The sequence below is a fragment of the Rhizobium sp. CBN3 genome, from assembly GCF_030518245.1.
In the GTDB taxonomy this organism is placed as follows: domain Bacteria; phylum Pseudomonadota; class Alphaproteobacteria; order Rhizobiales; family Rhizobiaceae; genus Rhizobium; species Rhizobium aethiopicum_A.
In genome coordinates, this window is sequence record NZ_JAULSE010000014.1 from 1 (window position 1) to 56648 (window position 56648).

The window sequence follows — 56648 nt, forward strand, 5'->3', positions numbered from 1 at the left end:
CGCTTCAATGTCATCGACCTGGACAACAGGCTCTTCGACACGGTTATCGAAATCCGGCGCGCCATTACAGAGCATCTCGCCTCCAGCGGTCGTGCGATCAGCTCGCACTGAGTGGCATAAACTCTGATCACCATCCCGAAGCGGGACTTCGAACGCCTTCAAGTACGCTTTCCCGAACGACGAAGGCGGAAGCGTCGAGATCACATTGACCTCGAAAGGAGCAGACATCCTGCTCACCGTGGCTGACACCGTGGCAGGGTGCCCGCCGACCTTGGCGACGGGATCGGATCGAAACTCGCCAAGCTGATGGCGGCGCAGTTCAACGGCGAGGTGATAAGGCATCCCTCGGACGGACGGCAGGCTTTGTTCGATTGTGTCGAATATGGTTGTCGGGGCAGGGATTCGAACCCCGCGTCACAGCTCGAAAGCTGGAAGCAACCTCGGATACCCGAGGGATGGGGAGAGCGCCGCGCTCCAATTACGCTTACGCCCGACTAAAGCATAAACCTCCGAGCCTTGCGATTGTTCCTAATGGGATATTCTGCTGCGAAGATGATTGTAAGCTTCCTGCGCATATCGCCCCAGACTATCGAACAACGCCAATATACAATTCAGCCTCCGATGCATAAAGAGCGACGGCGTCGTCAATACTAATGGTGCATAACGCCGTCGATACAGTTGATTTCTGATGTATGGGCGAATAGCCTCAGCTTATTCGTCAGGCGGGCCAGACGAATCAGAACATGAGGCAGACGAAACTGCCCGAAGAATCTCCAAGCGGCAACCAAGCCGCCCGCCATTCCCTACTAGGAACCGAGCTTACTTCGTTCACGGCGCGCTCATGGCGGTTTGGAGATGACAATGAAATTCGCCCTCGTAGAAGGAATCCGTCAAGAAGCGACGACCGGCACCCGTGGAACTTGTCCCGGATGCGGTTCACCGACGCTCGCCAAGTGCGGTCTCAAGCGCTTGCATCACCGGCCGCATGTCAGCAACCTCTGTTCGTCAGCGACAAGAAGATCGGCTTTCCTATCTGCACCTTCGTGAGGCTACGCTGGTTGATCCATTGTTGGCGGAAGGAAATTGGAGCTCGGGTTTCCAAGGCGGCCGGCGCAACCTCCTGACCCCGGCACCAGCTTCGCTCCAGCGGACAAGCGCATGATATTCTTGGTCGCAATGTAGGCTTTTCTCTGGTTGCAAAACTGAACATAGGTATGCTGCGAAAGCCCTCGAGCTGAGCAATAGTATGCTGCGAAGGTGTTGAACGTATGCTGCGAACGCGCATGAAAAATCTAACAATTTCAATCGTGGCACATACAAACGTTTGCTGCGAAGGACACTGATTGTCGTTCGCGGCAGACGTTGTAATTTCGCAGACGACCATTGTCGAAATACAACCAGCGGCCACCTTGCGGATGCCTTCCGCTGGCCGCCATTGCGGGAACAGTCATGCCACTCGTCATTCTCACCGGTGCATCGGGAGCCGGGAAAACTACCATTGCCGAAGCTATCGCCCGCCGGCATGGGCAAGAGATCGACGTCTTTTACAAGGACAGCATCGGCGTTCCGCCTGTGCAAGAGATGGTTGATCAATTCGGCTCCGTCGAAGGATGGCAGAGAGCGGCCACTTTCGCATGGATGTCGCGACTGTCGCCGCTCCTGGCAGAAGGGCGTAGCATCCTATTCGAGGGGCAGTCGCGTTTTTCCTTTCTGGCCGAAGCCGCCGAAGGTGCCGGGATCGGTGCGCATTCCTGTATTCTGATCGATTGCGACGACGACACCCGAGCCAGGCGCCTTTCGGTTGATCGAGGCCAACCTGAGTTGGCAAATCCGGATATGATGAACTGGGCCGCCTTCCTACGCCATGAAGCAGCGGCATACAGATGCGAAATTCTCGACACATCGAACCTGACGCTGGAACAGGGAGTTGAACGAGTCCTTCGCGAATTGCGGCGGCAGCGTGTTTGATCCGGGCCAGGCAGTTGAAGTTTGGCCAGTGCGGCGTTCGTCCGCTTCTTCTGGTAAGCATAGAATTCATGCAGAGGGAGGTCCAGTTGCACCTGACTTTGGAGTTGTTTGTCCAAACGCCTCGGACATCGATTGATTTCTACCAGCGAGTCCTGGGCTTTGAAGTCGAGGGCTCGACGAGCACGGAATATACGATGTTGAGAAACGGCGACGCCGTCATCGCGATCAATTCGCGAAGCGTCCTTTCGAGCGATCATCCATTACGCGGCGCAATCGGCGACAGGGTCGGCCTCGGCGTCGAGATCGTCCTGAAGGTCGCTGATGTCGAGGATGCCCATCGCAAGGCGGACGAGAGCGGCTGGCCAATTTCCGCTCTCGCGATGCAGCCCTGGGGACTGCGCGACTTTCGTCTTCTCGATCCTGACGGCTATTATGTCAGAGTGACCAGCACCCATAGGAACTGACTGGTTCGTCATGGCGGCTATGGGCTTCGTGCCAAACTCTGAGCGGCTGCGCCTCCGTGGCCACCAGTTGCAAATCGGTCGTATCAGTTGCTGCCCTCGTGATCGGCGCGACCCATATCGCCCGCGTCTCAGGGCGTTCGGACAGGAGGTCCTTGAGTCCCTTTCTTTAGCCTCCGCTACTTCACGTTGAAGCAGTTTTATCGCTCAGTTTTCAATTCCAAATTTCAGAAAACAAGCGTATGTTGCACGGTTAGGATTGCAGTAACCATGCCTTGAGGGGTCGGGGACGATGTGCTGGGATACATCATCGGCATTCACGCCGGTCGCGCTTGCTTTGCGCGGTCCGGCAACACGCAAGATCGTCCGGACGCTCGGCGATGCGGCACATCTCCTGATCAATGATTGGCCTTCTGATGACGGCGAGGAATACGTCGCTGCCGTAAAAGCCTGTGTCGATGCAATTACCGGGAAAATTAGCCCGGAACGATTCCGTGAGGCGCTTCTGCTTGCAGCCGATGAAGCGGGTATCGCTGCTCTGACAGTCGTCCCCGTCGGAGTGACAGAGCGGCGACCGGACCTGCGCTCGGCCGTGCCAAGATAGCCCCATTTCAAGCGGCTCCTTATCAGCCTGGCATTGCGTCAGATGCGGCCGCGGCCAAGGCAGGCAAAACTCTCACAAACTGAAAGCACTGCCGTCAATTCTAACCGCCATCTTCACAAATGTCGCTCAAGGTGATGGGAGAAGGGGCTCCTGGAGTTCCCAAGCGCGGTCAATGCCCTGTGTGACGAGAGACAAATTGAAAAATTTCAAACAATCGCGCGCAGACCCTTGCCGCTTACGACACTGATAGCGGAGAAGTCCACGATGGCCGTAACGAATTTCATCACCTTCAACATCGATGGCGTCGAACCCGAGTTCGGCGCCCCGGAGCCCGCTCGGATCATCTCCGGTGATCCGCAATTTCGCACCTGGAATCTGGAGGAGGGAGACGGCGGCCTCTATTCCGGCATCTGGGAGGCGACAGCCGGCAAGTGGCGGATCGTTTACGAGGAGTGGGAATATTTCAGCCTGCTGTCAGGCCATTCGATCGTCACGGAGGACGGCGGTGAGCCGGTGCATTTGAAGGCGGGCGACCGGATGATCTTGAGGCCGGGCTTCAAGGGAACCTGGGAAGTCATTGAAACGACTCGCAAGGACTATGTAATCAAGGTCTGAACAGCGGCTGCGAGCCGGCTTTGGCGATGGCGGTCTGTCCCGGTTTGCGGCGATTATTGTGCGTTTCCCCCGAAATACCGCATCTCTTTCGCGGATAGACGGCATTTGATCTTTCCCATTAAGGAGACCTACATCGTCAAGTGCTAGACCTCATCTGCAGCGCATTGCGGACATGATGTCTCCTGCCGTCACCACAGACATGGCTTCACAGTTCATCTTTTCGGGATTGGCATGTCGTCGAATTTTGCGGGTAGGCACGTTCGAACCCAAACGTCTTCCATCATTGCGACAACCGTTTTCTTCCTCGTCGTCGCGCTCGTCTTGACCGGCCTCATGGCGCATGTCGTCGCCACGATGACGCGGTCGGCGAACGAAATCGACGATGCCAGGGCCATTCGCGCCTCCCGCGCGGCGATCGCAGCCTTTGTCAGCCGCCTGAGCGCGACGACGACGGATAACGCCGTATGGGATGATGCCTATAAGGCGATCGCATCTCCCGGCGCCGCGGATTGGGCTTATGAGAACTGGGGTAAAACCAGCGAGGATTATCCGCTCTATGACGGCGCCATCGTGACCGGTCCCGACCGCTCGTCGATCGTCTCCGCCTATGCCAAAGGCAAGCCCTTCCAGCCGAGCGCCTTTTTCGGCGAAGCCTTCTACCGGCAGATCAATACGGCCACCGATTTCGGACAGGCGCCGGTGATCAATTTCATTAAGACGGAAACCGGCATCGCCCTCATCGCGTCACAACCGATCCAGCCTTATCAAGCGGAAGGCGAGCTTCCGACGAAGCTCAGCGTGCTGAGCTTCTACAAGCAATTCAACTCGGACGTTCTCAGCACGCTTTCGAACGAACACGAACTCGAGGGCTTGCGCCTTGCCGCCGCGCCCGAGCCGGGTCTGCTGAACACACCGATCACGGATATGAAGGGTGGCGTAATCGGCCATCTCGTCTGGCCAAGCAAAGCGCCGGGAAGCGCCGTGTTCCGACAGGTCTACCCTTTCGTTGCAGCCGCCATCATCATCCTCGTGCTGTTCCTGGCCGGCGTTCTGCTAGTGGGCGCAGCCGAAGCGCGCCGTCTTCGTCAACTGGCGCAAGCAGCGATTTTCGAAGCGAACCACGACAGTCTGAGCGGCCTCCTGAACAGGCATGGGCTTCTCACCCTGCTGGAGGACCTGGAAGGCTCGGACCTTTTGCCGCCTCGGCTCTACCTGGTCGATCTCGATGGTTTCAAGGCGGTCAATGACGCCTGGGGGCATGCGGTCGGGGATGATCTGATCCGGATCGTCTCGAACGCGCTGATCGCCTGCCACCCCGAAGTCGTTGCCGTGGCTCGGTTGGGGGGCGACGAGTTCGCTCTGGTCCAGGTCGGAACGGCCGCGCGTCAGGAGATAGAAGAGACGATTCTGGCGCTGTTTGCCGAACCTTTCAAAATCGATGGACGAACGATCGAGGTCGGTGCGAGCATCGGCGCTGCTGCGCGTGACGCAGACATCGAGCCTCTGGAGCTTTTACGCAGGGCTGATATGGCGCTCTACCGCGCCAAGGAAAATGGCAGAGGCCGGGCGATCGAATACGACCCCGAGCTGGATCGGGAGCGCCAAAGGGTCGCCGAACTGGAAACTCTGTTGAAAAACGCCATCGGCAATGGTGCGATCGAAGCCGTTTTCCAACCTCTCGTTTCTGCGACGACGGGCGTTGTCACCGGTCTTGAAGCGCTGGCCCGCTGGCGGACTGCGACAGGAAATATCAGTCCGGAGATTTTCATTTCGCTTGCCGAAAGATGCGGCCTCATTGATGCGCTCGGCGGTCACATGCTGAAAACATCGATCGAGCACGCCAAGAATTGGCCTGGTCTGGCGTTGTCCGTCAACGTTTCGCCGGTCCAGCTTTGCAATCCGGAATTTGCCGCCGAAGTCATATCCCTCCTGCAGGAACTCGATTTCGATCCGAGGCGCCTGACATTGGAAATCACCGAAGGCGTCCTCATGACCAATCCGGATCAGGCGCGTCGATCGATAGATCACCTCAAGCAGGTCGGTATCAAATTCGCGCTCGACGACTTCGGCTGCGGCTATGCAAGCATCGGTGCATTGCGGCAGTTCGGCTTCGATCGGATGAAGATCGACCGCTCACTGGTCTCCGCTCTCGACCAGGCCTCGAATGGCGCCGATGTTCTCAAGGCGACTATCTCTTTGGCAACCGCTCTGCAAATTCCCGTTACCGCCGAAGGCATCGAGAATATCCGCCAGGCAGCGGTCTTGCGCGAGGCCGGCTGTGACCAGCTGCAAGGCTATTTGATCGGAAAACCCATGTCGGCGCTTGATATAACCAGCCTGCTTCACGAACAGGCAGCGTAATGCCGCGAGATCGCGCCGGCACACTGCGCAGAGCTTCCGCTGATCTGCCGTCCTGAGCGGATCACCACCGGAGATCCAGCCGGTCGAGCCCGTGGAAATGATAGACGTCCTTTACGACGGGCGTCTTCGCCAGCCTGAGGCCGGCAAGCCGTTCGAACAGGATCGGCAGCACGACGTTGAGCTCCAGCCGCGCCAGCGGTGCGCCGATGCAGAAATGGATGCCGGCGCCGAAGGAGAGGTTCGGCGCCTCGTTGCGGTCGGGGCGGAAGGCGAGGGGATCGGTGAATTTCGCCGGGTCGAGATTGGCGGCGGCGAGGATGAGGCTTACCTTGTCGCCGCGCTTGAAGGAAACGCCGTCGATCTCCGCGGGCTCGAGCGCCCAGCGCTGGAAGATGTGGACGGGCGCGCAGATGCGCAGGGTTTCCTCGACGGTGCGCTCCGTCGCCGCTTCGTCCCGGAAGAGTTCTGCCGGATCGCAGCCGCTGTCGAGGATGGTGTGCACGGAGTTGCCGATCTGGTGCACGGTCGCTTCATGGCCGGCATTCAGCAGCACGATCGTCGTTGAAATGAGCTCTTCTTCGGTGAGGTATTGGCCCTTGTGCTCTGTGTGGATCATGTGGGTCAACAGGTCATCGCGCGGCTCGGCCCGGCGTTCTGCGATTATCCCCCTGACATAATCGGAAAATTCTCTGGCCGCCCGTTCGGCCTCTTCTTCTTGCCGGCGGGTGCGGCCGAACATGTACATGCGGACATAGGCATGCGACCAGGCGAGCAGCTGCGGCCCCATCTCTTCGGGGATGCCGATCATCCGGGCGATCATCGTCACCGGGATGATGTCGGCAAAGGCCGAGAGCAGCTCGACCTCGCCCTTGTCCGCGAAGCCGTCGATCAGCCGGTTGGCAAGCTCGGCGAGCTCCGGCTTCATCTTTTCGACATGGCGGGAGACGAAGGCGCGGTTGACGAGCGTGCGCAGCCGCGTGTGCTCCGGCGGTTCGAGCTCGAGCAGGGAATAACGTTCCGAGAGATCGAAACTTTCAAGATGCGCCATCGGCTCCGCAAGGCCGAGCTCCTCGCGGCTGGCGATGTGCAGGATCTGCCGGCCGAAGCGGCGGTCGCGCAGCAACCCGTTCACATGGTCGTAACCGGTGAAGAACCACTGTTTCTGCTCGGTCCAGTAGAAGGTCGGACAATGGGCGTGAAGCGTGGCGTAGACGGCATTCGGGTTGCCGTAGAAGGCCGGCTTGCGGGCGTCCAGCGAGACGTGGCGGAGGGCGGGGTCGATCGAGAGAAACGGCGGTATCGTCATGAACCGAAGGCTTAGCGGATTTGCCGGCCCTCGAAAAGATGTGGGTGAGGAGTGTTCGGCCGGAACCAGGCGCGCCCGATCGGACGCGCCAATGGCTTTAAGATCCGTGTCCAAACCTAGGGATTGATTCTGCTTTTTGACTTACGGCTAGCCGGCCCGTGACAGCGCGCCCATGCGCCGCAGCGCCTCGACCTGGTCGTCGACCGTCGGCACGAGCTCGCCAGCGGTGGTGCTCGGCGTGGCCGGCGCCGGGGCCGCCGCTTCCTCTTCGCCGAAGGTGACCGTGCAATTGCGGCCGGCGGCCTTGGCCGCATAGAGCGCCCGGTCGGCGGCTGAGATCAGCTTGTCGATATTGGCTTCGATCGAGGAGGCGAGTGCGATACCGATGCTGACCGTGACCGGAACGATCGCTTCGCCGGTGCTGACGGGAAGGCGGCAGAATTCGGTGCGGATCGCTTCGGCGATCGCCTCGGCTTCCGTCTGGTCGGCGACGGCCGCGAAGGCGGCGAATTCTTCGCCGCCCATGCGGCCGAAGATGTTGTTTGGAATATATTGCCGGGCCATGCGTGCGAAAGCGGTAAGCACGGCGTCGCCGGACTGATGGCCGAAGCGGTCGTTGACGCGCTTGAAATGGTCGAGGTCGAAAAGGATCACCGCGACCTGCCGCTGCTCGCCATGGGCTCTCTCCTGGATGGACTCGAAATAGCCGAGCAGGCCACGGCGGTTGAGCACGCCGGTCAGGGAATCGGTCAGCGTCATTACGCGCAGATGCCGTTCGGAGCGCTCCATCACCAGTCGGCAGGTGAGCGCGAAGGCGATGGTGAGCAGGAAGGCGCTTGCCATGGCCGAGACGCCGCCGAGATTGGTCGCCTCGATATCGCTTGGCAGCGTCACCGCCATCGTCAGCGCCGAGCCGAAACACAGGCCGCCCTGGATGACGAACACGCCCATCAGCTTGATGCGGGTGCGCTCGCGGCGCATGTCGCCGGCGGCGACCGCCATGGCCAATGCCGTGGCGCCCGTCGCCGAAGCGAGATTATAGAGCACGACGCGGTTGGAATAATCGGTGTTGACCCAGGGCAGAAAGACCCCGGCCAGCCAGATTGCCGGTGGCAGCAGAGCCCACCATTCGATCTTCTTGCGGTCGAGTGCGAGAAAGCCTGCCACCCAGGCGCTCTGGCCGAGCAGCGCGATGGCATTGCCCACCTCGATGGAAAGCAGACTGGGGATTTCGCTGCGCAACGAGATCATAGCAAAGCCGATGGCGGTCAGAAAGAAGCCGAGGCCCCAATAAAGATAGGCTTCGTTTCTGACATTGTGGCGCCAGGCGACGAAAAGCACCAAAGCGAGCGTCATGGCCTCCGAACACCAGATGGCGAGACCTGTAGCGATATTGAACACGGCAGCAACCCCTTGCCCGTCGACCTTGTCTGTTGGCCCGCATCCTTGCGGAGGAAGCTCGCCAGTTCCTTAATGTCGTTGCACTGCGGCATGATTTTCGGCCGGTATCTGGCGATAGGCTTTCCGTTGGGTAAACGTGCGTGAGCGCTGCCGAATGGAGTAACCTTTCCTTCATCCTGTCGTGGAGAAAAGCGGGGGGAGACGCCATCGAGGGCTCGCGGCCAACAGGCGTTTGCGAGAAAGAGGCTGCCGGCGTCGAATCCTCGCCGTCTTGCCCCGCCTTCTTAACGTTATCCCAAGGCGTGTCTTGAAGAGGAGGGCAGGGACACTCTATGTAGGGATAAGACATTTTCTTTGATTCCCGGCCTGCCGGCATGACGTTGACAAAGGACGCACATGAGAAACCCAGTTGATACCGCAATGGCCCTGGTGCCTATGGTCGTGGAACAGACCAATCGCGGTGAACGCTCCTACGACATCTATTCCCGTCTGTTGAAGGAACGCATCATCTTCCTGACCGGCGCCGTCGAGGATCATATGGCGACGCTCGTCTGCGCCCAGCTTCTCTTCCTCGAGGCGGAAAACCCGAAGAAGGAAATCGCTCTCTACATCAATTCGCCGGGTGGCGTCGTCACCGCCGGCATGGCGATCTACGACACGATGCAGTTCATCAAACCTGCTGTGTCGACGCTCTGCATCGGCCAGGCCGCGTCCATGGGTTCGCTGCTGTTGGCGGCCGGCCATAAGGACATGCGCTTCGCCACCCCGAATTCCCGCATCATGGTTCATCAGCCCTCGGGCGGCTTCCAGGGCCAGGCCTCGGACATCGAGCGCCACGCCCGCGATATCCTCAAGATGAAGCGCCGGCTGAACGAGGTCTATGTCAAGCACACCGGCCGCAGCTACGAGGAAGTTGAAAAGACGCTCGATCGTGACCATTTCATGGATGCGGACGAGGCCCAGGGTTGGGGCGTGATCGACAAGGTTCTGACGTCACGCCTCGAGATGGAAGGCGAGCAGGCCTAGTAATTAATTGGGATGGTGTTTTCCTCGCCACAGTTCTATCTCATTTGTGATCGAACAAGGCTTTCAACTGGCGACGAAGACGCTAATAGTAACTATTAATGCTATGTTGAATTTTTATGACATAGCATTCGGCATTCGAAGGGGAATTCGTTGCCGCCGGAACCCTGACATGGTTGATTGGGACCGGTTTGTAGCCCCTGAAGCCCTTCTCGGCAAAGGCTCCGGAAACGGAGTGCCGCCAGGAGCTGATAGAGTGGACCGCGATTTCGCCTTGAAATGCGGCGTGCTGGAAGGAAAGTGATATGAGCAAGGTCAGCGGCAGCAACGGCGGCGACTCCAAGAACACCCTCTATTGTTCGTTCTGCGGAAAGAGCCAGCACGAAGTCCGGAAACTGATTGCCGGACCGACCGTCTTCATCTGCGATGAATGCGTCGAATTGTGCATGGATATCATCCGCGAGGAAAACAAGTCCTCGATGGTCAAGTCCCGCGACGGCGTCCCGACGCCCCAGGATATCATCAAGGTCCTCGACGAATATGTCATCGGCCAGCGGCAGGCGAAGAAGATCCTGTCGGTCGCCGTTCACAACCATTACAAGCGCCTGGCGCACGCCTCCAAGAACGGCGAAGTCGAGCTGGCGAAGTCGAACATCATGCTCGTCGGACCCACAGGCTGCGGCAAGACCTATCTGGCCCAGACGCTCGCCCGCATCATCGACGTTCCCTTCACCATGGCGGATGCGACGACGCTGACCGAGGCCGGTTACGTCGGCGAGGATGTCGAAAACATCATTCTGAAGCTCCTGCAGGCGGCCGACTACAATGTCGAACGCGCGCAGCGCGGCATCGTCTACATCGACGAAGTCGACAAGATTTCGCGCAAGTCCGACAATCCGTCGATCACCCGCGACGTCTCGGGCGAGGGCGTGCAGCAAGCGCTCTTGAAGATCATGGAAGGCACGGTCGCTTCCGTTCCGCCGCAGGGCGGCCGCAAGCACCCGCAGCAGGAATTCCTGCAGGTCGACACGACGAACATCCTGTTCATCTGCGGCGGCGCCTTCGCCGGCCTCGACAAGATCATCTCCGCCCGCGGCGAGAAGACTTCGATCGGCTTCGGCGCGACCGTCAAGGCTCAGGACGACCGCCGCGTCGGCGAAGTCCTGCGCGAACTGGAGCCGGAAGATCTGGTCAAGTTCGGCCTCATTCCCGAGTTCATCGGCCGTCTGCCGGTTCTGGCGACGCTCGAGGACCTCGATGAGGACGCGCTGATCCAGATCCTGTCCGAGCCGAAGAACGCGCTGATCAAGCAGTATCAGCGGCTGTTCGAGATGGAAGATGTGGAGCTGACCTTCCACGAAGATGCGCTGCGCGAAATCGCCCGCAAGGCGATCGTGCGCAAGACCGGCGCCCGCGGCCTTCGTTCGATCATGGAAAAGATCCTGCTCGATACGATGTTCGAACTGCCGACGCTGGAAGGCGTGCGCGAGGTCGTCATCTCGGAGGAAGTGGTGCGCGGCTCGGCTCGTCCGCTCTACATCTATGCCGATCGTCAGGAAGAAAAAGCCAACGCTTCCGCGTAATCTCATGGTTTTCACACCATTATTTTAAGGGGCTTGCCATGGGCGAGCCCCTTTCTATTTGAAAAACCATCCGAGGCGCTGTTAGTATTTTGGTGGTGGGAACTGGAGCTTGCCCTTGCCGATGTTGCGCAAGGGGCGGTGCTTGGTAATGATGCAGTGATTCCGTGAGTGTATTGCTGGCGTTGTATTTAGCAGGGTCGGAAGTGGTAAGCGCCGGTCCAGCCACGCGCTTCATAGTGCGGGTGTTCCGTTGTAACGAAGCTGTCATATCCGGGGAACGCGGGCGTTAGCGTGGCTTGAAAAGCGTAGTCAGAACCTCCACTTGTAGGCCAAGTGAGAGTGCCGGCCGATCCCAAGCGGCCGTGCAGAGAGCCCGGCAACGGGACGATGGAAAGGATAAAAAATGACGAAGAAAACGTCTGTAGCGAGCAGCACTGCCTACCCTGTTCTGCCTTTGCGTGACATCGTGGTTTTCCCGCATATGATCGTGCCGCTGTTTGTCGGACGGGAAAAGTCGATCCGTGCGCTCGAAGAGGTCATGGGCTCGGACAAGCAGATCATGCTGGTGACGCAGATCAACGCCAGCGACGATGATCCGGACCCTTCGGCGATCCATAATGTCGGCACCGTGGCAAACGTGCTGCAGCTGCTGAAGCTGCCTGACGGCACCGTCAAGGTTCTGGTCGAAGGCCGCGCCCGCGCCGAGATCGACACCTATACGAGCCGTGAGGATTTCTATGAGGCGCTCGGCCATGTGCTCGAGGAGCCGCATGACGATCCGGTCGAACTGGAAGCCTTGTCGCGCTCGGTCGTTTCCGAATTCGAAAGCTATGTGAAGCTCAACAAGAAAATTTCGCCCGAAGTGGTCGGCGCCGCCAGCCAGATCGACGACTATTCCAAGCTCGCCGATACGGTCGCCTCGCATCTGTCGATCAAGATCACCGAGAAGCAGGAGATGCTGGAGACGACCAGCGTCAAGCAGCGTCTCGAAAAGGCCCTCGGCTTCATGGAAGGCGAGATTTCGGTCCTGCAGGTCGAAAAGCGCATCCGCTCGCGCGTCAAGCGCCAGATGGAGAAGACCCAGCGCGAATACTATCTCAATGAGCAGATGAAGGCGATCCAGAAGGAGCTCGGCGACGGCGAGGAAGGCCGCGACGAGATGAGCGAACTGGAAGAGCGCATCTCCAAGACCAAGCTGTCCAAGGAGGCCCGTGAAAAGGCCGAGGCGGAGCTGAAGAAGCTGCGCCAGATGAGCCCGATGTCGGCCGAAGCCACCGTCGTGCGCAATTATCTGGATTGGCTGCTCGGTATCCCGTGGGGCAAGAAGTCGAAGATCAAGGCCGACCTCAACAATGCCGAGAAGATCCTCGAGGCCGATCACTTCGGTCTCGACAAGGTCAAGGAGCGCATTGTCGAATATCTCGCCGTGCAGGCCCGCGCCACCAAGATCAAGGGCCCGATTCTCTGCCTCGTCGGCCCTCCGGGCGTCGGCAAGACCTCGCTCGCCCAGTCGATCGCCAAGGCGACCGGCCGCGAGTATGTCCGCATGGCGCTCGGCGGCGTTCGCGACGAAGCCGAAATCCGCGGTCACCGCCGCACCTATATCGGCTCGATGCCCGGCAAGGTCATCCAGTCGATGAAGAAGGCGAAGAAGTCCAACCCGCTCTTCCTGCTCGACGAAATCGACAAGATGGGCATGGATTTCCGCGGCGATCCGTCTTCGGCCCTGCTCGAAGTGCTCGATCCGGCGCAGAACTCGACCTTCATGGACCACTATCTGGAAGTCGAATACGACCTGTCGGATGTGATGTTCATCACGACGGCGAATACGCTGAACATTCCTGCGCCTTTGATGGACCGCATGGAAATCATCCGTATCGCCGGCTACACCGAGGACGAGAAGCGTGAGATCGCCAAGCGGCACCTGCTGCCGAAAGCTATCAAGGAACATGCGTTGCAGCCGGAAGAATTCTCGGTCAGCGACGACGCCCTGATGGCGATCAGCCAGCAGTACACCCGCGAGGCCGGTGTCCGCAGCTTCGAACGCGAATTGATGAAGCTCGCCCGCAAGGCGGTCACCGAGATCATCAAGGGCAAGACGAAGTCCGTTCACGTGACGGCCGCCAACATCGCCGACTATCTCGGCGTCCCGCGCTTCCGCCATGGCGAAGCCGAGGGCGAGGATCAGGTCGGCGTCGTGACCGGTCTTGCCTGGACGGAAGTCGGCGGCGAACTGCTGACCATCGAAGGCGTGATGATGCCGGGCAAGGGCCGCATGACGGTTACCGGCAATCTGAAGGACGTCATGAAGGAATCGATCTCGGCGGCGGCCTCTTATGTCCGCTCGCGCGCTGTCGATTTCGGCATCGAACCGCCGATGTTCGAAAAGAACGACATCCACGTGCACGTGCCGGAAGGTGCGACGCCGAAGGATGGCCCGTCGGCCGGTGTCGCCATGGCAACCGCCATCGTTTCGATCATGACCGGCATCCCGGTGAACAAGCATGTGGCCATGACCGGTGAAATCACCCTTCGCGGCCGGGTGCTGCCGATCGGCGGTCTCAAGGAAAAGCTGCTGGCAGCGCTTCGCGGCGGCATCAAGAAGGTGCTGATTCCGGAGGAAAACGCCAAGGATCTGGCGGAGATTCCGGACAATGTGAAGAACAGCATGGAGATCATCCCGGTCTCCCGGATGGGCGAGGTGATCAAGCACGCGCTGATCCGCCGGCCGGAGCCGATCGAGTGGGATGGCACGGTGGAAACGCCTGTCATCACATCGGTCGAAGGCCTCGACGACACGGGCGCAACCATAGCGCATTGAGTGGCATTTGCCACATTTGTGCCCTATTGGCGCAAAAGACGCGAAAAGGCTGGCGGAAACGCCAGCCTTTTTTGTGAAAACGTCATGGAGACGCTTGCTTTTCCTTGATTTGCAGGGCTTTTGGGTTCCCGGCGGGCCTGATGAAACCTAATCTGCGCCTAGCTTAGATTTGAGTCGTTTCATACCATTTAGAAAGGGGTGGAAACATGAACAAGAATGAACTCGTGTCCGCAGTCGCCGAAAAGGCAGGGCTGACGAAGTCTGACGCGGCTTCCGCTGTTGACGCGGTTTTTGACGTTGTCCAGGCCGAACTCAAGAACAAGGGCGACATCCGCCTCGCTGGTTTCGGCAGCTTCACCGTTTCTCATCGCGCTGCAACGAAGGGCCGTAACCCGTCGACCGGCGCTGAAGTCGATATCCCGGCTCGCAACGTGCCGAAGTTCACGCCCGGCAAGGGCCTGAAGGACGCCGTCAACGGCTGATTTGATCTTCCGCCGGCCGTAAACGAGAACGGCTGAGCAGGATTTCGAGGGGTTCGGCACTGCCGGACCCCTTTTGTTTTGCCGCTTGCCGCAGGCAGCGCTTTGTTTTACGAACGATTCTGTTCTCAGGGCGGGGTGAAAGTCCCCACCGGCGGTAAGGGCTGCTGCCCGAGCCCGCGAGCGCCTTCCGAAGCTTTGGCGGGGAGGGGTCAGCAGATCCGGTGCGATTCCGGAGCCGACGGTATAGTCCGGATGAAAGAGAATGAGCATGACCGCAAGCTGGCAGGGGACTGCCCGCCTCCGCGTATCGTCGCTCATGCGTCCTGATTTGTGTTGGTCCCTATTCGGATGAAAGACATGAATCAGAATTCCCTTGCAGTCTCGCGATCTCGCGCCATTGCCGGCGCCGTTTTCATGGTGCTTGGAGGCGTCGCCTTCTCGCTGCTCAACGTCGTCACCCAATGGCTGACCATGAAGCTCGCCTTTCCGCCAGCCTCCGCAGCCTTCTGGCAATATGCCTTCGCCTTCCTTTTCTCCTTGCCCATCCTGCGCAAATCCGGCCTTGCGGCTATGCGTACGGACTATCCCTGGCGGCACGTCGTGCGCGTCGTCTTTGCCGCGCTTGGTGTCGAGGCCTGGGTTTCCGGTCTTGCCTCAGTGCCGATCTGGCAGGCGATCGCGCTGGTCATGACCTCACCCTTCTTCATCATTCTCGGCGCCCGCCTGTTCCTCGGTGAGCGCGTCGGCCCGGCCCGCTGGGCAGCGACCGGTGTCGGCTTTGCCGGCGCGATGATCATCCTCCAGCCATGGTCGGACAGCTTCACTTGGGCAGCGCTCCTGCCGGTACTCTCGGCGCTGCTCTGGGGTGCCTCGTCGCTCATCACCAAGAGCCTGACCGGTATCGAGAGGCCGGAGACCATCACCGTCTGGCTGTTGGTGCTGCTGACGCCGATCAACGGCGGTCTGGCGCTTGCCGCGGGCTTCGCAGTGCCGACAGGCACGACACTCGCGCTCTTCCTCCTGGCGGGCCTCCTGACGGTCGTGGCGCAATATCTACTGACCCTTGCCTATGCCAGCGCCGACGCCGCCTATGTCCAGCCCTTCGATGATCTGAAGCTGCCGCTCAACGTTCTCGCCGGTTGGCTGTTCTTCGGTTATGCGCCCGCCGGCTATCTGTGGTTGGGCGCTGCACTCATTCTTTCCGCATCGCTCTTCATCATGAGGAATGAGATGCGGCGGGAAAGGCAGGCAGCCTGACGCCGACCCTCTGAAATCTTGCCGGCTGTCATGTCTCTGTCATGGCAGTCCCGCAAAACCCCTCTGTTCGATCTTTCGACATTGGGGGTCTCCATGACAATTTCATCCCGCAAGGCAGCGCTTGCTGCCGTGCTTCTCGCATCTGTTGCCTTTCCCGCTGCGGCCGAGCCGGTCTTCAACCGCATCGCCTCCTTCCCGGGTCGCCCAGAACCTGCCTGGTGACAAGGACAAGCTGTCGGTGACATCTGCAGAAATCATCACCGCGACCGACGACGGCAACACCCTGATCTATAGCGACAGCCCGCTCGGTGCGATCGGCTTCATCGACATCACCAGCGCCAAGGCCCCGAAAGCCGCCGGCGCGCTGATGATGGATGGCGAGCCGACATCGGTCACCTCGAGCGCCGGCAAGGCGCTGGTTGCCGTCAATACCTCCGAAAGCAAGGCCAAGCCCTCCGGCCGCCTCGCAATCGTCGACGTGGCGACGACGAAGATCGAGAACACCTGCGATCTCGGCGGCCAGCCGGATTCCACCGCCCTCAACAAGGAAAAGACGTTTGGTGCCATCGCGCCCGAAAACGAGCGCGATGAAAACGTCAATGACGGGAAGATCCCGCAGATGCCGGCCAAGCTCGGGGGCGAACTGCCGGTTGCGAAGAAGACCGAAGCGCACGATTTCCTCGGCGAACTGAAGACGGCGACCAACGGCTATGTGCTCGACAAGCTCGAAGGCTTCGCCTTCGACGCATCGGGCAAGCCTTACGCTGTCACCGATAATGACGGTATGAGCGACTCGTCCGGGGAAACCCTGTTCTTCCCGGTCAACTTGACCGCCACGAACGGAGTTCGCGTTCCCATCATACTTAAAGGCCGGGTTTTGCTCCCGGCCTTTTTCTTTGGCCGATTCGCCCCTGAACGGCCGATGGCCTACGTCATGAATTTGGGCAAGGCAGCCGCCAATGCGTCGACCGCAAGACGAGTCCTGAGCGGCAGGTGCGATGTCTGTAGCCACAGCGCATGACAATCATACGGGAATTCCGGCTCGTCCGGCAGCACCACCACCAGCATCCCTGCCTGCACACGGTCCCGGATAAGCCAGGAGGGCAGCCAAGCGAGCCCCATGCCTGCCGTTGCCGCATCGGCAATGGCATCGAGATCATCGAGCCTCAAACGGCTCTTGGGCCTGATTTCAATCGGTGGCTCTTCGCCGCGTGGAAAAAGCCACGGACGGAACCGGGCGGAGCGGGCATAGACGATAGCATCGTGCCCGCCGAGATCCTTGAGCTGCTCAGGTCTGCCGTGGTCATCGAGATAGGCCGGCGAGGCGCAGACCACCATGCGCTGGCGCGCGACACGGCGTGCAATGACGCCCGATCTATCCTCCAACTCGCCGGTGCGGATCGCGAGATCGTAGCCGCCCTCCGCGAGGTCGACGACAGGATCGCTGAGCGATAGATCAAGTTCGAGGTTCGGATGCCGCTGAGCGAGTTCGATTAGGATCGGGACCACGCAGCGCCGACCGAAATGAACGGGCATGGTGACGCGCAGCCTTCCGCAGGGTTCGGAAAGATGATCGACTGCAAGCGCATCCGCAGCCTCGGTCTCCGCAAGGATCATCCGGCAGCGCTCGTAATAGGCGCGTCCGAAATCCGTCAGGCTCTGGCGCCGCGTCGTCCGGTTGATGAGGCTCACACCCAGGCGCTCCTCGAGAAAGCGGATATGCTTGCCGACCATCGGTCCGGACAGGCCAAGGGCCGCGGCGGCCGCTGCGAATGAGCCCAGATCGACGGCCTTCACGAAGACGGCCATGCTGGTGAGACGATCCATATTGCAAACTCTTGGTTTCTTCTGTCTTACCTGCGGGCCAATTTATCTTCTGGAGGCGGCTTGGCATAGATCATTCGGTTCAATCATTTTGGGGTTGATATCGAATGCCACGCGTAATCCGCTTTCATGAGCTTGGCGGTCCCGAGGTTCTCCGCATCGAGAATGTAGTGATTCCCGCGCCCCAGTCGGGGTTGGTTCAGATCCGTGTCAAGGCGCTGGGCATCAATCGCGCTGAAGCTTTGTTGCGGTCAGGCGTCTATATCGAAACTGCGCCGCTGCCCTCGGGCCTCGGCCTCGAAGCGGCCGGTATCGTCGAGGCGGTGGGCGAGGGGGTGGATGGTTTTATGCCGGGCGACCGCGTTAGCATCATCCCGCCCATCTCTATGGTCCAGTGGCCGGCTTATGGGGAACTCATAACTTTTCCCGCCGAATTTGTCGTCAGGCATCCGCCGACGCTGTCCTGGGAGGCGGCCGCTGCCGTCTGGATGCCGTTTTTGACGGCCTACGGCGCACTCATCGACACTGCCGGGTTGAGCAAAGGTGATTTCGTCGCCGTTACCGCTGCCTCGAGCAGCGTGGGACTTGCTGCGATCCAGATTGCCAACAAGGTCGGTGCGACGCCGATCGCGATTACCAGGACCTCCGTAAAGCGTAAGGCATTGCACGATGCCGGTGCTGCGCATGTCCTCGCTTCACAGGAGGAAGATCTGGAAACGAAGCTGAAGGCCGTCGCCGGCCGGGATGGCGTGCGGGTCGTCTTCGATGCCGTCGCCGGCCCCATCTTCGAACCGCTGAGCGCGGCAATGTCATCGGGCGGCATTCTCATCGAATATGGCGGATTGAATCAGGAGCCGACGCCGTTTCCGCTTTCTGCGGTGCTCGGCAAAGGCCTGACGCTACGCGGTTATCTCGTCCATGAGATCCTCCGCGATCCGGCGCGGCTGCAGGCTGCAAAGACCTTTATTTTCGAAGGGCTCGCGTCCGGCGCGCTGGAGCCTGTCATATCAAGGACATTCCCTTTCGAGCAGATCGTCGAGGCGCACCGCTTCTTGGAATCGAACGAGCAGTTCGGCAAGATTGTCGTGACGGTCTGATCCGGTCCTTCTTGGGATGATGTCTCAGGCCCGGCCAAGCGGCCAGCCGGGCTTGAACGGTCCATCAGGACTTACCAGCGCTGATGCACATGCGGCGCGATCAGCCGCTCGTAGATTTCACGCGTCGTCGCCATGACATCCGCTGAAAGCGGCGCAAGGTCGGCGGCAGCCGCGTTGGCTCTCGCCTGTTCGGCATTGCGGGCGCCGGGGATGACGACGGTGACCGCATCGCTCATCAGGATCCAGCGCAGCGCCAAGGCGGCCATGGTGGCGCCGGCCGGCACCAGCTTGCGTACTTCCTCGACCGCCTGCAGCCCGACCTCGAAGGGTACGCCCGCAAAGGTCTCGCCGACATCGAAAGCTTCGCCGTGGCGGTTGAAATTGCGGTGGTCGTCGCTGGCAAACTGCGTCTCGCGGCTGATCTTGCCGGAGAGAAGGCCGCTTGCGAGCGGCACGCGGGCGATGATCGCCACGTTCCTGCGGCGCGCCTCGGCGAAGAACAGATGGTCGGGGCGTTGGCGGAAGATGTTGTAGATGATCTGGATGCTGACGACGCCGGGATATTCGATCGCCTTCAGCCCGTCCTCGACCTTTTCGACGCTGACGCCATAGCCCTTGATCTTGCCGGCCTTCTGCAGCGTGTCCAGGCTCTCGAAGACCTCAGGCTGGTAAAGCACCTCGCGCGGCGGGCAGTGCAGCTGCACGAGGTCGAGACTATCGACCGCAAGATTCTCCAGGCTGCGGTCGATGAAGCCTTCGAGATTGGCCTTGGTATAACCTTCCGCCACATGCGGGTTGAGGCGACGGCCAGCCTTGGTCGCGACCATCGGGCGCTCGCCGCCGCGTGTCTTCAAGACATCGGCAATGATCTTTTCCGAGCGGCCGTCGCCGTAGACATCCGCCGTGTCGATGAACGTCATACCGGCGTCGAGCGCGGCGTTCAGCGCCGCCCGCCCATCCTCCTCGCTGATGTCGCCCCAGGAGCCGCCGATCTGCCAGGCGCCGAAGCCGACATTGGTGATGGTGAAGGGCATGCGGCCGAAAGCATGGTGTTTCATGAACATCTCCCTAGGTTATGAAAGACAATGGCCTATCAGGCGGGCAACTGTGCGGCAATTGCCGATCCGGTCTTGATCCGTCGCCTCGATCAAATATCGTCCGGAGACAAGGCTTCAACGCTATTGGATGGAAAGGAACGATCATGGAGATTAAACCCGCCGGCTTTCGCCCCTCGACGAAACCGGCCGCCGACTATTTTACCGGCGCCGTTCGCCAGGATCCGCTGATCGAGCCGCCGGCGCCGGCAAGGGTGAAGGCAACCTCCGTCACCTTCGAACCCGGAGCCCGCACGGCCTGGCACACGCATCCGCTCGGCCAGTCGCTGATCGTCACCTCGGGCAAGGGCCTTGCCCAGAGCTGGGGCGGGGAGATTCGCGAGATCCGTGCCGGCGACACCGTCTGGTTTGCGCCGGGCGAAAAACACTGGCACGGCGCCGGCCCGGACACGGCGATGACGCATATTGCCATTCACGAGGCATTGGACGGCAGTCATGTCGACTGGATGGAAAAGGTCAGCGACGATCAATATTCCGGCAAGGCGTGAGCTGATCAGAGGCGCTTCAGGCAATAGGAAAAATGCGCGTGCGATTCGACCGTCAGGAATTCGAATTGCCAGCCATAATCCTTGCAGAATTTCGTAACCGCCTCGACGACACCGTAGACGATCGGTTTGACCGTGTTGCCGGTGCAGAAATCATGGCCGGCAATGCGGCCTGTCCGTTTCACCTTCTTCTCGCAGAGCAGGAGCTCCTGCCAGGTGAGCTCGAAGGAATGATCGGTGTCGATATAGGCCCAGTCGAGGAAGTCATCCGCGAATTCGGCGAGCTTGTCGAGCGATGTGCCTTGCATCAGGTGCAGCCGGCCGGCCTCGATCTCGGCCGCGAAATTCGTGTGAATCGCGTCGAGCCCGGAGCTGTAGCGATCCATCGACCAGGGATCGATGAGATAAAGCTGGGCCGGGCGATTCTTTTCCAGGATCTCCGCCGTATATTCGCCGAAGGCTGCCCCCACTTCGACGCCGATGCCGCCATTCGGGATCCTGTAGAGCAGTTCGCCGCGATCCGGCAGCAGCCGGGCGTTTTCCATATGATGGGCGCTGAGCGGGGTGCGCGGCATGCTCGCCCGCAGCGCCTGCCTTTCTTCACGTGTCTTCATCTCTGATCTCGGGATTGGGGCGGCTGACGGCCCTGGTGCGGTTCGAGGGGAACGTAGGAGCAGCCGACGCGGATGACAACGGCATGACAAGAATTTGCTTCTTTCGGACAAAAGGTTAAGTTTCGCCTGTAAATGACGAAAGAGCCCTGGGAGGAGCGACTTCATGAGACGGATGTGGCCGGAAGAGTTCAATGCCATCATTGCCGATGCCGAAGAAGTGATGCTGGAATCGTCCGCCGAGCCCGGCGCCGGCGAGCCGCTGCACCGGAAAGCGCTGAAGGCGCGCATCGCCACGGAAGATTACGAGCGAATCTGGCCGCTCGCCGAGATGCGCTTCCGCTTGGGCGAGGGACCGTTCGCCGGCAAGGCCATCACGCTCATCACCACCAACCCCCATTATCATCCCTGGCATCCAAAAGATGGCGGCAGCGTCGAATCCGTCTCGGACAGTGGCCGCCACTACAAGACGGATTACCTTGTCGTGCATTTCCTGCTCGACGACGTAAGGGAAACCTCGCCCGCCTGATGGGCTTCCCCGGTGTCGCCAAACGGCGACGCCGGGGGTGCTGACGCCGAGTTGATCCTTCACCCTGATGACAATGGCGGCGATATCGCTAAGCTCGCAGGAACGATCCTTGCCAATTGGAGGTTCCTATGACGGGCAATGTGCTGGATATTCCGGTCAAGACGGTGGATGGTCGACAGATCACGCTGAACGAGTACAAGGGCAGGGTGCTTCTGATCGTTAACGTCGCCTCGAAATGTGGGCTCACGCCGCAATATGAGGGGCTTGAAAGACTCTATGGCGAAAAGCGCGAGCGTGGCTTCGTCATCGCCGCTTTCCCGGCCAACGACTTCAAGGGCCAGGAACCCGGCACCGACGCCGAGATCCTCGATTTCTGCACCACCACCTACGACGTCACCTTCCCGATCTTCTCGAAGATTTCGGTCAAGGGCGAGGCCCAGCACCCGCTCTACCGGCAGCTGACCAAATCGGGCGTGAAGACGACGGGCGAGGGTCCGATGCGTGAACGCCTGAATGCCCACGGCATATCAGGCGGCGACGAGGACGACATTCTCTGGAATTTCGAAAAATTCCTGATCGGCCGCGACGGCAAAGTTGCCGCCCGCTTTGCGCCCGACGTGACCGCGGATGATTCGCGGCTAGTTTCCGCGTTGGATCAAGAACTGGCGAAGGGATGATTTGCCGGCAGCCGAGCAGGATCTTCAGATCCCGAGCACGGTCACCAGCGGAGGCGTAAAGTCCTTGAAACCCAGTCTCGGCTGGTCGCATCTTCTGTCAAACTTGGTCTTCGATACGTGGCGCTGACAGTTCGGATTCGTTTTGAACGCGTATCCGGGCAGGCTGACATATGTGGCGCTTGGCGCGCCAAGGGCAATCGCGATGCACAGCGTCAATGCGGAGCTGAGAGCCCTCATGGCACACCTCCAGGTGTCATAAGCCTCCAAACGCGAAGACTTTCCGGGCGGCGATTCTCCCACTTTTACCGGTCCCCATCCATTCGCCCAATAGGAGGTGGCCGGGCGGCCGGAGTAGTCCGTTTTGGTGGAACCTGGTTTCCAGACGGCGCCGCATTTGACCTGCTGGACAGCTATGCTGCGCCGGAACATCTTGCCGAATGCCGGGTCGCGTTTCCAGCCGACAGCCTCTGCAGAGGCAGATAGCTGCATGAGCCAATCAGCGGCAGATGTGACTGCGGCTGTCGACATCACTCTTTGAAACGTGAGGGGAAGAATGGTGGGCGATGAGAGACTCGAACTCCCGACATCCTCGGTGTAAACGAGGCGCTCTACCAACTGAGCTAATCGCCCATCGCTGGCGAAGCCGATCGGCCTGCTGCGTTGGTGGCCGTGATCTATGCGGATCGCGGCAAAACCGCAAGAGTGTTTGTGAAGATTTTTTGATTTTTTTGGCAGTCGTCTGCTGGTCTGTGCTACCGCTCGGGCTCAGTCGGCCTGTGGATAAAGGGCAGGGGAGGCGGCGGACTTATCCGTTTTGCCTGCGCCGTCGGCTCTGATCATGCCTCGCTACGGCGGCGGAGGTTGGAATTGCCGGCTTTCCGTTCTTCCGGCAGCGGCTTTGCCGAAACAATTCAACGACTGTCATGGTTTTGTCTCCAAACCTGCTTGACACTAAAAGGCGAACCCCGTAGTTAGCCGCTCATCGAAACGGGGAGCCGTTTTGGTGAGGGTGCGAAGGCATCCGGATTGCTTGAAATGAAGTGCGGGTGTAGCTCAGTCGGTTAGAGTGCCGGCCTGTCACGCCGGAGGTCGCGGGTTCGAGCCCCGTCACTCGCGCCATTTCAAAAAGCAGGCGTTCAGGCGCCGTCGTCCGGCACTTTCGTCCATTATGCGCGGGTGTAGCTCAGTCGGTTAGAGTGCCGGCCTGTCACGCCGGAGGTCGCGGGTTCGAGCCCCGTCACTCGCGCCATTCTCTTCCGAAAGCCATGCAGTTTCCGAGGGTCAGGCATGCAGCTTGAATCGACTTCTGCGGATTTGTCGCGACATCGTTGCATCTGCTTGATAATGTCCGCGCGCGACGCGTCGAATTGCCTCTGTAAAAGTCTTGCGCCGGGGCTTCGGCTGCGCTAACCACGGCTTGTTGCAACGCACGTTCGCTTGCCGGGCAATTGCCCAAATGCGCCGCCTGGCGCCTCCGGCAAGCAAGGATGAACATGATGACTGAACTGCTCAGTTCCTATATTCCGATCGCTATCTTCATCGCCATTGCGCTCGTTATCGGCCTGGCGCTGCTCATTGCGCCGTTCGCCGTGGCATTCAAAGCGCCCGATTCGGAAAAGCTCTCGGCTTACGAATGCGGTTTCAATGCCTTCGACGACGCCCGCATGAAGTTCGACATCCGCTTCTACCTCGTGTCGATCCTCTTCATCATCTTCGACCTCGAGGTCGCCTTCCTCTTCCCCTGGGCCGTTTCCTTCGGCGCCATCGGCTGGTTCGGCTTCTGGTCCATGATGGTCTTCCTCCTCGTGCTGACCATCGGCTTTATCTATGAATGGAAGAAGGGAGCCCTGGAATGGGAGTGACCCCTGTGAGCAATCAGCCGCTCGTCGCGCCGCAGCCCAAGGGGATCATCGATCCGTCGACCGGCAAGCCGATCGGGAGCAACGACGCATTTTTCGGCGAGATCAACAACGAACTCGCCGACAAGGGTTTCCTCGTCACCTCGACGGACGAACTGATCAACTGGGCTCGCACCGGCTCCCTAATGTGGATGACCTTCGGTCTTGCCTGCTGCGCCGTCGAAATGATGCAGCTCTCCATGCCGCGTTATGACGTCGAGCGCTTTGGTTTTGCGCCGCGCGCTTCGCCGCGCCAGTCCGACGTGATGATCGTCGCCGGCACGCTGACCAACAAGATGGCGCCGGCTCTGCGCAAGGTCTACGACCAGATGCCCGAGCCGCGTTATGTCATCTCGATGGGCTCCTGCGCCAATGGTGGCGGCTACTATCACTATTCCTATTCCGTGGTGCGCGGTTGCGACCGCGTCGTGCCGATCGACATTTACGTGCCGGGCTGTCCCCCCACGGCGGAGGCACTGCTTTACGGCGTGCTTCTGCTGCAGAAGAAGATCCGCCGCACCGGCACGATCGAACGCTAAGGGTTAAGGACAAGGCATATGAGTGAAGCCCTGACTGAGCTTGCCTCCTATCTTGGCGAAGCGCGCGGCAACCTGATCGCCGCTTCGCAGATGAAGTATGGCGAGCTGACGCTGACGGCGACGGGTGAAAACCTGATCGCGCTCCTGACCTTCCTGCGTGACGACGCCAAATGCGGATTCGTCAACCTGATCGATATTTGCGGCGTCGACTGGCCGCAGCGCGAGCTGCGCTTCGACGTCGTCTATCATCTGCTGTCGCCGAAGAAGAACCTGCGCATCCGCGTCAAGGTCGCGACGGACGAGGATACGCCGGTTCCGTCTGCTTGCCCCATCTATCCCGGCGCCGACTGGTTCGAGCGCGAAACCTGGGACATGTACGGCGTGCTCTTCACCGGCCACCCGGATCTGCGTCGCATCCTCACCGACTACGGTTTCGAAGGTCATCCTTTGCGCAAGGACTTTCCGACGACCGGATTCGTCGAAGTTCGTTACGACGACGCGGCGAAGCGCGTCGTCTACGAGCCCGTGGAACTGAAACAGGAATTCCGCAACTTCGACTTCATGTCGCCCTGGGAGGGAACTGAATATGTTCTCCCCGGCGATGAAAAAGCGAAGCAATAAATTCAAGGCGGCTGGCGGCTTTCGCCGCCACTCATTGGTTATCTGAGAACGCGAGCCCATCGCCATGACAGAACATAACGTCCGCAACTTCAACATCAATTTCGGACCGCAGCATCCGGCGGCGCACGGCGTTCTTCGTCTTGTCCTGGAGCTTGACGGCGAAATTGTGGAGCGAGTCGATCCGCATATCGGCCTCCTGCATCGCGGCACCGAGAAGCTGATCGAGACCAAGACCTATCTGCAGGCGGTGCCCTATTTCGATCGGCTCGATTATGTCGCGCCGATGAACCAGGAGCATGCCTATGCGCTGGCAGTGGAAAAGCTGCTCGGTATCCAGATCCCGATCCGTGGCCAGCTGATCCGCGTTCTCTACTCGGAAATCGGCCGCATCCTCTCGCATCTCCTGAACGTCACGACACAGGCCATGGACGTCGGCGCGCTGACACCGCCGCTCTGGGGCTTCGAAGAGCGTGAAAAGCTGATGGTGTTCTATGAACGCGCCAGCGGCTCGCGCATGCATGCCGCTTATTTCCGTCCGGGCGGCGTCCACCAGGATCTGCCGGAAAAGCTTGTACAGGACATCGGCGACTGGTGCGATCCCTTCCTGAAGGCGCTCGATGACATCGACGACCTGCTGACCGGCAACCGCATCTTCAAGCAGCGCAACGTCGATATCGGCGTCGTCTCGTTGGAAGATTGCTGGGCCTGGGGCTTCTCCGGCGTCATGGTGCGCGGTTCGGGCGCTGCCTGGGACCTGCGTCGCGCCCAGCCATACGAATGTTATTCCGATCTCGAATTCGATATCCCGATCGGCAAGAACGGCGACAATTACGATCGCTACCTGATCCGCATGATCGAGATGCGCCAATCGGTCCGCATCATGAAGCAATGCGTCAACCGCCTGCTCTCGGATGCGAAGACCGGTCCTTTCTCGTCGATCGACGGCAAGGTCGTGCCGCCGAAGCGCGGCGAGATGAAGCGCTCGATGGAAGCGCTGATCCACCATTTCAAGCTCTACACCGAAGGCTACCACGTGCCTGCCGGCGAGGTTTATGCCGCCGTCGAGGCGCCGAAGGGCGAGTTCGGCGTCTATCTCGTCTCCGACGGCTCGAACAAGCCGTATCGCTGCAAGATTCGCGCTCCGGGTTACGCCCATCTGCAGGCGATGGACTTCATGTGCCGCGGCCACCAGCTTGCCGACGTCGCTGCTGTCCTTGGCTCGCTCGATATCGTCTTCGGCGAGGTGGACCGCTGATGCAGCTTCTGCCGCTGGCCGTCGCAATTCTTCTCTCGGCGTCTGGGGTTTCGGCCCAGGAGGCCGACACCCTCGGCACGCCGCTGGGTCATAAGGAAGTGACGCCGCCGGGGCAGCAATCGTCCATGGGCGAGCTTTTGTCCAAGGGCTATCAGATCAAGGCCGCCGTTCCGAACGGCGGCAAATTCGTCGTATTTATGCAGAAAGACCAGTCGGCCTATGCCTGCGAAATGCAGTCTTTGACCGCGTCGCGGTGTGGAACCCTAAACTGACAAGGCGTGAGGAAGAATGTCCGTTCGTCGATTAGCCGAAGATCAATTTCAGCCTGCCGCATTCGCTTTCAGCGATGAAAATGCGGTCTGGGCGGACAAGACGATCCAGAAATACCCCGCCGGCCGCCAGCAATCGGCGGTCATTCCGCTGCTGATGCGGGCGCAGGAACAGGACGGCTGGGTCACGCGCGCGGCGATCGAAAAGATCGCCGAGATGCTCGACATGGCCTATATCAGAGTGCTCGAGGTCGCGACCTTCTACACGCAGTTCCAGCTGCATCCCGTCGGCACGCGCGCCCACGTCCAGGTCTGCGGCACGACGCCCTGCATGCTGCGCGGTTCGGAAGCGCTGATGTCGGTCTGCAAGAGCAAGATCCACGCGCATCCCTTCGAGCGCAATGCCGAAGGCACGCTCTCCTGGGAAGAGGTCGAATGTCTTGGCGCCTGCGTCAACGCCCCGATGGTGATGATCGGCAAGGACACGTACGAAGACCTGACGCCGGAGCGCCTCGAAGAGATCATCGACACCTTTGCCGCCGGCAATGGCGCGAGCATCAAGCCGGGCACCCAGATCGATCGGATATTCTCAGCACCTGAAGGCGGCCCGACGTCGCTGACGACGGAAGAGCCGAAGGCAAGGACACGCGCCAAGAAGACCGATGCCGAAGCCGTGTCGGTGCCGGCCGACGGCGCCCCGATCCCGCCCTCCGAGGCCGGCCGCCCGAAGAGCACCGATGCCGAGACCAATGCGACCTTGAAGACGCCGGCAACGGCGCCGAAGGCAGCTGCGAAAAACGCCAAGGCAGCCGAGCAGCAGCCGGTTTCCGGCACGGCGCCTGCCGAGCCGGCGCCTGCTGCGGCCAAGGCGGAAGCCGCCCCGGCGGCCAAGCCCAGCCTGACCGACAAGAACCGTCCGGCCGGCATCGAGAAGCCCGCCGCACCGGATGATCTGAAAATGATCTCCGGCGTCGGTCCGAAGATCGAGGCGACGTTGAACGAAATCGGCATCTTCACCTTCTCGCAGGTCGCAGGCTGGAAGAAGGTCGAGCGCGAATGGGTCGACGGCTACCTGAACTTCCGCGGCCGCATTGAGCGTGACGACTGGGTCAAGCAGGCCAAGGCGCTCGCCAAGGGCGGCGAAGCGGAATATATCAAGGTCTTCGGCAAGAAGCCGCGGTAAGAGGTGAAGCATGTTACAAGATAAAGACCGCATCTTTACCAACATCTACGGCCTCAAGGACAAGTCCCTGAAAGGCGCGATGAGCCGCGGCCACTGGGATGGCACCAAGCAGATCCTCGAAAAGGGCCGCGACTGGATCATCAACGAGATGAAGGCCTCTGGCCTTCGCGGCCGCGGCGGCGCCGGCTTCCCCACAGGCCTCAAATGGTCCTTCATGCCGAAGGAAAGCGACGGTCGCCCGCATTATCTCGTCGTCAATGCCGACGAATCGGAGCCCGGCACCTGCAAGGACCGCGACATCATGCGCCACGATCCGCACACGCTGATCGAAGGCTGCGTCGTCGCAAGCTTCGCCATGGGCGCCAATGCCGCTTATATCTATGTGCGCGGCGAATATATCCGCGAGCGCGAAGCGCTGCAGGCGGCGATCGATGAATGTTATGATTACGGCCTGCTTGGCAAGAACAACAAGCTCGGCTGGGACATGGACATCTTCGTCCATCACGGCGCCGGCGCCTATATCTGCGGCGAGGAAACCGCGCTGCTCGAGAGCCTCGAGGGCAAGAAGGGCCAGCCGCGCCTGAAGCCGCCGTTCCCCGCCAATATGGGCCTCTACGGCTGCCCGACGACCGTTAACAACGTCGAATCGATCGCTGTCGCGCCGACGATCCTGCGCCGCGGCGCCGGTTGGTTCTCTGCCATCGGTCGTCCGAACAATGTCGGCACCAAGCTTTTCATGCTCTCCGGCCACGTCAACAAGCCGTGCACGGTCGAAGAGGAAATGGGCATCACCTTCCGCGAACTGGTCGACCGCCATGCCGGCGGCATCCGCGGCGGTTGGGACAATCTGCTCGCCGTCATTCCGGGCGGCGCATCCTGCCCGATCGTTCCGGCCAAGGACATCATCGACTGCCCGATGGATTTCGACGGCCTGCGCGGCGTCGGTTCCTCCTTCGGTACGGCCGCCTCGATCGTCATGGACAAGTCCACCGACGTCATCAAGGCGATTGCCCGCATCTCCGCCTTCTTCAAGCATGAGAGCTGCGGCCAGTGCACGCCCTGCCGCGAAGGCACCGGCTGGATGTGGCGCGTGATGGAGCGCATGGCCAAGGGCAATGCCCACAAGCGCGAAATCGACATGCTGTTCCAGGTGACGAAGCAGATCGAAGGCCACACCATATGCGCGCTCGGCGATGCCGCCGCATGGCCGGTGCAGGGCCTGATCCGTAATTTCCGTCCGGAGATCGAAAAGCGCATCGACCAGTATACGGCAAGTGCGCTGGACCACGGCGCGGTTCTGGAGGCGGCTGAATAATCATGACGGACAAGGCATCGAAGATTGGAAAGAAGGAAGAGACCGCCGATTTCGCGGCCGGCTTCGGCCGTCTTGCCGCCGAGATGCTGGAAAACGCGCAGGCAATGCCTGTGCATCCGCTGATGGCGCACCCTGCCGCAGCCTTTGCCGCCGCAACGGCAATCGGTTTCGGCTTCTCGACGCAGATGGCGAGCGCCTTTTTCGGCGCCTTTCAGGGCGCTCTGGAGACCACCGGAAAGCTCGCTGCCGCCCTCGACGACACGCCGCCGAACGAGCCGGCGCCGGAAGTCGATATCCGGCCGGAGAATATCCGCCCGGCCGGCCAGGCTCTCAGCAAACCCGAGGCCGAGAAGCCTGCAGTCGAGCGGAAGGCTGGGCCGACACTGACAGTCGTCAAGGCGGTAAACGAGCCGGTGCCGGCAAGCCAGCCAAAACCGGCCGTGAAGGCAAAGACGGCTCAGCGGGCCGAAAAGGCCGACGATCTCAAACTGATCGCCGGCATCGGCCCGAAGCTGGAGCAGGTGTTGAATGCCAGGGGCATTCGCAGCTTCGCCGAGATCGCCGCCTGGACCGACGAGGATATCGCCCGGCTTGACGGCGAGCTCGGTTTTAACGGCCGCATCGCGCGTGACGACTGGATCAGTCAGGCGAAGGTTCTGGCCGGGCGGGGCCGCAGAAGGAAATGAACTGTCCGGCCGTGCAAACCGGCTGGAGATAGGGCGGATCGGCGAAGGGGCGGGGCCTCACGCTGCAGATGCCGGTGCGGGTTCCGCGTCTGGAACGCGCGACAGACAATTTGGGCGACATCGGCTGCCGGCAGGACGAAAGATCCGGCTCGGCAAAGAGAATGTTGCAAAAACAGGTTTGTTTGCCGTCATCAGGCAAACGGGAAACAGGACTGAGCGACGATGGCAAAACTCAAGATTGACGGCAACGAGATCGAAGTTCCGGATCATTTCACGCTATTGCAGGCGTGTGAGGATGCCGGCGCCGAAGTTCCGCGCTTCTGCTTCCACGAGCGCCTGTCGGTTGCCGGCAACTGCCGCATGTGCCTTGTCGAGGTGAAGGGCGGCCCGCCGAAGCCGCAGGCTTCCTGCGCCATGAGCGTGCGCGACATCCGCGGCGGCCCGAACGGCGAACTGCCCGAGGTCTTCACCAACACGCCGATGGTCAAGAAGGCCCGCGAAGGTGTGATGGAGTTCCTGCTGATCAACCATCCGCTCGATTGCCCGATCTGCGACCAGGGCGGCGAATGCGACCTGCAGGACCAGGCGATGGCCTTCGGCATCGACACCTCGCGCTATCAGGAAGACAAGCGCGCCGTCGAAGACAAGTATATCGGCCCGCTCGTCAAGACGGTGATGAACCGCTGCATCCATTGCACGCGCTGCGTCCGCTTCACCACCGAGGTTGCCGGCATTTCCGAACTCGGCCTGATCGGTCGCGGTGAGGATGCCGAGATCACCACCTATCTCGAACAGGCGATGACCTCCGAACTGCAGGGCAACGTCGTCGACCTCTGCCCGGTCGGCGCGCTCACCTCCAAGCCCTTCGCCTTCACCGCCCGCCCCTGGGAATTGAACAAGACCGAATCGATCGACGTCATGGATGCCGTCGGTTCGGCGATCCGCGTCGACACCCGTGGCCGTGAAGTCATGCGCATCCTGCCGCGTGTCAACGAGGCGATCAACGAAGAGTGGATTTCCGACAAGAGCCGTTTCATCTGGGACGGCCTGAAGACCCAGCGCCTCGACCGGCCTTACGTCCGCCGCGACGGCCGCCTGCAGCCGGCCAGCTGGGCCGAGGCCTTCGCCGCCATCAAGGCTGCTGTCAGCGCCACTTCAGGCGACAAGATCGGCGCGATCGCCGGCGATCTCGCTTCCGTCGAGGAAATGTATGCGCTCTCCGAGCTGGTCAAGTCGCTGGGATCGGCTAATCTCGACTGTCGCCAGGATGGGACGGCACTCGATCCGTCGCTCGGCCGTGCAAGCTACCTCTTCAACCCGACGATTGCAGGCATCGACCAGGCCGACGCGCTGCTGATCATCGGCGCCAATCCGCGTTTCGAGGCGGCTATCCTCAACGCCCGCATCCGCAAGCGCTGGCGCCGCGGCAAGTTCCCGATCGGCGTGATCGGTGAGCCCGGCGAACTGCGCTACAGCTATGACTATCTCGGCGGTGGTCCCGACACGCTGAAGGATCTGGTCGACGGCGGCCATGCCTTTGCTGATGTTCTGAAGAACGCCGCCAAGCCGATGATCATCATCGGCCAGGGCGCGCTGTCGCGCAGCGATGGCGCCGGCGTACTCGCCAGTGCCGCCAAGCTTGCCGGTTCGGTCGGTGCAGTCGTCGACGGCTGGAACGGCTTCGCCGTCCTCCATACCGCCGCTTCGCGTGTCGGCGGCCTCGATCTCGGCTTCGTGCCGGGCGCCAAGGGCGTCAATGCCGCTGAAATGCTGACGACGATGGACGTGCTCTTCCTGCTCGGCGCCGACGAACTCGATTTTACGACCAAGAAAGCCGGACTGACCGTCTATATCGGTTCACATGGCGACAACGGCGCCCATCACGCTGACGTCATCCTGCCGGCCGCCGCCTATACCGAAAAATCCGGCACCTGGGTCAATACCGAAGGCCGCGTCCAGATGGGCAACCGAGCAGGCTTTGCGCCGGGCGATGCCCGTGAGGACTGGGCGATCATTCGTGCCCTGTCCGACGTGCTCGGCAAGAAGCTTCCCTTCGATTCGCTGAGTGAACTGCGTGGCCGGCTCTATGCCGCTTTCCCGCATTTTGCCGCCATCGACGAGATCGCCGAAACCGATAGCGCCCAAATTGCCGCAGTCGCGAAAAAAGCCGGCAAGATGAACAAGTCAGGGTTTGCGTCGCCGGTGAAAGACTTCTATTTGACGAACCCGATAGCGCGTGCCTCGGCTGTCATGGCCGAGTGCTCGGCATTGGCCCGCAACAACTTCAAAGTCGCGGCAGAGTAAGGGCAGGAACTCATGGATTCTTTCTTCTCAACCTATGTCTGGCCGGCGATCATCATGATCGGTCAGTCGCTGCTGCTTCTCGTCTGCCTGCTCGTCTTCATCGCTTACGTGCTGCTTGCCGACCGCAAGATCTGGGCGGCGGTGCAGCTGCGCCGCGGTCCCAACGTCGTCGGTCCCTTCGGCCTGTTCCAGTCCTTCGCCGACCTCCTGAAGTTCGTCTTCAAGGAGCCGATCATTCCGGCCGGCGCCAATAAGGCGGTGTTCCTGCTGGCGCCGCTGGTGACGGTGCTTCTGGCGCTATCGACCTGGGCGGTGGTGCCGCTCGCCGACGGCTGGGTGATCGCCAACATCAATGTCGGTATCCTTTATATCTTTGCGATCTCCTCGCTCGAAGTCTATGGCATCATCATGGGCGGCTGGGCTTCGAACTCGAAATATCCCTTCCTCGGCGCGCTGCGCTCGGCCGCACAGATGGTGTCCTATGAAGTCTCGATCGGCTTCGTCATCGTCACCGTTCTGCTCTGCGTCGGATCGCTCAACCTGACCGATATCGTCAATGCGCAGCACAATGGCGTGGGCACCATGCTCGGCCTGCCGGCGTCGTTCCTCGACTGGCACTGGCTGTCGCTGTTCCCGATGTTCATCGTCTTCTTCATTTCGGCGCTCGCCGAAACGAACCGCCCGCCTTTCGACCTTCCGGAAGCCGAGTCGGAACTCGTTGCCGGCTTCATGGTCGAATACGGCTCCTCGCCATACATGATGTTCATGCTCGGCGAATATGCGGCCGTCTGCCTGATGTGCGCGCTGACGACGATCCTCTTCCTTGGCGGCTGGCTGCCCCCGGTCGATATCTGGATCCTCAACTGGGTTCCCGGCATCATCTGGTTCACGCTGAAGGCCTGCTTGGTGTTCTTCATGTTCGCGATGGTCAAGGCTTTCGTTCCGCGCTACCGCTACGACCAGCTCATGCGCCTCGGCTGGAAGGTCTTCCTGCCGCTGTCGCTCGCCATGGTCATTATCGTTGCATTCGTGCTGAAACTGATGGGATGGGCGTAATGATGCCCGCTCTCGTTTCCGGCAAAATTGGAGGTTGAAGATGGCAAGCTTGTCCAGCTCCATCAACTCACTGTTCCTCAAGGAATTCTTCGGCGCGTTCTTTCTGTCGATGCGCTATTTCTTCCGCCAGAAGGCGACCATCAACTACCCCTTCGAAAAGGGTCCGGTCTCGCCGCGCTTCCGCGGCGAGCATGCGCTGCGCCGTTATCCGAACGGCGAGGAACGCTGCATCGCCTGTAAGCTCTGCGAGGCGATTTGTCCTGCCCAGGCGATCACCATCGAGGCCGGTCCGCGTCGCAACGACGGCACGCGCCGCACCGTGCGCTACGACATCGATATGGTGAAGTGCATCTATTGCGGCTTCTGCCAGGAAGCCTGCCCGGTCGACGCGATCGTCGAAGGTCCGAATTTCGAATTTGCGACGGAAACCCGCGAAGAGCTCTATTTCGACAAGGCACGCCTTCTCGATAATGGAGACCGGTGGGAGCGCGAAATCGCCCGCAATATCGCGATCGACTCGCCGTATCGCTGATTGAGATATGAAATGCCGCGATGGAGCTGCTCGCTCCTGTCGCGGTGAATATGCACAAAAGCTTTGCCGGCGAGAGCCGCGAAGCTTCATCGGGCAGGGAAAACTCCCGGCTGCCCGGGGGAAGATGAAAAAGGCACCAACATGGGTCTGCAGGCTCTATTTTTCTATCTTTTCGCCTTTGTCGCGGTGGCGTCGGCGTTCATGGTCATCTGGGCGAAGAACCCGGTTCACTCGGTTCTGTTTCTGATCCTGGTGTTCTTCAACGCGGCCGGCCTGTTCCTGCTGCTCGGCGCCGAGTTCCTGGCGATGATCCTGCTCGTCGTCTATGTCGGCGCCGTCGCCGTGCTCTTCCTCTTCGTGGTGATGATGCTCGACATCGACTTCACAGAGCTCAGGGCAGGCGTGCTCGAATATGCGCCGATCGGCGGATTGATCGGGATCATCCTGGCGGCCGAGCTGATCGTCGTGATCGGCGGCAGCGTCATCTCGCCTGAAATCGCCAAATCAGTCGCCATGCCGATCCCGGCGCTAAGCGAGCGCACCAATACGGCCGCTCTCGGCGACGTGCTTTACACCAACTACGTCTATTTCTTCCAGATTGCCGGCCTGGTGCTGCTGGTCGCCATGATCGGCGCGATCGTGCTGACGCTGAGGCATCGCACCAACATCAAGCGGCAGAATATTTCCAGGCAGGTTGCCCGCACGCCCGCCACCGCCGTCGAGGTGGTTACGGTCAAGCCGGGGCAGGGCGTCTAAAGGCAGGTCAAGGAACAAAGAACATGGTCATCGGACTTTCCCACTACCTGACGGTCAGCGCCATCCTCTTCACGCTCGGCGTTTTCGGCATCTTCCTGAACCGCAAGAACGTCATCGTCATCCTGATGTCGGTCGAACTGATCCTGCTTGCTGTCAACATCAACATGGTCGCCTTCTCATCATTCCTGAACGACATTGTCGGCCAGGTCTTCGCACTGTTCATTCTGACGGTCGCGGCTGCCGAAGCGGCGATCGGTCTTGCAATTCTCGTTGTCTTCTACCGCAACCGCGGCTCGATCGCGGTCGAAGACGTCAATATGATGAAGGGCTGAGTGGCTCATGTTCCTCTATAAGGCTATTGTCTTTCTTCCCTTGATCGGTGCGATCGTCGCCGGCCTGTTCGGCCGCGCCATCGGCGCCAAGGCTTCGGAATATGTCACCAGCGGCCTGATGATCATCGCCGGCATCCTCTCCTGGATCGTCTTTTTCAACGTCGGCATCGGCCATCTTGAAGGCGGCCCGATCAAGGTCGAGGTGCTGCGCTGGATCCAGTCGGGCGGCATCGACGTCTCCTGGTCGCTGCGCGTGGACACGCTGACCGCAGTCATGCTGATCGTGGTCAACACGGTCTCGACGCTGGTGCATATCTATTCGATCGGCTACATGCATACCGATCCGCATCGCCCGCGCTTCTTTGCCTATCTCTCGCTCTTCACTTTCGCCATGCTGATGCTGGTGACGGCCGACAACCTTGCCCAGATGTTCTTCGGCTGGGAAGGCGTCGGTCTCGCCTCCTATCTGCTGATCGGCTTCTGGTTCAAGAAGCCGTCGGCGACGGCCGCAGCGATGAAGGCTTTCATCGTCAACCGCGTCGGCGACTTCGGCTTCGTGCTCGGCATTGCCGGCGTCTTCGTGCTGTTCGGTTCGATCAACCTCGATACGATCTTCGCCAATGCATCGAACTTCGCCCCGCATGAAGGCGGAGGTGAGGCGAGCGAAGTGATCCTCAACCTCTTCGGCATGCAGCTCGACAAGGCGCATGCGCTGACCGGCATCTGCCTACTGCTGTTCATGGGCGCGATGGGCAAGTCGGCGCAGTTCCTGCTGCACACCTGGCTGCCTGATGCCATGGAAGGCCCGACGCCGGTGTCGGCTCTCATCCATGCCGCCACCATGGTCACCGCCGGCGTCTTCCTCGTCGCCCGCATGTCGCCGCTCTTCGAACTGTCGCCGGACGCTCTGATCGTCGTTACCGTGATCGGCGCGATCACCGCCTTCTTCGCGGCAACCGTCGGCCTGGTGCAGAACGACATCAAGCGCGTCATCGCCTATTCCACCTGCTCGCAGCTCGGCTATATGTTCGTGGCGCTGGGGGTAGGGGCCTATGGCGCGGCGATCTTCCATCTCTTCACCCACGCCTTCTTCAAGGCGCTGCTCTTCCTCTGCGCCGGCTCGGTCATCCATTCCGTCGATGGCGAGCAGGACATGCGCTATATGGGTGGGCTTTGGCCGCACATTAAAGTGACCGGCATCCTGATGATCATCGGCACGCTGGCGATCACCGGCGTCGGCATTCCGTTCACGCCGATCGGCTTTGCCGGCTTCTTCTCCAAGGACGTGATCATCGAGGCGACCTATGCCTCGCATTCGCCGGTCGCGGGCTTTGCCTTCTCGCTTCTGGTCATCGCGGCTCTGTTCACCAGCTTCTATTCCTGGCGCCTGATCTTCATGACCTTCTTCGGCAAGCCGCGCGCTTCGCACGAGGTCATGCACCACGTCCACGAATCGCCGCAGGTCATGCTGGTGCCGCTTTATCTCCTGGCGATCGGCGCGGTGCTGGCGGGTGTGATCTTCGAAGGCCGATTCTACGGCGAGGAATATGCCGAGTTCTGGAAGGGCGCGCTCTTTACCGGCGCCGAGAACGAACTCGTCGAAGAATTCCACCATGTTCCCGCGCTGGTGGGCCTGAGCCCCTTCATCGCCATGCTGATCGGCTTCGTCATCGCCTGGTACATGTATATCCGCTCGCCGCAGACGCCGCGCGTGCTCGCCAAGCAGCACCGGGTTCTCTATCATTTCCTGCTCAACAAGTGGTATTTCGACGAACTCTACGACTTCCTCTTCGTCCGCACGGCAAGGGCCCTTGGCCGCTTCCTGTGGAAGAAGGGTGACGTCGGCGTCATCGATACCTACGGCCCGAACGGTGTAGCCGCCCGCGTCGTCGCCGTCACCGATCGCGTGGTCCGCCTGCAGACCGGTTACCTCTATCACTATGCCTTCGCCATGCTCATCGGCATTGCGGCGCTCGTTACCTGGATGATGCTCGGGAGTTCCTTCTGATGACCGATTGGCCTATTCTTTCAACGGTCACCTTCCTGCCGCTCGCCGGCGTGGTGCTCCTGCTCTTGATGAATGGCGACAGCGAAAGCGGCCGGAGGAACGTGCTGGCGATTTCGCTGTTCACCACCGTCTTCACCTTCATCGTCTCGCTCGTCATCTGGATCGGCTTCGACAATGCCAATCCCGGCTTCCAGATGCTGGAAAAGCTTGACTGGCTCGGCACCGGCATCGGCTATCATGTCGGCGTCGACGGCATCTCCATGCTGTTCGTCATCCTGACGACCTTCCTCATGCCCTTCTGCGTGCTGGCAAGCTGGCTCTCGATCGAGAAGCGCCTGAAGGAATACATGATCGCCTTCCTCATCCTGGAAACGATGATGGTCGGCGTCTTCGTCTCGCTCGATATCGTGCTCTTCTACGTCTTCTTCGAAGCGGGCCTCATCCCGATGTTCCTGATCATCGGCGTCTGGGGCGGAAGAGATCGTGTCTATGCGAGCTACAAGTTCTTCCTCTACACGCTGCTCGGCTCGGTGCTGATGCTGCTCGCCATCATGGCGATGTACTGGCAGGCCGGCACGACCGATATCACCGCGCTGCTCGCCTACAAGTTCCCGCCGGCGCTTCAGACCTGGCTCTGGCTTGCCTTCTTTGCCTCTTTCGCGGTGAAGATGCCGATGTGGCCGGTTCATACATGGCTTCCGGATGCGCACGTTCAGGCGCCGACGGCAGGCTCGGTGATCCTGGCCGGCGTGCTCCTGAAGCTCGGCGGCTACGGTCTCATCCGCTTCTCACTCGGCATGTTCCCGGTCGCCTCCGACTATTTCGCACCGCTCGTCTTCGCCATGTCGGTCATCGCCATCATCTACACCTCGCTGGTGGCGATGATGCAGGATGACATCAAGAAGCTGATCGCCTATTCCTCCGTGGCGCACATGGGCTACGTGACCATGGGCATCTTTGCCGCCAACATGCAGGGTGTTCAGGGGTCGATCTTCCAGATGCTCTCGCACGGCATCGTCTCCGGCGCGCTCTTCCTCTGCGTCGGCGTCGTCTATGACCGTACCCATACCCGCGAGATCACCGCTTACGGCGGCCTCGTCAACAACATGCCGAAATATGCCGTGGCGATGATGGTCTTCACCATGGCCAATGTCGGGCTTCCCGGCACGTCTGGCTTCATTGGCGAATTCCTGACGCTGATCGGCGTCTTCCGGGTCAACACCTGGGTCGCGCTCTTTGCCGCCACCGGCGTCATTCTCTCTGCTGCCTATGCGCTCTGGCTCTATCGCCGGGTGATCTTCGGCGCGCTGGAGAAGGAAAAGCTGAAGGCGCTGCTCGATCTTTCGAGACGCGAACAGCTGATCCTCTATCCGCTGGTCGCGCTGACGATCTTCTTCGGCGTTTATCCGGCTCCGGTCTTCGATGCGACGGCCGCCTCGGTGGATCTGCTGGTCAACAACTACACGGCCGCCGTGCACGCAGCGCAGAACGTTGCGCTGTCTATGAAATGATGACGGGACTTATCGGACATGACCGCTGAAACAATTCTCCTCAGTCTGCATCTTTCCGCGCCGGAGCTCATCCTCGCGGTTGGCGCCCTGGTCCTGTTGATGGTCGGCGTCTTCTCAGGCGAGCGGTCGGGCCTTGTCGTGACCGGCCTCGCCATCGTCCTGCTGCTCGCATCCGGCCTGTGGCTGCTCTTCGTGCCGGCGGAAGGCCTCGCCTTCGGCGGCGTCTACATGGCTGACGGCTTCTCGCGCTTTATGAAGCTGGTGGCGCTCATCGGTTCGCTGGTCGCCCTGTTCATGACGATGGGGCATGCCCGCGAAAATCAGCTCGACAAGTTCGAGTTCCCGGTTCTGCTGGTGCTTGCGACCCTCGGCATCCTGCTGATGATCTCGGCCAACGACCTGATTTCGCTCTATCTTGCGCTGGAACTGCAGTCGCTGGCGCTTTATGTCGTCGCCGCGATCAACCGCGACAGCCTGAAGTCGACCGAAGCCGGCCTGAAATATTTCGTGCTCGGCGCGCTGTCCTCCGGCATGCTGCTTTACGGCATGTCGCTGGTCTACGGCTTCACCGGCCACACCCATTTCGCCGAGATTGCCCAGGCGCTTTCGGTTGAGGGCGCACGTTCGCTCGGCCTCGTCTTCGGCCTGGTCTTCATCCTCGCCGGCATCGCCTTCAAGATCTCGGCCGTTCCCTTCCACATGTGGACGCCTGATGTTTATGAAGGCGCGCCGACGCCGGTCACCGCCTTCCTTGCCGCAGCCCCTAAGGTTGCCGCCATGGCGATGATGACACGCATGGTCATCACCGCCTTCCAGCCGGTTCTGGCCGACTGGCAGCAGGTCGTCGTCTTCATCTCGATCGCCTCGATGCTGCTCGGCTCGTTCGCCGCGATCGGCCAGAAGAACATCAAGCGACTGATGGCCTATTCCTCGATCGGCCACATGGGTTATGCTCTGGTCGGCCTTGCCGCCGGCAACCAGACCGGTGTTTCCGGCGTCATGCTTTACATGGTCATTTACATGATCATGACGCTTGGCACCTTCGCGATCATCATGTCGATGCGCCGCAAGGACGGCACAATGGTCGAGAATGTCAACGATCTCGCCGGCCTGTCTACCACGAACCCGTTCATGGCTGTGGTGCTGACGGCGCTGATGTTCTCGCTCGCGGGCATTCCGCCGCTCGCCGGTTTCTTCGCCAAGTACTTCGTCTTTGTTGCAGCGATCGAAGCCAAGCTTTATGCGCTTGCCATCATCGGCGTTCTCGCCTCGGTCGTCGGCGCTTACTATTATCTGCGCGTCATCAAGCTGATGTGGTTCGATGAGGCGACCGGCGAATTCGCCCGTGTCTCTTCTTCCCTGCGGCTGGTCTTCGGTCTCTCCGGTCTCTTCGTCACCGCCTATGTCCTCATCGGCGGCCCGATCGGCGGCGCGGCAGAGCTTGCCGCCGCGACGCTCTTCTGATGGCCTCCGACGGACGACGCCGGATATCGCTCGGCGATATCAGGCATGAGGCTCTGTCGGAAACATCGTCCACCAATAGCGAATGCCTCGCCCGAGCCCGGGCGGGCGATCCCGGCAATCTCTGGGTGACGGCCGAGAGGCAGACCGGCGGCCGCGGCCGTCGCGGCAGGCTTTGGGTTTCCGAACGCGGCAATCTCTACGCATCTCTTCTGCTGATCGACCCGGCGCCGATGGAGCGCCTCGGCTCGCTGCCGCTGGCGGTTGCCGTTGCCGTTCATCAGGCCATCCGCAGGGTACTGCCGCCTGGGGGCGAACCGCTTGAGGTCAAATGGCCGAACGATATTCTCATCGGCCGAAAGAAGACCTGCGGCATCCTGGTCGAAGGCGAAGGGCTGCCGGATGGCCGTTATGCGCTGATCGTCGGCATCGGCATCAATGTCTCGGTCATGCCAGACAATCCGCTCTATCCCGTCACCTGCCTGCGCCAGCATGCGAGCGCGGCTTCGCCGGAGGAACTCTTCGCTCATCTCTTCGCGGCGATGGCGGATGTGCTCGAAATATGGGATCAGGGTCGCGGCATTGCCGAGATCACCGCCCGCTGGCGCGCCATCGCCTGTGGCATCGGCGAAAAGATCACGGTCAATTTACCGGACCGGTCGATTTCCGGACAATTCGCCGGGATTGATGATAATGGCTTGTTGATGCTCGATACCGGCGCCGGCAGGATCATGTCCATTGCCGCCGGTGATGTGTTTTTTGGATAGCGGAAAAAACGAAAATTATGGCGAAACAGGACGAATTGGTATTCCTGCCTTTGGGTGGCGTTGGCGAGATCGGTATGAATCTCGCTCTTTATGGCTACGGCCCGCCCGAGCATCGCCAGTGGATCATGGTCGATTGCGGCGTCACTTTTCCTGGCCCTGACCTGCCGGGCGTCGACCTCGTGCTGCCCGATATCCGCTTCCTCGCCAGTGAGCGTAAAAACCTCAAGGCGATCATCATCACCCATGCCCATGAAGACCATTACGGGGCGCTTGCCGACCTCTGGCCAGGTCTCAATGTTCCGGTTTTCGCCTCGGCATTTACATCGGGCTTGCTCGAAGCCAAACGCAATTTCGAGAAGGCGACGATCGGCGAAGTGCCGGTGACGCCGTTCAAGGCGGGTGATACGATCAATGTCGGCCCCTTCAGTATCGAAGGTGTGGCCGTCAACCATTCGATCCCCGAGCCGATGTCGCTGATGATCCGCACGCCGGCCGGCAACGTCATCCATACTGGTGACTGGAAGATCGATCACGAGCCTTCGCTCGGGCCTCTGACCGATGAGACTCGCTTTCGTCAGCTTGGCGACGAGGGCGTGCTGGCGCTGATGTGCGATTCCACCAATGCGCTTCGCGACGGTGTTTCACCCTCCGAGAAGGATGTGTCGGAAAGCCTGCGCAAGATCATCGAGGATGCCGAGGGGCGGGTGGCGATCACCACCTTCTCATCGAATGTTGGGCGTATTCGCACCGTAGCCGAGGCTGCCGAGGCGGCAGGGCGAGAGGTGCTGCTGCTCGGCAGCTCGCTGAAGCGCGTCGTCGATGTCGCTAGCGATATCGGACTGATGGAAGGCGTCAAACCTTTCATCTCCGAGGAGGAGTACGGCTATATCCCGCGCGACAAGGTCGTCGTCATCCTGACCGGCAGCCAGGGCGAAGCGCGGGCAGCTCTTGCCAAGCTCTCCCGTGACGAGATGCGCAACGTGGCCTTTGCGGCAGGCGATATTGTCGTCTTTTCCTCGCGTGCCATTCCCGGCAACGAGAAGGCGATCCAGGATATCAAGAACGGCCTCGTCGAACAGGGCGTGCATATCATCACCGATACCGAGGCACTCGTCCACGTCTCCGGCCATCCGCGCCGCAACGAGTTGCAGAGGATGTATGAGTGGACCCGGCCGAAAATCGTCGTGCCGGTGCATGGCGAGGCGACGCATCTGACGGCGCATAAGGAGCTGGCCGAGCAATCCGGCATCGCGATCGTGCCGCGGGTGCGCAATGGCGACATCCTGCGGCTGGCGCCAGGTCCGGTCGAGGTGATCGGCGAAGCGCCGCATGGCCGGATCTACAAGGACGGCCTGCTGATCGGCGATTTCGACGAAATGGGGATCGGCGAGCGCAAGAAACTCTCCTATGTCGGCCATGTCGCGGTCAACGTCGTGCTCGACGCGCGGTATGATATTCTCGGCGATCCCGATCTCGTCTCGATCGGCCTGCCGGTTTATGATGACGAAGGCGAGGAGATGGAAGACACGCTCTACGATGCGGCGATCAGCGCCATCGAAAGCATTCCGCGCGCCCGCCGCAAGGATATCGACATGCTGCAGGAGGCCGTGCGCCGTGCCATCCGCGCGGCCGCAAATCACGCCTGGGGCAAAAAGCCCCTTGTCACCGCCTTCGTCACCAAGGTCTGACCATGCTTGGCCGGGTAAACCACATCGCCATCGCTGTCCCCGACCTCGCATCGGCGACGGCCGCCTACCGCGACACGCTGGGGGCCGCCGTATCGCAGCCGCAGCCTCTGCCGGAACACGGGGTCACCGTCGTCTTCGTCGAATTGCCGAACACCAAGGTCGAATTGCTGCAGCCGCTCGGGCAGGACTCGCCGATCGCAGCCTTCCTCGAAAAGAACCCGTCCGGCGGCATGCATCATATCTGTTACGAGGTGGACGATATCATCCTCGCCCGTGACCGGCTGGTCGCCGCCGGCGCGCGGGTGCTTGGCGATATCAAGCCGAAGACCGGCGCGCATGGCAAGCCGGTGCTCTTTCTGCACCCCAAGGATTTCTTCGGCACGCTGATCGAACTCGAACAAGCCTAAACCAAATACAATCGGCACTGCGGCAGAGTGACCGGCAGGCGGCGAAATCTGTCGTTCGCTTTGAATTGGACGCTATTTCGCCGTACAAGTGCGCCAGCTCCAAGCGGCACTGCGCTTCACGCGTTCTGTCGGCATGACACCACCGGGAAAGATAATGCTCCAGACCTTCCTTCAGGGATTCGCCGTCTACTTCATCATCTGGTGGATGACGCTGTTCGCCGTTCTGCCGATCGGCCTGCGCACCCAGGCGGACGACAACGATATCGTGCTCGGCACGGTGCCAAGCGCACCCACCCGCTTTCGTGCCGCCTTCGTCTTTTCGCTGACGACGCTGATCTCGGCGCTGATCTATGGCATCTGGTATGTCTGCGACACCTATTTTGGCTGGGGCTTTGACGCCCTTCCACAACTCGGGCCTAGCTTCTATTGAGATAGCTTTTGCTCAAACTTTGAGCATATGCAAATCTTATCATGGAAATCCAGCTCGCATATTGGCGTGTGGTGTTGCGTCAGAGAGCTCGCCTAACGGAATGAGAGGACACACCTTACGGAAGCCGTCTGGAGTTTGAACGGGAGGAGAGGGCAAAAAACCAAAAAAAAACAAGGCTAAAAGCCTTGTTTTAAGTATCGCGTGATCTGTAACCGTTGCCGGGGCTGCGACGAGCGCGCCTAAGATCTGATCCTCCCAAGACTTGACCGCGAAATGGCAAGAATTAACTTCCTTGCCTGTTTTGTGAGCTAAAGCTAGCTCAAACATTGGGCTTTGTCATTAGCTTTTTTTGCATTTTTGCTACACACCAGCAAAATTTTTCTGTTGACAAGATTTTCGTTCAAGTCCTTATAAACACGCGCTTTTTCACGCCCTTTCATTTTGCGGGTGCGAACTAGCGTGTCCGGGAGGCGACCGACAGCAGTTGCGGGTTTCCTTCCCCCCGCGAAGCGGCTATGAACGCTCCCACATTCACAATGTATCTTCGATTCCGCTCGCCTGCGGGATCTCAACTGCTCCGGAATCGCCATGCGTCTGTCTCGCTACTTCATGCCCATCCTTAAGGAAAACCCCAAGGAGGCGGAAATCGTCTCTCATCGGTTGATGCTGCGCGCCGGCATGATCCGCCAGCAGTCTCAGGGCATCTATTCCTGGTTGCCGCTCGGCAAGCGAGTGCTTGACAAGGTCAACGCCATCATCCGCGAGGAGCAGAACCGCGCCGGCGCCATCGAGCTTTCGATGCCGACCCTGCAGTCGGCCGAGCTGTGGCAGGAAAGCGGCCGTTATGATGCCTATGGCAAGGAGATGCTGCGCATCAAGGATCGCCAGGACCGGCCGATGCTCTATGGTCCCACCAACGAGGAGATGGTGACGGACATTTTCCGCTCCTCGGTGAAATCCTACAAGGATTTGCCGCTCAACCTCTATCACATCCAGCTGAAATTCCGCGATGAGATCCGGCCGCGCTTCGGTACCATGCGGTCGCGCGAATTCATGATGAAGGACGCTTATTCCTTCGATCTGACGCGCGAAGGGGCGGAGCATTCCTATAATAAGATGTTCGCCGCCTATTTGAGAACGTTCGATCGCCTCGGCTTGCGCGCCATCCCGATGCGTGCCGATACCGGCCCGATCGGCGGCAATCTCAGCCATGAATTCATCATCCTCGCCGACACCGGCGAATCCGAGGTCTTCTGCCACAAGGACTTCGTCGGTTTCGATATTCCCGGCGAAAACACCGATTTCGACAGCGTCGACGGCCTGAAGGCGATCTTCGACAAGTGGACCTCGCTCTATGCGGCCACCTCGGAAATGCACGATGAGGCTGCCTTTGACGCCGTCCCGGAAGCCGAGCGCCTTTCCGCCCGCGGCATCGAGGTTGGCCATATCTTCTACTTCGGCACGAAATATTCCGAGCCGATGGGCGCGAAAGTGCAGGGCCCCGATGGCAAGGAACATTTCGTCCACATGGGTTCCTACGGTATCGGCCCGACACGCCTTGTTCCCGCCATCATCGAAGCCTCGCATGACGACAACGGAATCATCTGGCCGGCATCGGTCGCACCCTTCGATGTCGTCGTCATCAACATGAAGGTGGGCGATGAGGCCTGCGACGATACTTGCGAGCTGATCTACGCCGCGCTGAAAAAGGCCGGGAAGGATGTGCTCTATGACGATTCCGACGACCGGGCCGGCACGAAATTCGCGACCGCCGACCTGATCGGCGTACCTGTCCAGATCATCGCCGGCCCGCGTGCGGTCGCGAACGGCGAGGTCGAAGTGAAGGACCGCAAGACCGGCGCCCGTGAAACGATGACCATCGAAGCGGCGATCAACAGGTTCGTGGCTTAAGGAAACGGAGGCGAAATGGCAGAGGCAGCAGTGGACCGGAGTTCAAAATCCGGCTTGGGTCCGGCTGGCAAGCCATTTTCCACCTTTGAGCGCCTCGTGGCGTGGCGTTATCTGCGCGCCCGCCGCAAGGAGGCCTTCATTTCGGTGATCGCCGGCTTCTCCTTTGTCGGCATCATGCTCGGCGTTGCGACGCTGATCATCGTCATGGCCGTCATGAACGGCTTTCGCACCGAACTCGTCTCGCGCATCCTCGGCATCAACGGTCATATGATCGTGCAGCCGGTCGACGGCCCCTTCACCGATTATGCCGACCTCACCAGCAGGTTCGCCGCCGTGCCCGGCGTCAAGATGGCGTTGCCCTTGGTGGAAGGCCAGGTGCTTGCCTCCGCCCAGGCCGGCGGCAGCACCGGCGCTTTGGTGCGTGGCGTCCGCGCTGAAGACCTGACCAAGCTCAAAGCGATCTCTAATAACATCAAGTCCGGCGACATGGTGGGCTTTGCCTCGGGTGAAGGCGTGCTGATCGGCACCCGCATGGCCGATCAGTTGGGTCTGCGCGTCGGCGATCTCATCACCCTGACCTCGCCGGAAGGCGACATCACACCGATGGGCGTCAATCCGCGAGTCAAATCCTACAAGATCTCCGGCCTGTTCGAGATCGGCATGTCGGAATATGACTCGTCGATCATCTTCATGCCGCTCGAGGAAGCGCAGCTTTACTTCAATGCCGCCGGGCTGGTGCAGTCGATCGAGCTCTTCGTCGATCATCCCGATAATATCGACGCCCTGAGGCCGAAGGTGGAAGAGGCGGCCGGCCGCCAGATCAACCTCACCGACTGGCGCCAGCGCAACCAGACCTTCTTCTCCGCACTCCAGGTCGAGCGCAACGTCATGTTCATGATCCTGACGCTGATCGTGCTCGTGGCGGCGCTCAACATCATCTCCGGCCTCATCATGCTGGTGAAGGACAAGGGCAGCGATATCGCCATCCTGCGCACCATGGGAGCCAGCGCCGGCGCCATCATGCGCATCTTCTTCATGACCGGGGCGGCGATCGGTATCGTCGGCACCCTTGCCGGCGTGCTGCTCGGCGTTCTCGTCTGCGTGAATATCGAATCCATTCGCCAGTTCTTCTCCTGGATCTCCGGCACCGTGATTTTCAATCCGCAGGTCTATTTCCTCAGCCAGCTGCCGGCCGAGATGGATATCAGCGAAACGATCTCGGTGGTCGTCATGGCGCTCAGCCTCTCCTTCATCGCCACCATCTTCCCGGCATGGCGCGCCTCCAGGCTCGATCCGGTGCAGGCCCTGCGCTACGAATAAGGAATGCCGCATTCATGAATCGAAACGTCGTCCTCAATCTTACCGGCGTCGAGCGCCATTACGGGCAGGGCGATACGCTGCTCACGATCCTGAAGGGAGCGGATTTTTCGCTGTCGAAAGGGGAGATCGTCGCCCTTGTCGCCCCCTCCGGCACCGGCAAGTCGACGCTGCTGCATGTCGCCGGCCTGCTCGAGCATCCCGACGGCGGCGAGGTTACCATCAACGGTCATGCCTGCGATGGCCTTTCCGATGAGAAGCGCACGGCGATTCGCCGCCGCGAGATCGGCTTCGTCTATCAATTCCACCATCTCCTGCCGGAATTTTCGGCGCTTGAGAACATCATGATGCCGCAGCTGATCGCCGGTCTGTCCTGGAAGGAAGCCCAGGAGCGAGCCGGCCAGCTCCTCGACTATATGCGCATCGGCCATCGCGGTTCGCATCGACCGGCCGAGCTTTCAGGCGGCGAACAGCAGCGCGTCGCGATCGCCCGTGCCGTCGCCAATGCGCCGACGCTGCTGCTTGCCGACGAGCCGACCGGCAATCTGGATCCGGAAACGGCAAGTTACGTCTTCGATGCGCTGGAGGCGCTGGTGCGCCAATCCGGCCTTGCTGCCCTCATCGCCACCCACAATCACGAACTCGCCGGCCGCATGGATCGGCGCGTCACGATCTCCGATGGCAAGATTGTGGACTTTTGAGACGGTTGCCCCTCACCCTAACCCTCTCCCCGTAAAACGGGGCGAGGGGACGTGCCCCGCGGGCGGCTGGCGAGAAACGGAGAGGTCGCGGCATGTCCCCTTCGCCCCGCAAGCGGGGAGAAGGTGGCGGCAGCCGGATGAGGGGCTGATCTCGCCGACCTCCTGGTCGGACATCAGGGAATAACCAGCCCGCCGCGATAATCGAGCACATAGGCCTTCCGCCCCTCGACCATGATGCATTCCTGGCCGCTGAAGCTGTCACAGCCGCCGTCGCTGCTATCGACGTAGCGGCCGAACGGATGATCGAATTCCATTCCGCCGAGAAAGCGGCCCTCCCGATACATTGCCGACAGCGCCGCCTTGATCACCGTTCCGGCGGCTCTGCCGTCGATGAGATCGGACGCGACGACGCAGCCGAAATAATTCATCGCCCAGACGGGTTCGCCGGCAAACCAAACCACCTCCTGTCCGGCGAAATCGGTGCCGCCGAAATAGCTGTCGAGATAACGCCAGTCGCCGCTGAAGTAGCCGATATCATGGGCACCCAGCCGGCAGGGCGGGCGAGGCACGCCGCCGCCGACATAGGTCGCGGCTTTCGCCTCTACGATGAAGTCGCTCAGCATTGCGGTGTCGATCATTATCATCTTCCTCCCAGCCTCACTGATACGGTAGCAGAACACGGAGAACAAAAGAAGAACAGAAGAGCGAGCATTGCTCGATCCCCTTGGGGCAGGTGCATCAGACATCGGATGCGCTGTACGGATCCGTTCGACAGGCGATGCCGAGCCGGTCGCGCAAAGCATGTTCAAAGCCAGCGCCGAGGCGGGGCTCGATTCGCAGCCGGGAATCGGCATTTTTCAAACGCAAGCGCGGAGGAAAAGATTCCTGTTGACATAGGAACATAGATGGAACAAATTGAAAACATAACGAGTAAAGGAGAGCCAGATGACTGACATGATCCGTGATATCGCAGCATTCACCTCCATCGCAATGTTCGTTGCCAGCTTCTCGCTTATCGTCATCGCGATCTAAAGTTTTCAGGGGATCGCATGGCAGTCATGCGGTTCGCACGCGGGTCTTCGTCTGGACATCATCGCCCTCAATGCCGACAATGCATCCGATTCATTTCGGCTGACTGGAAGGCATATCATGGCGGAGACGGAAAAGGGTTCAATGGGTGAGGCGACCGGCGGCACGCCGGGCTTCATCCACCTGAGGGTCCACTCCGCCTATTCGCTTCTCGAGGGCGCGCTGCCTCTGAAGAAGATTCTCTACAAGGCGACCGGCGACAGTCAGCCGGCGATCGCCATTACCGACACCAACAATCTCTTCGTCGCCCTTGAATTCTCCCAGAAGGCAATGGACGAGGGCCTGCAGCCGATCATCGGCTGCCAGGTCTCGATCGACATGGAAGACGGATTGGAAAGCGAAAAGCGCGGCGGTCAGCAGGCCTTGATCAAGCTGCCGTCGATCGTCCTTCTCGCCGCGACGGAGGCCGGTTACGAAAGGCTGGTCGACCTCGTCAGCCGCGCCTATCTCGGCGGCGAAAGCAACCAGGCCATTCATATTAGAGCCTCCTGGCTGGAAGAGGCAGGCACGGAGGGGCTGATCGCCTTGACCGGCGCCCTGACCGGTCCGGCCGACGCGGCTGTCAGGGAAGGCCATTCCGCCCAGGCGGAAGCCCGGCTGCTCACGTTGAAGCGTCTCTTCGGCGACAGGCTCTATGTCGAGTTGCAGCGGCACGGCACCTACGACAAGCGGCATGAGCAGAAGATCGTCGGGCTTGCCTATGCCCACGATCTTCCGCTGGTCGCCACCAACGAAGCCTTCTTTCCGACCCGCGACGATTACGACGCCCATGACGCGCTGATGGCGGTCGCCCACAACGCCATCGTCTCCGACGACAGCCGTTTTCGCCTGACGCCGGATCACTACCTGAAGAGCCGGGCCGAGATGGCCAAGCTCTTTGCCGACCTGCCGGAAGCGCTTGAGAACACGATCGAGATCGCCAGGCGCTGCTCCTTCGTGCTGAAAACGCGAAAGCCGATTCTGCCGCGTTTCACGGGCGCCACCGACGAGGCCGAGGAGGCCGAACGCGCCGAGGCGGGCGAATTGCGCCGTCAGGCTGTGGAAGGGCTGGACATGCGGCTTTCGACACTCGGCATGTCGCCCGGTTATGAGGAAAAGGATTATCGCGAGCGGCTGGAGTTCGAGCTCGGCGTCATCGAGCGCATGCGCTTCCCGGGTTACTTCCTGATCGTTTCCGACTTCATCAAATGGGCCAAGCAGCACGACATCCCGGTCGGTCCCGGTCGTGGCTCGGGCGCCGGTTCGCTGGTCGCCTATGCCTTGACGATCACCGATGTCGACCCGCTGCGCTTCTCGCTGCTGTTCGAGCGCTTCCTCAATCCGGAACGCGTCTCGATGCCTGACTTCGACATCGACTTCTGCCAGGACCGCCGCGAAGAGGTGATCCGCTACGTCCAGGCCAAGTACGGCCGCGAGCAGGTGGCGCAGATCATCACCTTCGGTTCGCTGCAGGCGCGCGCCGCACTTCGCGACGTCGGACGCGTGCTGGAAATGCCTTACGGCCAGGTCGACAAGATCTGCAAACTCGTGCCGAACAATCCGGCCAATCCGACGCCGCTCTCCAAGGCGATCGAAGAGGAGCCGAAGCTGCAGGAGGAGGCGGCGAAGGAACCGGTGGTCGCGCGGCTGCTCGACATCGCCCAGAAGATCGAAGGGCTTTATCGCCACGCCTCGACGCATGCCGCCGGCATCGTCATCGGTGACCGGCCGCTGTCCAAGCTGGTGCCGATGTATCGCGATCCGCGCTCCGACATGCCCGTCACCCAGTTCAACATGAAGTGGGTGGAGCAGGCCGGCCTCGTCAAGTTCGACTTCCTCGGTCTGAAGACGCTGACGGTGCTGAAGGTCGCCGTCGATTTCGTCGCCAAGCGCGGCATCAAAGTCGATCTTGCGGCCATTCCTCTCGACGACAAACTCACCTACGAGATGCTGTCGCGCGGCGAGACGGTCGGCGTGTTCCAGGTGGAAAGTGCGGGCATGCGCAAGGCGCTGATCGGCATGAAGCCGGACTGCATCGAGGACATCATCGCGCTGGTGGCACTTTACCGCCCCGGCCCGATGGAGAACATCCCGACTTACAATGCCCGCAAGCACGGCGACGAAGAGCTGGAATCGATCCATCCGATGATCGACCACCTGCTCAAGGAAACGCAGGGCGTCATCGTCTACCAGGAACAGGTGATGCAGATCGCCCAGGTCCTGTCGGGCTATTCGCTTGGCGAAGCCGACCTTCTGCGCCGCGCCATGGGTAAGAAGATCAAGGCGGAGATGGACCAGCAGCGCGAACGCTTCGTCGTCGGCGCCGTCAAGAACGGCGTATCGAAGCCGCAAGCCGACAACATCTTCGAACTCTTGGCGAAGTTCGCAAACTACGGCTTCAACAAGTCGCACGCCGCCGCCTACGCCATCGTCTCCTACCAGACGGCCTACATGAAGGCGCATTATCCGGTCGAATTCCTCGCCGCCTCGATGACGCTCGACATGTCCAATACGGAAAAGATCAATGATTTCCGTCAGGACGCCAAGCGGCTCGGCATCGAGGTGATTGCGCCTTCGGTGCAGACCTCCTTCCGCCATTTCGAGACCGGTGATAACCGTATCTATTATGCGCTGGCCGCCCTCAAAGGCGTCGGCGAATCTGCTGTCGACCACATCGTCGATGTGCGTGGCGACAAGCCTTTTGCCAGCATCGAGGATTTCTGTCTGCGCATCGATCCGCGCCAGGTGAACCGCCGCGTCCTCGAAAGCCTGATCTATGCCGGCGCCTTCGATTGTTTCGGCACGGACCGCGCCCAGCTGGCCGCCGGCCTTGACCGCATCCTCGGCTATGCCCAGCGCGCTCAGGAAAACAAGCTGAGCGGCCAATCGGACATTTTCGGCAGCGCATTAAACTCAGGCCCGGAGAAGATCTCCTTGCCGCCCTATTCACCCTGGCTGGCTTCTGAGCGGCTGCTTAAGGAATTCCAGGTGCTGGGCTTCTATCTCACAGCCCACCCGCTCGATTCCTACAACAACATCCTGCAGAAGATGCGTGTGCAGACCTTTGCCGAGTTTTCTCAGGCGATCAAGCAGGGGGCTGCCAATGCGCGCCTTGCCGGAACCGTCATCTCCAAGCAGGAGCGCAAGACCCGCACCGGCAACAAGATGGGCATCATTGTCTTTTCCGATTCCTCGGGCCAGTTCGAGGCGGTGCTGTTTTCTGAGATGCTGAACCAGTATCGCGACGTGCTCGAGTCCGGGAAATCCTTCCTGCTGACCGCGACCGGTGAGGAGCGACCGGAGGGTATCGGCCTTCGCATCCAGACGATCCAATCGCTGGAGGAAAAGTCGCTGCAGATGCAGAAGGCGCTGCGCGTCTATGTCAGAGATTCCGGGCCACTGAAAATGGTTGCCGGCCATCTGAACGCCAAGGGCGACGGTCTGGTTTCCTTCATTGTCATCAAGGAAGAGGGCAAACGCGAGGTGGAAGTGGCGCTGCCGGAGAAATACCGCATCACGCCGGAGATTGCTGCCGCCCTTCGCGCCGCCCCCGGCGTCGTCGACGTCGAGCTTGTCTGATCAACCCGGTTGATCCTGATCAACCCGATTGATCCTGATCAACCCAGTTGATCGTGATCAACCCCGGGTGACAGTCATCACCCCCGGGTGATCGTGATGAAATCCGTGCCTTCGCCGGTTTCGCGGCCAAGGCCGGTATCGGAGATCGTCAACGTCGAGCCGGGCGCGATCAGCGCGTCGATCCTGCGGCGTGTTTCGTCGGGAATCGTGATGCGGCTGAGCGAACGGGCGATCGGCCTGCCTGTGACGATCGAGCTTTCCTGATTGGTGATCCCGAGCCGCTTCATCGTCTCGCGGGAGAGATTGTTCTCGAGCGTGATGCCTAGCCAATCCGCCGTGCCGGCCTGTTCATCGACGGCATGCAGCGTAAAGAAATGCGTGCCGAGCGCCAGTCCCGGATCGGCGATCGTTACCGGCGCTTCGAAGATTGGCTTGAAGGCCTGCCGCACCATAATGACGCCGTTCGGCGGCTCGCCCTTGCCGGTTGCGGCATAGACGGATTTGAGCAATGCGTCGGAGACCAGGCTGCTGTCGCCGGCAAATTCCGCCGGCCGCAGCATCTTGAACGCCTTGATCGCCTGCACGGTCGACGGACCGAGCAGGCCGTCCGGATCGCCGGCGGAAAAGCCGAGCTGATTGAGTAGCGTCTGGATGTCGATCACCGTCTCGCGCAGCGTGCGTCGCGTGACCAGCATGCTGATCGGCTCGGATGGCGGCCGGATCTCCGGCGCGGTAACCGGCGACACCGCCGGCATCGGCATCGCGGCGCTGTCGTTCATGGCCACCTGCACCGGTGTCCCGGGACTGACGGCTATGGACGGCCGCAGCTCGACATCCGAAAGCAGCGGCATCGCTGCCGGCACCTCAGGATGGAAAAGCGTCGGATGGTCGATCGGCTGCGGCACCAATTTGTCGTCGCTGATGATGACGGGAATGCCGGGCTCGGTCATGCCGTAGAGCATTTTTGCGAAGGCGCCGGGCATGCGTACGCACCCGTGCGAGGCCGGATAACGCGGCACGGAATTGGACTCGTGCAGTGCGATGCCGGACCATGTCAGCCGTTGCATGAATGGCATCGGGGCGGCCGAATAGAGGTTGGATTCGTGGTATTTCTGCTTTTCGAGCACCGAGAAGATGCCGCTCGGCGTCGTATGCCCGTCCTTGCCTGTCGAGACCTTCGAGGTCGCGACGACCTCGGTGCCGTCATAAACCACAAGCGACTGCTTGTTCTTTGAGACGAAGATCTGCAGCGTGCGTGCATCCGCGGCAAGAGCAGGGTGTACGAGGGCGGTGGCCGACAGCAAGCTGAGGCCGAAGACGAGACGCGAGAACATGATACCCAACCATGCGCAATACTGGTTCGGCACATTACGGGACGAAGCTTAAGGAAGATTTTAAAACCAGGACTCGTCGGCTCGCCCGGAGCGGTGCAGCGCTTCCGCGATAACGACACGCATAAGATAAAAGGCAAGCATGTCGCATGAATCAAAGTTTTAGCTGTCTATCTTAAGGCATTGTTTTTCATATGCTTTTCGAAAGCCACGGTACGCTTTACGCGAGATGTTCTAGTGATCGCGCTTGCCGCTGCCGAAGGTGTACCCGGTCTCGACCGTGTTCTCGCCGAACTTGTCGCGCAGCTTGTCCATCGCCGCTTCGGCCGCCGCCCGCCGACCTGACTGCCGGTCGATCAGATCGGGCGGATCGGCGCGGGTGGCATCGCCGAGATCGGTGACGCCGATGCCGATCAGGCGGAATTTCGTCCCGTCCGTTTCCTTTTCGAGAAGCTCGAGCCCGATGCGGAAGATCCTGTCGGCAAGCTGGGTCGGGTCCTCGAGCTTGCGGTTGCGGGTGCGCGTCTTGAAGTCGGCGCTCTTCATTTTCAGCACAACGGTCTGCCCGGCGATATCGTTTTTCTTCAGCCGCCAGGAAACCTTTTCGGAAAGGTTGCGCAGGATCGGCACCAGATCGTCGTGGCGCGAGATGTCGTCGAAGAAGGTCGTTTCGGCCGAAACGCTCTTGGCGGCGTCGTTGAGATGCACCTCGCGGTCGTCGATGCCGCGCGACAGCCTGGCGAGCCGCTGGCCGATGCTGCCGTAGCGGCGCATCAGGTCGTTCTCCTCCATTTGCTGCAGCTGGCCGATGGTGCGGATGCCGTCCGCCTCCAGCGTCGCGGCAAAGGCCTTGCCGACGCCCCAGATGGTGGTGACGGGACGCGGCGCCAGGAATTCCACTGCTTCTTCGCGGCCGATGACGGAAAAGCCGCGCGGCTTCTGCAGGTCGGAAGCGACCTTGGCGAGGAATTTGCAATAGGAAAGCCCAACCGAAACGGTAATGCCGATTTCCTTTTCGATGCGGCGGGCGAATTTGGCGAGCGTACGCGCCGGCGGATCGTGATGCAGCCTCTCCGTGCCGCCCAGTTCCAGGAAGGCTTCGTCGATCGACAGCGGCTGCACCAGCGGCGTCAGATCCTGCATCAACGCGCGCACCTGGCGCCCAACCCGGACATATTTCTCCATGTCCGGGCGTATGACGATGGCCTGAGGGCATGCCTCCAGCGCCTTGAACATCGGCATCGCCGAACGCACGCCGTGGATGCGCGCGATATAGCAGGCAGTAGAGACGACACCACGTTTGCCGCCGCCGATGATAACGGGCTTATCGGCAAGTTCGGGATTGTCACGCTTCTCGACCGCCGCGTAGAAGGCGTCGCAATCGATATGCGCAAGTGTCAGTCGATAGAGTTCGCGATGGCGCACCAGGCGCGGGCTGCCGCAGGATAGGCAACGGCGCGCCTCGCCCTTCTGCTCGGCAAGGCAGTCGCGACAGAAGCCGGGTGTCTTGTCAGGCGCGGGCGTCATGGTGAGAACAAAGGTTGAACGGCGCGACACTACGCCTTAAGCTTATGAGTCACAAGAGAGGACGGGAGCTTTGCCTTTGGATAAAGATCTTCGTTTCGAGCCCGTGACGGCAGACCGGTGGGGCGACTTCGAGACCCTGTTCGGCCCGCAGGGGGCTTTTTATAATTGCTGGTGTGTCGCACTGCGCTTGCCGCATGCGGTGAGGACGACGATGATGGCCGACGAGCGCAAGGCGCATATGCGCGAACGGATCGGGGCGGGGCCGCCGCCGGGGATTCTCTGTTATGCCGATGGCGGACCGGTCGCCTGGGTGCAGGTCGGGCCGCGCCACGACGTGCCGCAGTTCAATTCACCACGCACCGTCTCGCGGCCGCTGGAGGAGGAGGATGCGCGTGATCCCTCTATCTGGGCTGTCAGCTGCTTCTTCCTGCTGCCGAAACTGCGCGGCAGGGGACTAAGCCATCGCCTGCTCGCCGGCGCGATCGACCATGCCCGGCGCCAGGGCGCGCGGCTGCTCGAAGCCTGTCCGATCGATCATGTGAAGCAGTCGAAATCGGTGACGCTCTGCATCGGCTCGACGGCGATCTTTGACGCAGCCGGTTTCGAGACGATTGCCAGACGCAAGGACGGCCGACCGCTCATGCGGCTGGAACTGCGCGGTTGACTGTGCCGGAAAGGAAACGGGCCTCGATCAGATCGGCCGCATGCGCCCAATCGGTGGCGCGGGTGATGTCGTCGGCTGCCGCAGGCGCGAAACGATGGACGGGCGAGTCCGGCATCAGGTGAATGAGCAGGCAATCGGCCATGTGTTCCCTGACCGAATGCAGATTGTGCGCCATATCATCTATGAAGGCGACAGGAAAGGAGCGGCTGGCATGCAGTGCATGGACGATCGGCCCCTTGGGTTGCTCGCTGGAAAGCAGCGGAAAGAGCAGGCCGGCGCTGTCCAGCAGGCGGCGGCGCTGATCCTGGAACCGTGGCGGCATCGCCGTCAGGAAAAGAATATCGGCGTCCCGCGAAAGCCGGCCGAGCGTTTCGACGACGCGGTCGACCGGCGTCTGCCACAATTCCTGCGCTTCGAAAAAATCTTCGATCAGCCGGCTGACCTTTCGGCCCTCGATCTCCGTGCCGTCCGCTTTCGAGACGATGTTGCCGTGAAGCCGGAACGATCGCGGCAGGAACTCGTGACCCCGGCTTTGAAGAAAAAGCTGGAAAGGATCGATGAACCGCAGCACGACATCGTCTACGTCGCAGACGATCAGCGGGCGCTCTCCGAGGCGGATGTGCGAAATGTCCAGCTCGGTCACGCTCAGTATTCTCCCGAATCGAGCCCCGTCGAGGAGAAATGCCGCCAGGCGGCGGTTACCGTCTCCGGGCTGAGGCCGCTCGCCGTGCAGAAAGCCATCGCCGTCGGTTCATGGTTCATCAGGAAATCCATCATGCCTGAGAGGAACCCTGGATCGTTGACCGCATTGCGCACCTGCTCGGGCGCCACGCCGGTGAGTGCGAGGAAGCGGCCAAACATGTCGGGATCGGCGGCGAGCCAGCCGAGAACGGTGATTGCCGTCTCGTGCGGGTCGGCCGCCTGTTGTTTCGAAGTCTTGAAGTTGCTTTGCATTTCGAAGGGTAAGTTACCTTTTCTTCAACCAAATACCGGTAGCGTGCGCTATCGGTTTTACGGAGCTATTCATCCGCATGTGCCTTTCTCCTGGGACGAACCGCTGCGCGAACGGACGTAGGGACAGCTTGTCATGCCCAAACAGGTGATGATTGTAGAAGATAACGAGCTCAACATGAAGCTCTTTCGCGACCTCATCGAGGCGTCCGGCTATACCACGATCCAGACGAGAAATGGCATGGAGGCGCTCGATCTGGCGCGCAAGCATCGTCCCGACCTCATCCTCATGGATATCCAGCTTCCCGAGGTCTCCGGCCTCGAAGTCACGAAATGGCTGAAGGAAGATGACGAGCTTCAC

51 protein-coding genes, 3 tRNA genes, 1 pseudogene and 1 riboswitch (1 of these 56 running past the window's edge) are annotated in these 56648 nt (G+C 60.6%); of the genes and pseudogenes, 43 read left to right on the forward strand and 12 right to left on the reverse strand.

The features are described from left to right. Positions 1-1449: 1449 nt before the first annotated feature. The 5 genes from QWJ46_RS20565 to QWJ46_RS20585 all read left to right on the forward strand — a co-directional run bounded on the left by QWJ46_RS20565 (position 1450) and on the right by QWJ46_RS20585 (position 6009). The gene (locus tag QWJ46_RS20565; RefSeq protein ID WP_184452994.1) at positions 1450-1968 is read left to right on the forward strand and encodes an AAA family ATPase; all 519 of its coding nucleotides are present in this window, start codon (positions 1450-1452) and stop codon (positions 1966-1968) included. A gap of 86 nt (positions 1969-2054) precedes the next feature. Continuing rightward, entirely contained in the window at positions 2055-2432 is a 378-nt protein-coding gene (locus QWJ46_RS20570) for a glyoxalase/bleomycin resistance/extradiol dioxygenase family protein (protein WP_302753656.1), read from the forward strand. A 289-nt stretch (positions 2433-2721) separates the two neighbouring features. Then, positions 2722-3033 carry a DUF982 domain-containing protein gene (locus QWJ46_RS20575; protein WP_184452992.1) on the forward strand — a complete coding sequence of 104 codons (312 nt, stop codon included), beginning with the start codon at positions 2722-2724 and terminating at the stop codon, positions 3031-3033. Between the two features lie 264 nt (positions 3034-3297). Continuing rightward, a complete protein-coding gene (locus QWJ46_RS20580) occupies positions 3298-3648 on the forward strand; it encodes a cupin domain-containing protein (RefSeq protein WP_184452990.1) in 351 nt (116 codons plus the stop codon). Positions 3649-3879: 231 nt separating this feature from the next. Continuing rightward, on the forward strand, positions 3880-6009 hold the full coding sequence (locus QWJ46_RS20585) for a bifunctional diguanylate cyclase/phosphodiesterase (RefSeq protein WP_302753354.1): 2130 nt from the start codon (positions 3880-3882) through the stop codon (positions 6007-6009). A 61-nt stretch (positions 6010-6070) separates the two neighbouring features. On the opposite strand, the gene QWJ46_RS20590 is transcribed toward QWJ46_RS20585, so the two are convergent. Next, positions 6071-7315 carry a cytochrome P450 gene (locus QWJ46_RS20590; protein ID WP_302753355.1) on the reverse strand — a complete coding sequence of 415 codons (1245 nt, stop codon included), beginning with the start codon at positions 7313-7315 and terminating at the stop codon, positions 6071-6073. Between the two features lie 147 nt (positions 7316-7462). Continuing rightward, on the reverse strand, positions 7463-8716 hold the full coding sequence (locus QWJ46_RS20595) for a GGDEF domain-containing protein (protein WP_302753356.1): 1254 nt from the start codon (positions 8714-8716) through the stop codon (positions 7463-7465). 396 nt (positions 8717-9112) lie between these two features. Here QWJ46_RS20595 and clpP point away from each other — a divergent pair, with 396 nt between their 5' ends. The 6 genes and pseudogenes from clpP to QWJ46_RS20625 all read left to right on the forward strand — a co-directional run. Next, positions 9113-9742 carry an ATP-dependent Clp endopeptidase proteolytic subunit ClpP gene (gene clpP, locus QWJ46_RS20600; protein ID WP_038688182.1) on the forward strand — a complete coding sequence of 210 codons (630 nt, stop codon included), beginning with the start codon at positions 9113-9115 and terminating at the stop codon, positions 9740-9742. Between the two features lie 302 nt (positions 9743-10044). Next, entirely contained in the window at positions 10045-11322 is a 1278-nt protein-coding gene (gene clpX, locus QWJ46_RS20605; RefSeq protein WP_004680013.1) for an ATP-dependent Clp protease ATP-binding subunit ClpX, read from the forward strand. Positions 11323-11725: 403 nt separating this feature from the next. Next, on the forward strand, positions 11726-14143 hold the full coding sequence (gene lon / locus QWJ46_RS20610; protein ID WP_085777766.1) for an endopeptidase La: 2418 nt from the start codon (positions 11726-11728) through the stop codon (positions 14141-14143). A gap of 206 nt (positions 14144-14349) precedes the next feature. After that, positions 14350-14625: a DNA-binding protein HupB gene (hupB, locus tag QWJ46_RS20615; protein WP_003558438.1), complete on the forward strand. Its 276-nt coding sequence runs from the start codon at positions 14350-14352 to the stop codon at positions 14623-14625. 117 nt (positions 14626-14742) lie between these two features. Continuing rightward, positions 14743-14893, forward strand: a riboswitch (FMN riboswitch). A gap of 89 nt (positions 14894-14982) precedes the next feature. Further along, positions 14983-15882 (forward strand): DMT family transporter, encoded by a 900-nt coding sequence (locus tag QWJ46_RS20620; protein ID WP_302753382.1) that lies wholly within the window; start codon positions 14983-14985, stop codon positions 15880-15882. A gap of 93 nt (positions 15883-15975) precedes the next feature. After that, positions 15976-16534 (forward strand): annotated as a pseudogene (locus QWJ46_RS20625) (alkaline phosphatase); the annotation flags it as partial. 275 nt (positions 16535-16809) lie between these two features. Here the strand turns inward: QWJ46_RS20625 and QWJ46_RS20630 are convergent. Beyond that, positions 16810-17709, reverse strand: coding sequence for a LysR family transcriptional regulator (locus QWJ46_RS20630; protein WP_302753383.1), 900 nt, complete (start codon positions 17707-17709; stop codon positions 16810-16812). A gap of 104 nt (positions 17710-17813) precedes the next feature. Here QWJ46_RS20630 and QWJ46_RS20635 point away from each other — a divergent pair, with 104 nt between their 5' ends. Continuing rightward, positions 17814-18803: a zinc-dependent alcohol dehydrogenase family protein gene (locus QWJ46_RS20635; RefSeq protein WP_302753385.1), complete on the forward strand. Its 990-nt coding sequence runs from the start codon at positions 17814-17816 to the stop codon at positions 18801-18803. A gap of 71 nt (positions 18804-18874) precedes the next feature. Here the strand turns inward: QWJ46_RS20635 and QWJ46_RS20640 are convergent, their stop codons facing one another. Then, on the reverse strand, positions 18875-19861 hold the full coding sequence (locus tag QWJ46_RS20640; protein WP_302753386.1) for an aldo/keto reductase: 987 nt from the start codon (positions 19859-19861) through the stop codon (positions 18875-18877). 143 nt (positions 19862-20004) lie between these two features. On the opposite strand from QWJ46_RS20640, the gene QWJ46_RS20645 reads away from it, so the two are divergent. After that, the gene (locus QWJ46_RS20645) at positions 20005-20406 is read left to right on the forward strand and encodes a cupin domain-containing protein (protein WP_302753387.1); all 402 of its coding nucleotides are present in this window, start codon (positions 20005-20007) and stop codon (positions 20404-20406) included. A gap of 5 nt (positions 20407-20411) precedes the next feature. On the opposite strand, the gene QWJ46_RS20650 is transcribed toward QWJ46_RS20645, so the two are convergent. Beyond that, positions 20412-21017 (reverse strand): class I SAM-dependent methyltransferase, encoded by a 606-nt coding sequence (locus QWJ46_RS20650; RefSeq protein ID WP_302753388.1) that lies wholly within the window; start codon positions 21015-21017, stop codon positions 20412-20414. Positions 21018-21180: 163 nt separating this feature from the next. Here QWJ46_RS20650 and QWJ46_RS20655 point away from each other — a divergent pair, with 163 nt between their 5' ends. Both QWJ46_RS20655 and QWJ46_RS20660 read left to right on the forward strand, forming a co-directional pair. Next, positions 21181-21543 (forward strand): hypothetical protein, encoded by a 363-nt coding sequence (locus QWJ46_RS20655; protein WP_302753389.1) that lies wholly within the window; start codon positions 21181-21183, stop codon positions 21541-21543. Positions 21544-21671: 128 nt separating this feature from the next. Next, entirely contained in the window at positions 21672-22220 is a 549-nt protein-coding gene (locus tag QWJ46_RS20660; RefSeq protein WP_302753390.1) for a glutathione peroxidase, read from the forward strand. A gap of 24 nt (positions 22221-22244) precedes the next feature. On the opposite strand, the gene QWJ46_RS20665 is transcribed toward QWJ46_RS20660, so the two are convergent. Together QWJ46_RS20665 and QWJ46_RS20670 are read right to left on the reverse strand one after the other, a co-directional pair. Then, positions 22245-22709, reverse strand: a complete 465-nt coding sequence (locus tag QWJ46_RS20665; RefSeq protein WP_302753391.1) for a hypothetical protein — start codon at positions 22707-22709, stop codon at positions 22245-22247. 65 nt (positions 22710-22774) lie between these two features. Further along, a tRNA-Val gene (locus QWJ46_RS20670) sits at positions 22775-22850 on the reverse strand. 412 nt (positions 22851-23262) lie between these two features. Here QWJ46_RS20670 and QWJ46_RS20675 point away from each other — a divergent pair. The 25 genes from QWJ46_RS20675 (at position 23263) to QWJ46_RS20795 (ending at position 47167) form a co-directional block, all read left to right on the forward strand. Continuing rightward, positions 23263-23339, forward strand: a tRNA-Asp gene (locus QWJ46_RS20675). Between the two features lie 53 nt (positions 23340-23392). Continuing rightward, a tRNA-Asp gene (locus tag QWJ46_RS20680) sits at positions 23393-23469 on the forward strand. A 247-nt stretch (positions 23470-23716) separates the two neighbouring features. Further along, complete coding sequence (locus tag QWJ46_RS20685; RefSeq protein ID WP_010055493.1) at positions 23717-24082, forward strand: NADH-quinone oxidoreductase subunit A; 366 nt, start codon at positions 23717-23719, stop codon at positions 24080-24082. Next, entirely contained in the window at positions 24073-24657 is a 585-nt protein-coding gene (locus QWJ46_RS20690) for an NADH-quinone oxidoreductase subunit B family protein (protein ID WP_064801815.1), read from the forward strand. Before QWJ46_RS20685 ends, QWJ46_RS20690 begins: the two co-directional genes overlap by 10 nt. 18 nt (positions 24658-24675) lie before the next feature. Continuing rightward, positions 24676-25278 (forward strand): NADH-quinone oxidoreductase subunit C, encoded by a 603-nt coding sequence (locus QWJ46_RS20695; RefSeq protein ID WP_302753408.1) that lies wholly within the window; start codon positions 24676-24678, stop codon positions 25276-25278. 64 nt (positions 25279-25342) lie between these two features. Continuing rightward, on the forward strand, positions 25343-26533 hold the full coding sequence (locus QWJ46_RS20700; protein WP_097598371.1) for an NADH-quinone oxidoreductase subunit D: 1191 nt from the start codon (positions 25343-25345) through the stop codon (positions 26531-26533). Next, positions 26533-26805: a hypothetical protein gene (locus QWJ46_RS20705; RefSeq protein ID WP_302753409.1), complete on the forward strand. Its 273-nt coding sequence runs from the start codon at positions 26533-26535 to the stop codon at positions 26803-26805. The genes QWJ46_RS20700 and QWJ46_RS20705 overlap by 1 nt, the downstream gene beginning before the upstream one ends. Before the next feature lie 16 nt (positions 26806-26821). Further along, a complete protein-coding gene (locus QWJ46_RS20710; RefSeq protein WP_302753411.1) occupies positions 26822-27985 on the forward strand; it encodes an NADH-quinone oxidoreductase subunit E in 1164 nt (387 codons plus the stop codon). Positions 27986-27995: 10 nt separating this feature from the next. Next, positions 27996-29300 carry an NADH-quinone oxidoreductase subunit NuoF gene (gene nuoF, locus QWJ46_RS20715; protein WP_302753412.1) on the forward strand — a complete coding sequence of 435 codons (1305 nt, stop codon included), beginning with the start codon at positions 27996-27998 and terminating at the stop codon, positions 29298-29300. Positions 29301-29302: 2 nt separating this feature from the next. Next, positions 29303-29986: a 5' DNA nuclease gene (locus QWJ46_RS20720; RefSeq protein ID WP_302753414.1), complete on the forward strand. Its 684-nt coding sequence runs from the start codon at positions 29303-29305 to the stop codon at positions 29984-29986. Positions 29987-30208: 222 nt separating this feature from the next. Continuing rightward, on the forward strand, positions 30209-32290 hold the full coding sequence (nuoG, locus tag QWJ46_RS20725) for an NADH-quinone oxidoreductase subunit NuoG (RefSeq protein WP_302753416.1): 2082 nt from the start codon (positions 30209-30211) through the stop codon (positions 32288-32290). 12 nt (positions 32291-32302) lie between these two features. After that, on the forward strand, positions 32303-33346 hold the full coding sequence (nuoH, locus tag QWJ46_RS20730) for an NADH-quinone oxidoreductase subunit NuoH (RefSeq protein ID WP_302753418.1): 1044 nt from the start codon (positions 32303-32305) through the stop codon (positions 33344-33346). Between the two features lie 40 nt (positions 33347-33386). Continuing rightward, positions 33387-33878, forward strand: a complete 492-nt coding sequence (gene nuoI, locus QWJ46_RS20735; RefSeq protein WP_004680064.1) for an NADH-quinone oxidoreductase subunit NuoI — start codon at positions 33387-33389, stop codon at positions 33876-33878. Between the two features lie 141 nt (positions 33879-34019). Next, positions 34020-34634, forward strand: a complete 615-nt coding sequence (locus QWJ46_RS20740) for an NADH-quinone oxidoreductase subunit J (RefSeq protein WP_302753420.1) — start codon at positions 34020-34022, stop codon at positions 34632-34634. A 23-nt stretch (positions 34635-34657) separates the two neighbouring features. After that, positions 34658-34966, forward strand: coding sequence for an NADH-quinone oxidoreductase subunit NuoK (gene nuoK, locus QWJ46_RS20745; RefSeq protein ID WP_003587269.1), 309 nt, complete (start codon positions 34658-34660; stop codon positions 34964-34966). A gap of 7 nt (positions 34967-34973) precedes the next feature. Beyond that, positions 34974-36974 (forward strand): NADH-quinone oxidoreductase subunit L, encoded by a 2001-nt coding sequence (gene nuoL / locus QWJ46_RS20750; protein ID WP_302753423.1) that lies wholly within the window; start codon positions 34974-34976, stop codon positions 36972-36974. After that, on the forward strand, positions 36974-38485 hold the full coding sequence (locus QWJ46_RS20755) for an NADH-quinone oxidoreductase subunit M (protein WP_302753424.1): 1512 nt from the start codon (positions 36974-36976) through the stop codon (positions 38483-38485). Before nuoL ends, QWJ46_RS20755 begins: the two co-directional genes overlap by 1 nt. A gap of 18 nt (positions 38486-38503) precedes the next feature. After that, positions 38504-39949, forward strand: a complete 1446-nt coding sequence (nuoN, locus tag QWJ46_RS20760; protein WP_302753426.1) for an NADH-quinone oxidoreductase subunit NuoN — start codon at positions 38504-38506, stop codon at positions 39947-39949. Beyond that, positions 39949-40713, forward strand: coding sequence for a biotin--[acetyl-CoA-carboxylase] ligase (locus tag QWJ46_RS20765; protein WP_302753428.1), 765 nt, complete (start codon positions 39949-39951; stop codon positions 40711-40713). The genes nuoN and QWJ46_RS20765 overlap by 1 nt, the downstream gene beginning before the upstream one ends. A gap of 17 nt (positions 40714-40730) precedes the next feature. Next, a complete protein-coding gene (locus tag QWJ46_RS20770) occupies positions 40731-42401 on the forward strand; it encodes a ribonuclease J (RefSeq protein ID WP_302753430.1) in 1671 nt (556 codons plus the stop codon). 2 nt (positions 42402-42403) lie between these two features. Further along, positions 42404-42808, forward strand: a complete 405-nt coding sequence (mce, locus tag QWJ46_RS20775) for a methylmalonyl-CoA epimerase (protein ID WP_184452942.1) — start codon at positions 42404-42406, stop codon at positions 42806-42808. 154 nt (positions 42809-42962) lie between these two features. Continuing rightward, entirely contained in the window at positions 42963-43238 is a 276-nt protein-coding gene (locus QWJ46_RS20780; RefSeq protein WP_184452940.1) for a DUF1467 family protein, read from the forward strand. 588 nt (positions 43239-43826) lie between these two features. Further along, complete coding sequence (gene proS, locus QWJ46_RS20785; protein ID WP_302753432.1) at positions 43827-45149, forward strand: proline--tRNA ligase; 1323 nt, start codon at positions 43827-43829, stop codon at positions 45147-45149. 15 nt (positions 45150-45164) lie between these two features. After that, positions 45165-46469 (forward strand): lipoprotein-releasing ABC transporter permease subunit, encoded by a 1305-nt coding sequence (locus tag QWJ46_RS20790; RefSeq protein ID WP_302753434.1) that lies wholly within the window; start codon positions 45165-45167, stop codon positions 46467-46469. Positions 46470-46483: 14 nt separating this feature from the next. Further along, positions 46484-47167, forward strand: coding sequence for an ABC transporter ATP-binding protein (locus QWJ46_RS20795; RefSeq protein WP_302753436.1), 684 nt, complete (start codon positions 46484-46486; stop codon positions 47165-47167). A 173-nt stretch (positions 47168-47340) separates the two neighbouring features. On the opposite strand, the gene QWJ46_RS20800 is transcribed toward QWJ46_RS20795, so the two are convergent. After that, complete coding sequence (locus tag QWJ46_RS20800) at positions 47341-47805, reverse strand: DUF5680 domain-containing protein (RefSeq protein WP_302753438.1); 465 nt, start codon at positions 47803-47805, stop codon at positions 47341-47343. Between the two features lie 511 nt (positions 47806-48316). On the opposite strand from QWJ46_RS20800, the gene dnaE reads away from it, so the two are divergent. Further along, a complete protein-coding gene (gene dnaE / locus QWJ46_RS20805; RefSeq protein ID WP_302753439.1) occupies positions 48317-51814 on the forward strand; it encodes a DNA polymerase III subunit alpha in 3498 nt (1165 codons plus the stop codon). Positions 51815-51891: 77 nt separating this feature from the next. Here the strand turns inward: dnaE and QWJ46_RS20810 are convergent, their stop codons facing one another. Together QWJ46_RS20810 and QWJ46_RS20815 are read right to left on the reverse strand one after the other, a co-directional pair. Next, positions 51892-53148: a L,D-transpeptidase family protein gene (locus tag QWJ46_RS20810; protein WP_302753440.1), complete on the reverse strand. Its 1257-nt coding sequence runs from the start codon at positions 53146-53148 to the stop codon at positions 51892-51894. Positions 53149-53379: 231 nt separating this feature from the next. Further along, positions 53380-54672: a DNA polymerase IV gene (locus tag QWJ46_RS20815; protein WP_302753442.1), complete on the reverse strand. Its 1293-nt coding sequence runs from the start codon at positions 54670-54672 to the stop codon at positions 53380-53382. Positions 54673-54748: 76 nt separating this feature from the next. Here QWJ46_RS20815 and QWJ46_RS20820 point away from each other — a divergent pair, with 76 nt between their 5' ends. Next, complete coding sequence (locus QWJ46_RS20820; protein ID WP_302753444.1) at positions 54749-55336, forward strand: GNAT family N-acetyltransferase; 588 nt, start codon at positions 54749-54751, stop codon at positions 55334-55336. On the opposite strand, the gene QWJ46_RS20825 is transcribed toward QWJ46_RS20820, so the two are convergent. Together QWJ46_RS20825 and QWJ46_RS20830 are read right to left on the reverse strand one after the other, a co-directional pair. Then, positions 55311-55985, reverse strand: a complete 675-nt coding sequence (locus QWJ46_RS20825; protein WP_302753658.1) for a hypothetical protein — start codon at positions 55983-55985, stop codon at positions 55311-55313. The genes QWJ46_RS20820 and QWJ46_RS20825 overlap by 26 nt on opposite strands. Further along, positions 55982-56290: a DUF3572 domain-containing protein gene (locus tag QWJ46_RS20830; RefSeq protein ID WP_302753445.1), complete on the reverse strand. Its 309-nt coding sequence runs from the start codon at positions 56288-56290 to the stop codon at positions 55982-55984. The genes QWJ46_RS20825 and QWJ46_RS20830 overlap by 4 nt, the downstream gene beginning before the upstream one ends. Positions 56291-56423: 133 nt before the next feature. Between QWJ46_RS20830 and QWJ46_RS20835 the strand changes: the two genes are divergently transcribed. Continuing rightward, on the forward strand, positions 56424-56648 hold the 5' portion of the coding sequence (locus QWJ46_RS20835) for a response regulator (RefSeq protein ID WP_003547430.1). Its footprint extends 147 nt past the window's final position; 225 of the gene's 372 nt are visible here — the first part of the coding sequence; the start codon lies at positions 56424-56426; the stop codon falls past the right edge of the window.

Excerpts from the sequence above, each read along its gene's own strand:
- QWJ46_RS20765 (WP_302753428.1), top strand. The coding sequence starts at position 39,949 with ATGGCCTCCGACGGACGACGCCGGATATCGCTCGGCGATATCAGGCAT.
- nuoK (WP_003587269.1), top strand. The coding sequence starts at position 34,658 with ATGGTCATCGGACTTTCCCACTACCTGACGGTCAGCGCCATCCTCTTC.
- QWJ46_RS20660 (WP_302753390.1), top strand. The coding sequence starts at position 21,672 with ATGACGGGCAATGTGCTGGATATTCCGGTCAAGACGGTGGATGGTCGA.
- QWJ46_RS20830 (WP_302753445.1), bottom strand. The coding sequence starts at position 56,290 with ATGCAAAGCAACTTCAAGACTTCGAAACAACAGGCGGCCGACCCGCAC.
- QWJ46_RS20780 (WP_184452940.1), top strand. The coding sequence starts at position 42,963 with ATGCTCCAGACCTTCCTTCAGGGATTCGCCGTCTACTTCATCATCTGG.
- nuoG (WP_302753416.1), top strand. The coding sequence starts at position 30,209 with ATGGCAAAACTCAAGATTGACGGCAACGAGATCGAAGTTCCGGATCAT.
- QWJ46_RS20770 (WP_302753430.1), top strand. The coding sequence starts at position 40,731 with ATGGCGAAACAGGACGAATTGGTATTCCTGCCTTTGGGTGGCGTTGGC.
- QWJ46_RS20790 (WP_302753434.1), top strand. The coding sequence starts at position 45,165 with ATGGCAGAGGCAGCAGTGGACCGGAGTTCAAAATCCGGCTTGGGTCCG.
- nuoH (WP_302753418.1), top strand. The coding sequence starts at position 32,303 with ATGGATTCTTTCTTCTCAACCTATGTCTGGCCGGCGATCATCATGATC.
- QWJ46_RS20640 (WP_302753386.1), bottom strand. The coding sequence starts at position 19,861 with ATGAAACACCATGCTTTCGGCCGCATGCCCTTCACCATCACCAATGTC.
- QWJ46_RS20755 (WP_302753424.1), top strand. The coding sequence starts at position 36,974 with ATGACCGATTGGCCTATTCTTTCAACGGTCACCTTCCTGCCGCTCGCC.
- QWJ46_RS20645 (WP_302753387.1), top strand. The coding sequence starts at position 20,005 with ATGGAGATTAAACCCGCCGGCTTTCGCCCCTCGACGAAACCGGCCGCC.
- proS (WP_302753432.1), top strand. The coding sequence starts at position 43,827 with ATGCGTCTGTCTCGCTACTTCATGCCCATCCTTAAGGAAAACCCCAAG.
- QWJ46_RS20590 (WP_302753355.1), bottom strand. The coding sequence starts at position 7,315 with ATGACGATACCGCCGTTTCTCTCGATCGACCCCGCCCTCCGCCACGTC.
- QWJ46_RS20685 (WP_010055493.1), top strand. The coding sequence starts at position 23,717 with ATGACTGAACTGCTCAGTTCCTATATTCCGATCGCTATCTTCATCGCC.
- QWJ46_RS20655 (WP_302753389.1), top strand. The coding sequence starts at position 21,181 with ATGAGACGGATGTGGCCGGAAGAGTTCAATGCCATCATTGCCGATGCC.
- nuoN (WP_302753426.1), top strand. The coding sequence starts at position 38,504 with ATGACCGCTGAAACAATTCTCCTCAGTCTGCATCTTTCCGCGCCGGAG.
- dnaE (WP_302753439.1), top strand. The coding sequence starts at position 48,317 with ATGGCGGAGACGGAAAAGGGTTCAATGGGTGAGGCGACCGGCGGCACG.
- lon (WP_085777766.1), top strand. The coding sequence starts at position 11,726 with ATGACGAAGAAAACGTCTGTAGCGAGCAGCACTGCCTACCCTGTTCTG.
- nuoI (WP_004680064.1), top strand. The coding sequence starts at position 33,387 with ATGGCAAGCTTGTCCAGCTCCATCAACTCACTGTTCCTCAAGGAATTC.
- clpX (WP_004680013.1), top strand. The coding sequence starts at position 10,045 with ATGAGCAAGGTCAGCGGCAGCAACGGCGGCGACTCCAAGAACACCCTC.
- QWJ46_RS20665 (WP_302753391.1), bottom strand. The coding sequence starts at position 22,709 with ATGCAGCTATCTGCCTCTGCAGAGGCTGTCGGCTGGAAACGCGACCCG.
- QWJ46_RS20800 (WP_302753438.1), bottom strand. The coding sequence starts at position 47,805 with ATGATCGACACCGCAATGCTGAGCGACTTCATCGTAGAGGCGAAAGCC.
- QWJ46_RS20740 (WP_302753420.1), top strand. The coding sequence starts at position 34,020 with ATGGGTCTGCAGGCTCTATTTTTCTATCTTTTCGCCTTTGTCGCGGTG.
- QWJ46_RS20635 (WP_302753385.1), top strand. The coding sequence starts at position 17,814 with ATGCCACGCGTAATCCGCTTTCATGAGCTTGGCGGTCCCGAGGTTCTC.
- QWJ46_RS20690 (WP_064801815.1), top strand. The coding sequence starts at position 24,073 with ATGGGAGTGACCCCTGTGAGCAATCAGCCGCTCGTCGCGCCGCAGCCC.
- QWJ46_RS20565 (WP_184452994.1), top strand. The coding sequence starts at position 1,450 with ATGCCACTCGTCATTCTCACCGGTGCATCGGGAGCCGGGAAAACTACC.
- QWJ46_RS20585 (WP_302753354.1), top strand. The coding sequence starts at position 3,880 with ATGTCGTCGAATTTTGCGGGTAGGCACGTTCGAACCCAAACGTCTTCC.
- QWJ46_RS20695 (WP_302753408.1), top strand. The coding sequence starts at position 24,676 with ATGAGTGAAGCCCTGACTGAGCTTGCCTCCTATCTTGGCGAAGCGCGC.
- QWJ46_RS20705 (WP_302753409.1), top strand. The coding sequence starts at position 26,533 with ATGCAGCTTCTGCCGCTGGCCGTCGCAATTCTTCTCTCGGCGTCTGGG.
- QWJ46_RS20575 (WP_184452992.1), top strand. The coding sequence starts at position 2,722 with ATGTGCTGGGATACATCATCGGCATTCACGCCGGTCGCGCTTGCTTTG.
- hupB (WP_003558438.1), top strand. The coding sequence starts at position 14,350 with ATGAACAAGAATGAACTCGTGTCCGCAGTCGCCGAAAAGGCAGGGCTG.
- nuoL (WP_302753423.1), top strand. The coding sequence starts at position 34,974 with ATGTTCCTCTATAAGGCTATTGTCTTTCTTCCCTTGATCGGTGCGATC.
- QWJ46_RS20620 (WP_302753382.1), top strand. The coding sequence starts at position 14,983 with ATGAATCAGAATTCCCTTGCAGTCTCGCGATCTCGCGCCATTGCCGGC.
- QWJ46_RS20815 (WP_302753442.1), bottom strand. The coding sequence starts at position 54,672 with ATGACGCCCGCGCCTGACAAGACACCCGGCTTCTGTCGCGACTGCCTT.
- QWJ46_RS20580 (WP_184452990.1), top strand. The coding sequence starts at position 3,298 with ATGGCCGTAACGAATTTCATCACCTTCAACATCGATGGCGTCGAACCC.
- QWJ46_RS20720 (WP_302753414.1), top strand. The coding sequence starts at position 29,303 with ATGACGGACAAGGCATCGAAGATTGGAAAGAAGGAAGAGACCGCCGAT.
- clpP (WP_038688182.1), top strand. The coding sequence starts at position 9,113 with ATGAGAAACCCAGTTGATACCGCAATGGCCCTGGTGCCTATGGTCGTG.
- nuoF (WP_302753412.1), top strand. The coding sequence starts at position 27,996 with ATGTTACAAGATAAAGACCGCATCTTTACCAACATCTACGGCCTCAAG.
- QWJ46_RS20710 (WP_302753411.1), top strand. The coding sequence starts at position 26,822 with ATGTCCGTTCGTCGATTAGCCGAAGATCAATTTCAGCCTGCCGCATTC.
- QWJ46_RS20795 (WP_302753436.1), top strand. The coding sequence starts at position 46,484 with ATGAATCGAAACGTCGTCCTCAATCTTACCGGCGTCGAGCGCCATTAC.
- QWJ46_RS20630 (WP_302753383.1), bottom strand. The coding sequence starts at position 17,709 with ATGGATCGTCTCACCAGCATGGCCGTCTTCGTGAAGGCCGTCGATCTG.
- QWJ46_RS20700 (WP_097598371.1), top strand. The coding sequence starts at position 25,343 with ATGACAGAACATAACGTCCGCAACTTCAACATCAATTTCGGACCGCAG.
- QWJ46_RS20810 (WP_302753440.1), bottom strand. The coding sequence starts at position 53,148 with ATGTTCTCGCGTCTCGTCTTCGGCCTCAGCTTGCTGTCGGCCACCGCC.
- mce (WP_184452942.1), top strand. The coding sequence starts at position 42,404 with ATGCTTGGCCGGGTAAACCACATCGCCATCGCTGTCCCCGACCTCGCA.
- QWJ46_RS20650 (WP_302753388.1), bottom strand. The coding sequence starts at position 21,017 with ATGAAGACACGTGAAGAAAGGCAGGCGCTGCGGGCGAGCATGCCGCGC.